At 63.0% G+C, this 56,347-nt stretch carries 53 protein-coding genes (2 of these 53 cut by a window edge); 21 read left to right on the plus strand and 32 right to left on the minus strand.

Annotation, left to right across the window (positions count from 1 at the left end; translation table 11 throughout):
• A protein-coding gene (locus ACI3L3_RS03825; RefSeq protein ID WP_404843769.1) for an ABC transporter substrate-binding protein crosses the window boundary here: on the minus strand, positions 1-923 show its 5' portion. The gene continues 262 nt to the left of window position 1, outside the view; the window shows 923 of its 1,185 coding nt (coding positions 1-923); its start codon is at positions 921-923; its stop codon lies beyond the left edge, outside the window.
• Positions 924-1,163: 240 nt separating this feature from the next.
• Here ACI3L3_RS03825 and ACI3L3_RS03830 point away from each other — a divergent pair, with 240 nt between their 5' ends.
• From ACI3L3_RS03830 to hemC, 3 genes are all read left to right on the plus strand, one after another.
• Positions 1,164-1,781 (plus strand): D-sedoheptulose 7-phosphate isomerase, encoded by a 618-nt coding sequence (locus ACI3L3_RS03830; RefSeq protein WP_404843770.1) that lies wholly within the window; start codon positions 1,164-1,166, stop codon positions 1,779-1,781.
• 32 nt (positions 1,782-1,813) lie between these two features.
• Positions 1,814-2,050, plus strand: a complete 237-nt coding sequence (locus tag ACI3L3_RS03835) for a zinc ribbon domain-containing protein (RefSeq protein ID WP_404843771.1) — start codon at positions 1,814-1,816, stop codon at positions 2,048-2,050.
• Between the two features lie 90 nt (positions 2,051-2,140).
• Complete coding sequence (gene hemC, locus ACI3L3_RS03840) at positions 2,141-3,067, plus strand: hydroxymethylbilane synthase (RefSeq protein WP_404843772.1); 927 nt, start codon at positions 2,141-2,143, stop codon at positions 3,065-3,067.
• Between the two features lie 122 nt (positions 3,068-3,189).
• On the opposite strand, the gene ACI3L3_RS03845 is transcribed toward hemC, so the two are convergent.
• The gene (locus ACI3L3_RS03845) at positions 3,190-4,320 is read right to left on the minus strand and encodes an AI-2E family transporter (RefSeq protein WP_404843773.1); all 1,131 of its coding nucleotides are present in this window, start codon (positions 4,318-4,320) and stop codon (positions 3,190-3,192) included.
• Positions 4,321-4,383: 63 nt separating this feature from the next.
• Entirely contained in the window at positions 4,384-5,571 is a 1,188-nt protein-coding gene (locus ACI3L3_RS03850) for a BPL-N domain-containing protein (protein WP_404843774.1), read from the minus strand.
• 286 nt (positions 5,572-5,857) lie between these two features.
• Here ACI3L3_RS03850 and ACI3L3_RS03855 point away from each other — a divergent pair, with 286 nt between their 5' ends.
• From ACI3L3_RS03855 to ACI3L3_RS03875, 5 genes are all read left to right on the plus strand, one after another.
• The gene (locus tag ACI3L3_RS03855; RefSeq protein WP_404843775.1) at positions 5,858-8,515 is read left to right on the plus strand and encodes a valine--tRNA ligase; all 2,658 of its coding nucleotides are present in this window, start codon (positions 5,858-5,860) and stop codon (positions 8,513-8,515) included.
• Positions 8,516-8,747: 232 nt separating this feature from the next.
• On the plus strand, positions 8,748-10,256 hold the full coding sequence (gene cobA, locus ACI3L3_RS03860) for a uroporphyrinogen-III C-methyltransferase (RefSeq protein ID WP_404843776.1): 1,509 nt from the start codon (positions 8,748-8,750) through the stop codon (positions 10,254-10,256).
• Positions 10,257-10,339: 83 nt separating this feature from the next.
• Positions 10,340-11,014, plus strand: a complete 675-nt coding sequence (gene purN, locus ACI3L3_RS03865) for a phosphoribosylglycinamide formyltransferase (RefSeq protein WP_404843777.1) — start codon at positions 10,340-10,342, stop codon at positions 11,012-11,014.
• Between the two features lie 164 nt (positions 11,015-11,178).
• Positions 11,179-12,255, plus strand: a complete 1,077-nt coding sequence (gene mqnE / locus ACI3L3_RS03870) for an aminofutalosine synthase MqnE (protein ID WP_404843778.1) — start codon at positions 11,179-11,181, stop codon at positions 12,253-12,255.
• A gap of 89 nt (positions 12,256-12,344) precedes the next feature.
• Positions 12,345-13,289: a DUF1848 domain-containing protein gene (locus ACI3L3_RS03875; protein WP_404843779.1), complete on the plus strand. Its 945-nt coding sequence runs from the start codon at positions 12,345-12,347 to the stop codon at positions 13,287-13,289.
• Positions 13,290-13,353: 64 nt separating this feature from the next.
• Here the strand turns inward: ACI3L3_RS03875 and ACI3L3_RS03880 are convergent, their stop codons facing one another.
• Complete coding sequence (locus ACI3L3_RS03880) at positions 13,354-13,941, minus strand: hypothetical protein (protein WP_404843780.1); 588 nt, start codon at positions 13,939-13,941, stop codon at positions 13,354-13,356.
• Between the two features lie 162 nt (positions 13,942-14,103).
• Between ACI3L3_RS03880 and aroC the strand changes: the two genes are divergently transcribed.
• From aroC to ACI3L3_RS03895, 3 genes are all read left to right on the plus strand, one after another.
• A complete protein-coding gene (aroC, locus tag ACI3L3_RS03885; protein ID WP_404843781.1) occupies positions 14,104-15,156 on the plus strand; it encodes a chorismate synthase in 1,053 nt (350 codons plus the stop codon).
• 158 nt (positions 15,157-15,314) lie between these two features.
• Positions 15,315-16,415 carry a redox-regulated ATPase YchF gene (gene ychF, locus ACI3L3_RS03890; protein ID WP_404843782.1) on the plus strand — a complete coding sequence of 367 codons (1,101 nt, stop codon included), beginning with the start codon at positions 15,315-15,317 and terminating at the stop codon, positions 16,413-16,415.
• A 23-nt stretch (positions 16,416-16,438) separates the two neighbouring features.
• Positions 16,439-17,200: an RNA methyltransferase gene (locus tag ACI3L3_RS03895; protein ID WP_404843783.1), complete on the plus strand. Its 762-nt coding sequence runs from the start codon at positions 16,439-16,441 to the stop codon at positions 17,198-17,200.
• A 495-nt stretch (positions 17,201-17,695) separates the two neighbouring features.
• On the opposite strand, the gene ACI3L3_RS03900 is transcribed toward ACI3L3_RS03895, so the two are convergent.
• Both ACI3L3_RS03900 and ACI3L3_RS03905 read right to left on the minus strand, forming a co-directional pair.
• Positions 17,696-18,499, minus strand: a complete 804-nt coding sequence (locus ACI3L3_RS03900; protein ID WP_404843784.1) for a molybdenum cofactor biosynthesis protein B — start codon at positions 18,497-18,499, stop codon at positions 17,696-17,698.
• A 15-nt stretch (positions 18,500-18,514) separates the two neighbouring features.
• A complete protein-coding gene (locus tag ACI3L3_RS03905) occupies positions 18,515-19,216 on the minus strand; it encodes a DUF1614 domain-containing protein (RefSeq protein WP_404843785.1) in 702 nt (233 codons plus the stop codon).
• 156 nt (positions 19,217-19,372) lie between these two features.
• Here ACI3L3_RS03905 and rfbA point away from each other — a divergent pair, with 156 nt between their 5' ends.
• A complete protein-coding gene (gene rfbA / locus ACI3L3_RS03910; RefSeq protein WP_404843786.1) occupies positions 19,373-20,242 on the plus strand; it encodes a glucose-1-phosphate thymidylyltransferase RfbA in 870 nt (289 codons plus the stop codon).
• An 82-nt stretch (positions 20,243-20,324) separates the two neighbouring features.
• Here rfbA and ACI3L3_RS03915 read toward each other — a convergent pair whose 3' ends face one another.
• From ACI3L3_RS03915 to cbiR, 7 genes are all read right to left on the minus strand, one after another.
• Positions 20,325-21,608: an EAL and HDOD domain-containing protein gene (locus tag ACI3L3_RS03915; RefSeq protein ID WP_404843787.1), complete on the minus strand. Its 1,284-nt coding sequence runs from the start codon at positions 21,606-21,608 to the stop codon at positions 20,325-20,327.
• Positions 21,609-21,638: 30 nt separating this feature from the next.
• Complete coding sequence (argC, locus tag ACI3L3_RS03920; protein WP_404843788.1) at positions 21,639-22,694, minus strand: N-acetyl-gamma-glutamyl-phosphate reductase; 1,056 nt, start codon at positions 22,692-22,694, stop codon at positions 21,639-21,641.
• A 9-nt stretch (positions 22,695-22,703) separates the two neighbouring features.
• Complete coding sequence (locus ACI3L3_RS03925; RefSeq protein WP_404843789.1) at positions 22,704-22,997, minus strand: DUF1844 domain-containing protein; 294 nt, start codon at positions 22,995-22,997, stop codon at positions 22,704-22,706.
• A gap of 88 nt (positions 22,998-23,085) precedes the next feature.
• Complete coding sequence (locus ACI3L3_RS03930) at positions 23,086-24,249, minus strand: pyridoxal-phosphate-dependent aminotransferase family protein (protein WP_404843790.1); 1,164 nt, start codon at positions 24,247-24,249, stop codon at positions 23,086-23,088.
• 545 nt (positions 24,250-24,794) lie between these two features.
• Positions 24,795-27,482 carry a DNA polymerase I gene (gene polA, locus ACI3L3_RS03935; RefSeq protein ID WP_404843791.1) on the minus strand — a complete coding sequence of 896 codons (2,688 nt, stop codon included), beginning with the start codon at positions 27,480-27,482 and terminating at the stop codon, positions 24,795-24,797.
• A 56-nt stretch (positions 27,483-27,538) separates the two neighbouring features.
• A complete protein-coding gene (locus ACI3L3_RS03940) occupies positions 27,539-28,549 on the minus strand; it encodes a bifunctional oligoribonuclease/PAP phosphatase NrnA (RefSeq protein ID WP_404844116.1) in 1,011 nt (336 codons plus the stop codon).
• Between the two features lie 26 nt (positions 28,550-28,575).
• Positions 28,576-29,328, minus strand: a complete 753-nt coding sequence (gene cbiR, locus ACI3L3_RS03945) for a cobamide remodeling phosphodiesterase CbiR (RefSeq protein ID WP_404843792.1) — start codon at positions 29,326-29,328, stop codon at positions 28,576-28,578.
• Positions 29,329-29,486: 158 nt separating this feature from the next.
• On the opposite strand from cbiR, the gene ACI3L3_RS03950 reads away from it, so the two are divergent.
• A complete protein-coding gene (locus ACI3L3_RS03950) occupies positions 29,487-29,633 on the plus strand; it encodes a hypothetical protein (RefSeq protein WP_404843793.1) in 147 nt (48 codons plus the stop codon).
• 43 nt (positions 29,634-29,676) lie between these two features.
• Here the strand turns inward: ACI3L3_RS03950 and ACI3L3_RS03955 are convergent, their stop codons facing one another.
• The 5 genes from ACI3L3_RS03955 to thrB form a co-directional block, all read right to left on the minus strand.
• Entirely contained in the window at positions 29,677-32,799 is a 3,123-nt protein-coding gene (locus ACI3L3_RS03955; RefSeq protein ID WP_404843794.1) for a UvrD-helicase domain-containing protein, read from the minus strand.
• Between the two features lie 97 nt (positions 32,800-32,896).
• Positions 32,897-34,186: an HD domain-containing phosphohydrolase gene (locus ACI3L3_RS03960; RefSeq protein ID WP_404843795.1), complete on the minus strand. Its 1,290-nt coding sequence runs from the start codon at positions 34,184-34,186 to the stop codon at positions 32,897-32,899.
• A gap of 153 nt (positions 34,187-34,339) precedes the next feature.
• The gene (locus tag ACI3L3_RS03965; RefSeq protein WP_404843796.1) at positions 34,340-34,864 is read right to left on the minus strand and encodes a hypothetical protein; all 525 of its coding nucleotides are present in this window, start codon (positions 34,862-34,864) and stop codon (positions 34,340-34,342) included.
• 14 nt (positions 34,865-34,878) lie between these two features.
• Complete coding sequence (locus ACI3L3_RS03970) at positions 34,879-35,484, minus strand: hypothetical protein (RefSeq protein WP_404843797.1); 606 nt, start codon at positions 35,482-35,484, stop codon at positions 34,879-34,881.
• Positions 35,474-36,028 carry a homoserine kinase gene (gene thrB, locus ACI3L3_RS03975; RefSeq protein WP_404843798.1) on the minus strand — a complete coding sequence of 185 codons (555 nt, stop codon included), beginning with the start codon at positions 36,026-36,028 and terminating at the stop codon, positions 35,474-35,476. The genes ACI3L3_RS03970 and thrB overlap by 11 nt, the downstream gene beginning before the upstream one ends.
• 133 nt (positions 36,029-36,161) lie before the next feature.
• Between thrB and ACI3L3_RS03980 the strand changes: the two genes are divergently transcribed.
• Positions 36,162-37,454 (plus strand): diaminopimelate decarboxylase, encoded by a 1,293-nt coding sequence (locus ACI3L3_RS03980; protein ID WP_404843799.1) that lies wholly within the window; start codon positions 36,162-36,164, stop codon positions 37,452-37,454.
• Positions 37,455-37,780: 326 nt separating this feature from the next.
• Positions 37,781-38,365 carry a hypothetical protein gene (locus ACI3L3_RS03985; protein ID WP_404843800.1) on the plus strand — a complete coding sequence of 195 codons (585 nt, stop codon included), beginning with the start codon at positions 37,781-37,783 and terminating at the stop codon, positions 38,363-38,365.
• Positions 38,366-38,651: 286 nt separating this feature from the next.
• Here the strand turns inward: ACI3L3_RS03985 and purU are convergent, their stop codons facing one another.
• On the minus strand, positions 38,652-39,515 hold the full coding sequence (purU, locus tag ACI3L3_RS03990; protein ID WP_404843801.1) for a formyltetrahydrofolate deformylase: 864 nt from the start codon (positions 39,513-39,515) through the stop codon (positions 38,652-38,654).
• Positions 39,512-39,979, minus strand: a complete 468-nt coding sequence (locus tag ACI3L3_RS03995) for a pyridoxamine 5'-phosphate oxidase family protein (RefSeq protein ID WP_404843802.1) — start codon at positions 39,977-39,979, stop codon at positions 39,512-39,514. The genes purU and ACI3L3_RS03995 overlap by 4 nt, the downstream gene beginning before the upstream one ends.
• Before the next feature lie 95 nt (positions 39,980-40,074).
• Here ACI3L3_RS03995 and ACI3L3_RS04000 point away from each other — a divergent pair, with 95 nt between their 5' ends.
• The 3 genes from ACI3L3_RS04000 (at position 40,075) to ACI3L3_RS04010 (ending at position 42,362) form a co-directional block, all read left to right on the plus strand.
• Positions 40,075-40,809 (plus strand): TIGR04283 family arsenosugar biosynthesis glycosyltransferase, encoded by a 735-nt coding sequence (locus tag ACI3L3_RS04000; protein WP_404843803.1) that lies wholly within the window; start codon positions 40,075-40,077, stop codon positions 40,807-40,809.
• Complete coding sequence (locus ACI3L3_RS04005; protein WP_404843804.1) at positions 40,802-41,482, plus strand: TIGR04282 family arsenosugar biosynthesis glycosyltransferase; 681 nt, start codon at positions 40,802-40,804, stop codon at positions 41,480-41,482. Before ACI3L3_RS04000 ends, ACI3L3_RS04005 begins: the two co-directional genes overlap by 8 nt.
• Positions 41,483-41,723: 241 nt before the next feature.
• On the plus strand, positions 41,724-42,362 hold the full coding sequence (locus tag ACI3L3_RS04010; protein WP_404843805.1) for a cyclic nucleotide-binding domain-containing protein: 639 nt from the start codon (positions 41,724-41,726) through the stop codon (positions 42,360-42,362).
• A 108-nt stretch (positions 42,363-42,470) separates the two neighbouring features.
• On the opposite strand, the gene ACI3L3_RS04015 is transcribed toward ACI3L3_RS04010, so the two are convergent.
• The 4 genes from ACI3L3_RS04015 to rlmD form a co-directional block, all read right to left on the minus strand.
• Complete coding sequence (locus ACI3L3_RS04015; RefSeq protein ID WP_404843806.1) at positions 42,471-43,112, minus strand: peroxiredoxin; 642 nt, start codon at positions 43,110-43,112, stop codon at positions 42,471-42,473.
• Between the two features lie 291 nt (positions 43,113-43,403).
• Positions 43,404-44,612, minus strand: a complete 1,209-nt coding sequence (trpB, locus tag ACI3L3_RS04020; protein ID WP_404843807.1) for a tryptophan synthase subunit beta — start codon at positions 44,610-44,612, stop codon at positions 43,404-43,406.
• A gap of 268 nt (positions 44,613-44,880) precedes the next feature.
• Positions 44,881-45,465: a GDSL-type esterase/lipase family protein gene (locus tag ACI3L3_RS04025; RefSeq protein ID WP_404843808.1), complete on the minus strand. Its 585-nt coding sequence runs from the start codon at positions 45,463-45,465 to the stop codon at positions 44,881-44,883.
• A gap of 305 nt (positions 45,466-45,770) precedes the next feature.
• A complete protein-coding gene (gene rlmD / locus ACI3L3_RS04030; RefSeq protein ID WP_404843809.1) occupies positions 45,771-47,135 on the minus strand; it encodes a 23S rRNA (uracil(1939)-C(5))-methyltransferase RlmD in 1,365 nt (454 codons plus the stop codon).
• Between the two features lie 85 nt (positions 47,136-47,220).
• Between rlmD and ACI3L3_RS04035 the strand changes: the two genes are divergently transcribed.
• Both ACI3L3_RS04035 and ACI3L3_RS04040 read left to right on the plus strand, forming a co-directional pair.
• Entirely contained in the window at positions 47,221-47,364 is a 144-nt protein-coding gene (locus ACI3L3_RS04035) for a hypothetical protein (RefSeq protein ID WP_404843810.1), read from the plus strand.
• A 307-nt stretch (positions 47,365-47,671) separates the two neighbouring features.
• Complete coding sequence (locus ACI3L3_RS04040) at positions 47,672-48,577, plus strand: sulfite exporter TauE/SafE family protein (RefSeq protein WP_404843811.1); 906 nt, start codon at positions 47,672-47,674, stop codon at positions 48,575-48,577.
• 82 nt (positions 48,578-48,659) lie between these two features.
• Here ACI3L3_RS04040 and ACI3L3_RS04045 read toward each other — a convergent pair whose 3' ends face one another.
• Complete coding sequence (locus ACI3L3_RS04045; protein WP_404843812.1) at positions 48,660-49,967, minus strand: phenylacetate--CoA ligase family protein; 1,308 nt, start codon at positions 49,965-49,967, stop codon at positions 48,660-48,662.
• A 164-nt stretch (positions 49,968-50,131) separates the two neighbouring features.
• Between ACI3L3_RS04045 and ACI3L3_RS04050 the strand changes: the two genes are divergently transcribed.
• The gene (locus ACI3L3_RS04050) at positions 50,132-50,902 is read left to right on the plus strand and encodes a prepilin peptidase (protein WP_404843813.1); all 771 of its coding nucleotides are present in this window, start codon (positions 50,132-50,134) and stop codon (positions 50,900-50,902) included.
• 59 nt (positions 50,903-50,961) lie between these two features.
• On the opposite strand, the gene trpA is transcribed toward ACI3L3_RS04050, so the two are convergent.
• The 7 genes from trpA to ACI3L3_RS04085 form a co-directional block, all read right to left on the minus strand.
• Positions 50,962-51,732: a tryptophan synthase subunit alpha gene (gene trpA / locus ACI3L3_RS04055; protein WP_404843814.1), complete on the minus strand. Its 771-nt coding sequence runs from the start codon at positions 51,730-51,732 to the stop codon at positions 50,962-50,964.
• A gap of 44 nt (positions 51,733-51,776) precedes the next feature.
• Complete coding sequence (gene trpB / locus ACI3L3_RS04060) at positions 51,777-52,943, minus strand: tryptophan synthase subunit beta (protein ID WP_404843815.1); 1,167 nt, start codon at positions 52,941-52,943, stop codon at positions 51,777-51,779.
• A 73-nt stretch (positions 52,944-53,016) separates the two neighbouring features.
• Entirely contained in the window at positions 53,017-53,646 is a 630-nt protein-coding gene (locus ACI3L3_RS04065) for a phosphoribosylanthranilate isomerase (protein ID WP_404843816.1), read from the minus strand.
• Positions 53,643-54,416: an indole-3-glycerol-phosphate synthase gene (locus tag ACI3L3_RS04070; RefSeq protein ID WP_404843817.1), complete on the minus strand. Its 774-nt coding sequence runs from the start codon at positions 54,414-54,416 to the stop codon at positions 53,643-53,645. Before ACI3L3_RS04070 ends, ACI3L3_RS04065 begins: the two co-directional genes overlap by 4 nt.
• Positions 54,409-55,404, minus strand: coding sequence for an anthranilate phosphoribosyltransferase (gene trpD, locus ACI3L3_RS04075; RefSeq protein WP_404844117.1), 996 nt, complete (start codon positions 55,402-55,404; stop codon positions 54,409-54,411). The genes ACI3L3_RS04070 and trpD overlap by 8 nt, the downstream gene beginning before the upstream one ends.
• 38 nt (positions 55,405-55,442) lie before the next feature.
• Complete coding sequence (locus tag ACI3L3_RS04080; RefSeq protein ID WP_404843818.1) at positions 55,443-56,057, minus strand: anthranilate synthase component II; 615 nt, start codon at positions 56,055-56,057, stop codon at positions 55,443-55,445.
• Positions 56,041-56,347: the 3' end of an anthranilate synthase component I family protein gene (locus tag ACI3L3_RS04085; protein WP_404843819.1), read on the minus strand. The gene runs 1,109 nt beyond the window's last position; only the last 307 of its 1,416 coding nucleotides appear in the window; the start codon falls outside the window, past its right edge; it ends in the stop codon at positions 56,041-56,043. Before ACI3L3_RS04085 ends, ACI3L3_RS04080 begins: the two co-directional genes overlap by 17 nt.

Below are 56,347 nucleotides of genomic sequence, written 5' to 3' on the forward strand. Positions count from 1 at the left end.
GCCGCCACCGTGTCCGGTGCGTAGCCGTACGCCACCGTAAACCGGTCCACAAAGGCGTGCGTTCTGCCATTGCCCGCTGTGCCAATATAGTTGGTGGTAAAATACAAATTCAAGCACGGCTCGCCGCACAGCTTCACGAAGTCCACGGCATCCCACGCATCGGACCCCATGATTATGCTCTTAAGACCCATTTCTTTCGCCTGCCGGATAATGCGCGCGGCCTGATTGTAGTTGTTCGGAATGTACAACATATCCGGCCCGGCGGCGAGAACCCGCCGGAGCAGCGCCGTGTAGTCCCGCACCATGGGCGGATGCGGCTCAAAGGCGACAACCTCGCCATCCGGCACCACCGATTCCCAGCGCGTGCGGAATATCTCGGCCATGCCTATGGAATGGTCGTTGCTGGAGTCGAAAATGATCCCCACAGTCCGCGCGCCAAAGGTCCGGCTGGCAAAGTCCACGGCCACTTTGCCCTGCATGTCGTCCACGAACGATATCCGGAAAACCCACGGACGGTTTCGTGTTGTGCTGGGATGAGAAGACCACGGAGACACCATGGGCGTTGCCCGGGCATTACAGGTCCCGCCCACGGGCACCGCCAACTTGGAGGAGTTCGGCCCGATTATCGCCAGCACATCGCTGCGGCTGCACAGCTTCTGGGCCACGGCAACGCCCTGCTCCACCACGGAGCCGTTGTCGCGGTACGCAAATTTCAGCTCGTACTTTTCGCCGCCAATGTCCACCCCGCCCCGGCTGTTCACCTCGCGCCGGGCCAGCTCCGCCGCATTGCGCGAAGACTGCCCAACGCCCGCAATATCGCCGGACATCGACAGGTTGAACCCTATGGTAATGGTCTGCTTCGCCTGCGCTGGCCCCGGCGCAATGCACAGCGCCACAGCCAAGGCGGCAATCCAGCGTCTCATGAGCGCCTCCCGGATACGACTTCACCCCGCACCGCTGCGCGCGGGAAGGCTTTCTTCACATGCTTCTACCGTAGCAAACCCCCGCACAAATGCACAGCGCCTGCCGCACTCCATCCGCAGCGCCCATGGACACAGGGGTTGCCATCGGCGCGAGGGTGGTTATTGTCAGGTGCCCGGAAATGGGATAGCTCACACTCTCCATGTCCGGATAAAACGGATAAGCCCACACAAGGACATTACATGGCCGACGACGCACGATCCATAGTACAGGAACACGCCGCATCCGGCGTGACGCTCCGTGAGGAATACTTCCGCGACCACACCGACGATGTTGTGGACGTGGCCCGGCGCATCGCCGTGTGCATGGCGCGCGGCGGCAAGCTGCTTCTTGCCGGCAATGGCGGCTCCGCGGCCGACGCCCAGCACGTTGCCGCCGAGTTCGTGAACCGCTTCCTCATGGAACGCCCGCCCCTGCCCGCCATTGCCCTAACCACGGATACCTCCGCCATCACGGCCATTGGCAACGACTATGGCTTTGACCAAGTTTTTGAAAAACAGGTGCAGGCCCTTGGGGCAAGCGGCGACATGCTGCTGGCTATCTCCACCTCCGGCAACAGCGCCAACCTCGTACGCGCGCTGAAGGCCGCGCGGGACAAAGGCCTGACCACCATCGGCCTCACCGCCGGAGAAGGCGGCGAAATGGCCCGCCACTGCGACCATCTGCTTGCCGTCCAGCACACGCATACTCCCCTCATTCAGGAAGTTCACCTTGCCATTGAGCACCTGCTGTGCCAGCTGGTGGACCACTACCTCTTTGAAGCGGTGGTGGAATTGACGCCCTATCTGGATGAGGACTAACATCTTCGAGTCCGAAACCCCGGGAGGTTCCCATGCCCATCCATGAATTCCGCTGCGAAAAATGCGGCAACGAGTTCGAGGAGCTTGTCATCGGCTCCACCACGCAGGTCAAATGCCCGTCCTGCGGCTCCGAGAAGACGGAAAAACTCCTCAGCTGCTGCCAGTTCAAATCCGCTGGCGGCGGGGACAGCCTTGGCACCGCGTCCAGCTCGTCCTCCAGCGGCTGCGCCGGATGCTCCGGCGGCAGCTGTTCGTCCTGCGGCCACTGAGCACCACCGGCCAGCACGTCTCGTTAACCGGGAGCGCCCAACACGGACCCTCCCGGTTTGTCGTACCTTCAACCCCACGCACGAGTCTGTATGAAACGCATCACCATAGCCACCCGCGGCAGCAAGCTTGCCCTCTGGCAGGCCGAGCACATCAAATCCCGTTTGCAGCACCAGTACCCCGGGCTTGAGGTAGACCTGCTCTCCATCAAGACCAAGGGCGACAAAATTCTGGACGTTCCGCTGGCCAAGGTCGGCGGCAAGGGCCTCTTCGTGAAGGAAATCGAAGAAGCCCTGCTGGATGGACGCGCGGACATCGCCGTCCACAGCATGAAGGACGTCCCCACCGTGCTCCCCGAAGGCCTCATCGTCGGCGTGAATCCCGAGCGCGAGGACAACACCGACACCCTCCTCTCCGTCCACTACGACGGACTGGACGCCCTGCCCCAGGGCGCCAAGGTCGGCACCAGTTCCCTGCGCCGCCGGTCCCAGATTCTGGCCCTGCGCCCGGACCTGAACGTTCTGGACCTGCGCGGCAACGTGGGCACCCGCCTGCGCAAGATGGAAGAAGGCCAGTACGACGCCATTATCATGGCCACCGCCGGCATCATCCGCCTTGGCCTCTCCGCGCCCAAGATGACCCGCCTTGGCCCGCCGGAATTCCTGCCGGCCGTGGCGCAGGGCGCCCTTGGCATTGAATACGCCGAGGATGGCCCCATGGGCGAAATGCTCGCCTTCCTGAACGATCCCGTCTCCCGTGTGACCGTGCAGGCCGAGCGCGGCTTCCTCACCGGCCTTGATGGCGGCTGTCAGGTGCCCATCGCCTCCAACGCCGTGTTGGAGGACGACACCATCCATCTGACAGGCCTTGTCTGCGATGTGGACGGCACCTCCCCCATCCGCCGCGAAGCCAGCGGCCACGCCGTGGACGCCTTTGAGCTGGGCCTTGACCTGGCGCAGGAAGTTCTGGACGCAGGCGGCAAAGCCATCCTCGACAGGCTCTACTGCGAGCAGCAGTAAGCCCGCCCCTTTTGCCCCAACGCAAACAGGCCGGTGCACCACGGTGCACCGGCCTGTTTTTTTTTTGCAAAACGTCTCGCTGACAGTCGAAAGCGCGTCAGCCGCTCCCTCTGGCCCGCGCGTCAGCCCTCCGCCTCATCCGGCGGCGTGGCCGCCACGCTCACATGGTTCACATACCGCTGCCAATAAGCCCACAGCAGGCACGTGGCGGGCAGCGCAATCAGCAGCCCCAGCATGCCAAGCAGCTTGCCCCATATGGACAGCGCCAGCAGAATGATGGCCGGGGACAGTCCCGTCACCTTGCCCATAATGCGCGGGATGAGCACCCCGTCCTGCAGCACCTGCACCACGGCAAATACCGCCGTAATCAGCGCCAGCACCAGCCAAACGTTGGTCCCCGTCTCCAGCGCGTGCACAACGCCCAGGGCAAAGGCGGGGATAAAGCCCACAATTTGCAGATAGGGCACCATGTTCAGCAGGCCGATAAACAGGCCCAGCAGCACCCCAAGGGGCAGACCGATAAGGGCAAAGCCAATGGCGAAGAGAACGCCCACAATGGACGCCACAGCGGCCTGCGCGCGGAAGTAGCGGCTCATGGCGCCGTTGAACTCCGCGGCAAACTCCACCACGGCCTCCCGCCGTCCGGGCGGAATGATGCTGGTCCAGCCATCGCGCACGCGGCGGTAGTCGAGGAGCAAAAACACCAAGTACAGCAGAATGATAAACGCACCGGCCACGGCCAGCACCGCGCTGGCCGCCCCCTGCATCAGCCCCCACACGCCGGGAACAATGCGCGCGATGGCGTTCTTGGCAAAGGCCAACACGTCCGGCGAGGTCAAAAATTGCTGGATGTCCTTTTGCCCAAGGGCGTCCTTGATCATGCCCCACACTTCGGGGGGCAGACTCTGCAGGGCCTTGCGGTCAAACTCCGACCCGTCGGCAATGCGCGAGGCCAGCGTCGCCATATGACGCAGTTCGGTGCCAATCATAGGCGCAACCAGCCACACCGCCAGCCACAAAGTGGCCCCCACAAGGACCAAACTGCCCAGCACTGCCGCCAGACGGTTGCCCACCCGGCGCTCCACGGCCTCGGTGAGCGGATTGATGAGGTAGGCCAGCAGCAGGGCCACGGCAAAGGGAATGAGCACGTCGGACAGGTAATTCAGCAGCCATATAAGGGCCGCCAGAAACACCGCCGACAGCGCCAGCCGGACCACGCGGTCAAAGGTATAGGGACGTTCGTTACTGAGCACTGGGGCCTCCCATTTGCGGCCCGGAACGGGCGCAGTCTGCAATCAGGGCGCGGCGTGCGCGCATCAGGACGGTCCGTAACGCAGGGTCAGCCACAGCACCTTGTCCAGCACGCGCACCAGCTTGGCGTACATGCCGCCGTAGTTCATATGCTGGCCGAACAAGGCAATGCGCTGCTCGCGCAGGCTATCGCTGGGAATATCCCCCGACGACTCGGGCACGGACATGGCCAGCCGCTCGGCCAACAGGTATCCGGCAAGGCCATGGCGGAAGTGGTCCATGTCCTCAAGGAACTTGTCGCACGAGGCCTTCCAGTACTCGGCGGCCTCCTTGGTGGGCGTCAGGTTCTGGGCCTGACAGGCCATGGAGTACAGGAAGTTGATGTACCCGCCGGGGATGCCGCGCCGCCAGCCAAGCAGCCACGAGTTGCGGCGGAAGAGCAGCAGATGGTCCATACCAAGGGCGATGATGTCCTCAAGGGCGGCCTTCACCGCCGCAAGGGCCTCGCCGCCGTCCTCGTCGGGCCAGCGCCGGGGCAGACGCTCCAGATTCCACGCAGGCAAAACGGACAGCACGCCGCCCGCAGGTTCCTCGCCGGTCATGGTGTACAAAATGTGCGACAGCCAATGGTTGGCGTCCACGGAGGCTGGCGTTTCAAGGTGCGCGTAGGACAGCATGTAGCGCCCCTGCCCGAACTTGCCCTCGATGATGCAGGGCTGGTCGGTCATGAACTCCGGCCAGATGCGGATGCCGTATTGCGACTCAAGGTCCGACAGCGGCTGCTTGGGCACGTTCTCAAGCGGCAAGTCCGCCACCCAAAAATCCGGCCCCGGCGTGCTGTAGGACGCCAGCACCGTGATGTCCTCGTGGGGCTGATACTCAAAGCGGGCGGGCCACCACACCGGAATCAACGGCTGCTCGGGAAGCCTGCCGGGTACAAGGTCGCTGGACGCCTCCACATTGGTGAACATATGCCCGCTGCACGCGTGCTGCAGGCGGTCCGTAAAGGCGCGGCGCTTCCACGGGCACAGCCCCAGGCCGTACGGCCCGCTCAGGGCCAGCCCGGTGCCGCCGCAAAAGCCCAGATAATTGCCGCCGTGGCGCACATAGCGGCGCACTTCGCTGACGCCCTGCTCGCCCAGCAGGTCGTACTTGGCCCGCGCCCAGCCGCCGGGGACCAGCAGCAGTTTCGGCGGGTCGGTGGAAAGTATGCCGTCGGCTATTTCGTCGCCTCGTACAAGACGGTAAGGCAAACCCCAGGATTTAATGGCTCTCCAGGCCAGAAGGCCCCACAAGTGCGATTCGTCCCAGTATATGTAGATGCTTGACATTGTGCGTATGCTCATTAGGCTGTGTTGCCGCGCCACTCCGCAGGCAGCCTGTCCCTGCGGAGCTTTCCCTGCTCAAGGCGGTGCAGAGGCACCGCATTCATATGGCCGTCCCCCATCCGTCACGTGGCGGCCATGGCCGGGCGCGCGTCTTGGACAGGGTTGAATTTACGGAAAATACGTCAAGAAGTGAAGACGAGGAGATACACACATGGCTGTGAAAACCCTGCCCAAAGGCTATGAGCCGGCCGACGTCGAGTCGCGCTGGCGCGCCCATTGGGAAGACAATAAGACTTTTACACCGGACGTTGACGCAGAGGGTGAATCCTATTCCATCGTCATTCCCCCGCCCAACGTCACCGGCCAGTTGCATATCGGCCACGCCCTCAACCTGACCCTGCAGGACATCCTGTGTCGCTACCAGCGCCAGCAGGGCAAAAACGTCCTGTGGGTACCCGGTACCGACCACGCCGGCATCGCCACCCAGAACGTCGTTGAGCGCAAGCTTGCCACCGAAGGCGTCCGCCGTGAAGACCTTGGCCGCGAAAAATTCGTGGAGCGCGTCTGGGAATGGCGCGAAGAGTACGGCGGCAAGATTCTCAACCAGATTCGCCGCCTTGGCTGCTCCGTGGACTGGACCCGCGAGCGCTTCACCCTTGACGAAGGGCTCTCCCGCGCCGTGCGCGAAGTCTTTGTGCGCCTGTATGAGGAAGGCCTCATCTACAAGGGCGACTACATCGTCAACTGGTGCCCGCGCTGCAGCACCGCCCTGGCTGATGACGAAGTGGACCGCGCCGCCGAAAAGGGCGCGCTGCACTACGTCACCTACAAGCTGGAGGACGGCAGCGGCGACCTGACCATCGCCACCACCCGCCCGGAGACCATGCTGGCGGACACCGCCATCGCCGTGCACCCCGAGGACGAGCGCTACAACCATCTCATCGGCAAGCACGCCATCCTGCCGCTGGTTGGCCGCAAGCTCATCATCATCGGCGACAAGTACGTCGACCGCGAGTTCGGCACCGGCTGTCTGAAGGTGACCCCAGCCCACGACATGAACGACTGGGAACTCGGCCGCAAGCACGGCCTTGAGGTCATCTCCATCCTGAACGACGACGGCACGCTAAACGAAGCAGCCGGTCCCGAGTTCGAGGGCCTCTCCTGCCCCGACGCCCGCGCCAAAATCATCACCATGCTCGACGAGGCAGGCCACCTGCAGAAGATCGAAGAGCACGAGCATAACGTGGGCCACTGCTACCGCTGCAAGACCACCATCGAGCCGTACGTCTCCACCCAGTGGTTCGTGGCGGTGAAGGGCCTTGCCGACGAGGCCGCCAAGGCCGTGAAGGATGGCCGCACCAAGATTTACCCCGAGTCCTGGAACAAGACCTACTTCCACTGGCTCGACAATATCCGCGACTGGTGCATCTCGCGTCAGCTGTGGTGGGGTCACCGCATTCCCGCGTGGACCTGTCAGGACTGCGGCGAGCTTATCGTCTCCCGCGAGGACGCCACCACCTGCAGCAAGTGCGGCTCCTCCAACCTGACGCAGGATGAGGACGTGCTGGACACGTGGTTCTCCTCCGCGCTGTGGCCCTTCTCCACCATGGGCTGGCCGGACCAGACCAAGGAGCTGAAGACCTTCTACCCCACGTCCTGCCTGAGCACCGGCTTCGACATCCTCTTCTTCTGGGTTGCCAGAATGATGATGATGGGCCTGCACTTTATGGACGAGGTGCCCTTTAACGACGTGTACATCCACGCCCTTGTCCGCGACGGCGAAGGCAAAAAGATGTCCAAGTCAACGGGCAACGTCATCGACCCCCTGACCATGTGCGACAAGTACGGCACGGACAGCATGCGCCTGACCCTGACCGCGCTGGCCGCCATGGGCCGCGACATCAAGCTCTCCGAAGACCGTATCGAGGGCTACCGCCACTTCATGAACAAGCTGTGGAACGCCGCACGCTTCGCCCTCATGAACCTGCCCGACGAAATGCCCGGCCACGACGTGCGAAAAGCCACCAGCGTTGCCGACAAGTGGATCCTCACCCGCATTGAAGAGGTGAAGGACGCCGTGCAGCAGGCCATTGAAGGCTACCGCTTCAACGACGCCGCGCAGATCATCTACGGCTTCACGTGGCATGAGTTCTGCGACTGGTACCTTGAAATGATCAAGGGCGACCTGAACGGCGAGGACGAAGACCGCAAGCAGATGACCCAGCAGGTCCTGCACACCGTGCTGTCCGAAATCCTGACGCTGGCGCACCCCATCATGCCCTTCATCACGCAGGAAATCTTCGTCACCCTGCCCGGCAACGACGGCAAAGACCTGGCCACCCTGCCCTACCCCGAGCGCCGCCCCGAGTGCCGCGTTCAGGGCGTGGTGGAGCACATGCAACTGCTGCAGGACATCATCGTCAGCGTCCGCAACATCCGCGGCGAGCTGAACATCAAGCCGTCCCTGCCGCTGACCCTGCTGGTGCGCACCAAGGATGAAGACACCCGCGAATTCCTTGACGCACATCAGGACCTCATCGCCAGCCTTGCCCGCCTTGGCGAGATGCACTTCGGTGCGGACGTCACCGCGCCCAAGGCCTCCGCTACCAACGTGGTGGCCGGTCATGAAGTCTTTGTGCCCCTGTCCGGCGCCGTGGACTTTGACGACGAACTGGCGCGCCTTGAAAAAGAAATCGCCAAAGCGGAAAAAACCCTTTCCATCGTGGAGAAGAAGCTGTCCAACGCCGGTTTCGTCAACAACGCCCCGCAGGACGTCGTTGACGGCGAGCGCGCCAAGGCCGCGGAACTCACCGAAAAGAAAGACAAGCTCGTTTCGCTCCAGCAGCGCCTGCGGGAGGCCATTGCCTAGCCCGGAAGGACGCGAGCAGTGTGGCCGCACGGCTGGCCGCACCTGACGAGACAAGAGATACCATTCCGGGCATCTCGGCCTTGCGCCGGGGTGCCCGGTTGCGTATGTGCACACATGCGCGCAGGCGCACACGCCGCCTTGCCAACCCGCCGCCCGCGCGGCGGCCACGGACCACGAACACAGAGCACGGGGGCACCCCCGGTTGCCGCAATCATATTGCAAAGGAGCCACAATGGCAGACGTGTACCTCATCGGCGCAGGTCCGGGCGATCCCGGACTGCTGACCATCAAGGCCAAAGAGATTTTGGAGACCGCCGACATCCTCGTCTATGACTACCTCGCCAACGACGAGTTCCTGCAGTACGCACGCCCCGATGCGGAAATCATCTACGTGGGCAAAAAGGGCGGCGACCACACCCTCCCGCAGGACAAAATCAACGAGATGCTCGTCCAGCGCGCGGCGGAAGGCAAAACCATCGCCCGCCTCAAGGGCGGCGACCCCTACGTCTTTGGCCGCGGCGGCGAAGAGGCCGAAGAGCTCATGGCCGCAGGCCTCACCTTTGAGGTGGTCCCCGGCATCACCGCCGGCGTGGCGGCGCCGGCCTACGCGGGCATCCCCGTCACCCACCGCGACCACACCACCTCGGTCTGCTTCATCACCGGGCACGAGGACCCCACCAAGGAAAAATCCGGCCACAACTGGGACGTCTACGCCAAAAGCGAATCCACCCTCGTCTTTTACATGGGCGTAAAAAACCTGCCCATGATTGCGGACAACCTCATGCAGGGCGGCCGCGATCCCAAAACCCCCGTGGCGCTCGTGCGCTGGGGCACCCGCTGCACGCAGGAGTCCATGGTCTCCACGCTGGAGAATGTGGCCGAGGACGCCAAAGCGCGCGGCTTCAAGGCCCCGTCCATCATTGTTGTGGGCAGCGTCTGCTCCCTGCATGACAAGCTGAACTGGTTCGAACAGCGCCCCCTGCTGGGCAAAGGCGTTGTGGTCACCCGCGCCCGCGAGCAGGCCAGCGGCTTTGCCGACATCCTGCGCGAGCAGGGCGCCTGCGTGATGCAGTTCCCCACCATCAGCATCAATCCCATGCCCGACGACGCGGAAATCCGCGACGCCATCAGCGGCATGGACGCCTACGACTGGGTGGTCTTCACCTCCGTCAACGGCGTGAAGCGCTTCTGGACCGTGCTTGAGGACATGGGCCTCGACACCCGCGCCTTTGGCGGACGCAAGGTCGCCGCCATCGGCCCCGCAACGGCCAAGGAACTGGAAAACCGCGGCATCCGCCCAGACTTCGTCCCCGAAAAATACGTTGCGGAGCATGTCGTCTCCGGCCTGCTGGAGCGCGGCGTTGCCAGTGGCACACGCATCCTCATCCCCCGCGCCAAGGTCGCGCGTGAGGTTCTGCCCGAGGAGCTGCGCAAGGCGGGCGCAGAGGTGCGCATCCTGCCCGTGTACGAGACCGGCCTGAACGAACAGGGCCCCGAATCCCTGCAGGACAAGCTGAACGCAGGCGACGTGGACTACGTCACCTTCACCAGCTCCTCCACCGTGGACAACTTCTTTCAGTTGCTCCCGCCCGAGGAACTGAAAAAGCACCTGCCCAAGGTGAAGCTGGCGTGCATCGGTCCCGTGACGGCCAAAACCCTTGAGGGCTACGGCTTCACCCCGGACATCCAGCCCGAGGACTACACCATCCCGGCCCTTGCCGACGCGCTGGCCTCGGCTTAACGGTCTGTCATACAAAGGCAGGCTGCCGGAGTGCAGCCTGCTTCATGCCGGCCTGCGCTGGCAGCATCCCAAGGAGCACCCGAATGTCCCTGTCTCTGGCGGTTTTGGTTTCCGGCGGCGGTTCCAACCTGCAAGCCATCATCGACGCCATCGAGGATGGCCGCCTTGACGCCAGCATCAAGCTGGTGCTGTCCAACAAGGTGGACGCCTACGGCCTGACCCGCGCCGCAAACCACGGCCTGCCCACGGCGGTCCTCCAGCACGGCGACTACGACAGCCGCGAGGCCTTTGACGCGGCCATGATATCCACCATCCGCGACCACGGGGCGGACGTCATCATCCTTGCGGGATTCATGCGCATCCTCACCCCCGGCTTTATCCGCGAGTTTGCGCCCAATATCCTGAACACGCACCCCGCACTGCTGCCCAGCTTTGCCGGAGCGCACGGCGCGCGCGATGCCGTAGACTACGGCGTGCGCATCTCCGGATGCACCATCCACTTCGTCAACGAAATCATGGACAACGGTCCCGTCATCATTCAGGCCGCCGTTCCGGCCTTGCCCGGTGAAGACCCAGGAGACCTTGCCAAACGCATCCTGCGCTACGAGCACCGCATCTTCCCGCAGGCCATCCAGTGGCTGGCCGAAGGCCGCCTCAGCATCGACGGACGCCACGTCCACGTGCAGGACGCCGAAGCCATCCCCGCCGCCAGCACGCCCGGAGCACTCGTCTGCCCCGCGCTGGACGAGGGATTCTAACCCGCCGGACATTCACAGAATCCGCCACAGCGGCCCGGGGCCTTTGCTTCGGGCCGCTTTCCACTTCCCGGCCGGGGCTTTACTCAGCGGGCCTGTGCCCGTATGTTCACCACGCGCCACGGGCTTCACCGTGGCGGCGGAAACCAGCATGTGAGGCACCACCCATGCAGAAAATATTCGACACCCTGCTTGGCGGCGGCCGCATCTCCGTTGAGGAGGCGCTGACCCTCGCCGAATCCTGCGACATCCACACCCTTGGCGAGCTGGGCAAAGCCGCGCGCGAGCGCCGCTTTGGCGACAAGGCGTTCTGGGTCTACAACCAGCACCTGAATTTTACCAACGTGTGCGCCAATGCCTGCCGGTTCTGCGCCTTTTCCAAGCGCGCAGGCGACGAGGGAGCCTATACCTACTCCATCGACGACATCCGCCAGCGCATCCGCGAGCGCGCCCATGAGCCGATCACAGAAATCCACATCGTCGGCGGCCTGAACCCGGACCTGCCCTACTCCTACTACATGGACCTCATCGCCGCCGTGCGTGAGGAGCGCCCGGACATCGCCATCAAGGCCTTCACCGCTGTCGAGGTCGCCTACCTTGCCGGTCAGACGGGCAAAAGCTACGCCGATGTCCTCACGGACATGAAAAGCAGCGGCCTGAACGCCCTGCCCGGCGGCGGCGCGGAAGTCTTTTCGCCCAAGCTGCGCCAGAAGCTCTGTCCGGAGAAGGTTTCCGGCGACGTCTGGCTGGAAATCCACGAAACCGCCCACGGCCTCGGCCTGCCCACCAACTGCACTCTGCTCTTTGGGCACATTGAGTCGTGGCGCGACAGGCTGGAGCACATGGCCGCCCTGCGCGACGTGCAGGACCGCACCGGCGGATTCAAGGTCTTCATCCCCTTGCAGTACCAGCCGGGCAACAACCCGCTGGAGGCCGAAGGCACCGACGGCGTAGACTATCTGCGCATGATTGCCATCTCGCGCCTGTTCATGGACAACGTGCCGCACCTCAAGGCCTACTGGGCCTTCTCGGGCATCAAGCCCGCGCAGATGGCCCTGCACGCTGGCGCGGATGACTTTGACGGCACCCTTGTGGAGGAAAAGGTCGGCCACGCCGCCGGCGCATCCTCCCCCACGGGCATGACCGTTGCCAAGCTGGAGGAAACCATCCGGCAGGCGGGCTTCACCCCGGTGGAGCGCAACACCTTTTTTGAGGAAGTTGGCGGCCCCACGCAGGCCGTCTAACGCAACCACACGACACAAACGGGGGACCGGCGCGTATCGCCCCGGTCCCCCACGTGTTTTCTTCGGCCAGCGCCGTTTCGGGAGCAGACATGATCGTCAGTGTCAGCAGAAGAACGGACATCCCCGCCTTTTACAACGCATGGTTCTCCCTGCGTCTGCGCGAGGGCCTCGCCCTTTCCATCAATCCCATGAATCCCCGGCAGGTGCGCCGCGTCCCCCTGACGCCGGACGCCGTGGACCTGCTCGTCTTCTGGTCCAAAAATCCCGCGCCCTTTTCCGGCAGCCTCGACCTTGCGGCGGACCGTGGATTCCGGTCCCTGTTTTTCTACACCCTGAACGGCTATCCGCGCGCCTTTGAGCCGCGCCTGCCGTCCCTTGAGCGCCGCATAGACGCCTTTTTGCGCCTTGCGGAGCGCCTCGGGCCGGAGCGCGTTGTCTGGCGCTACGACCCCATCATCCTCTCAAACGTAACGCCGCCGCAGTTTCACGCCGACACATTCGGGCGCATTGCCGAGGCGCTCTCCGGAGCCACCCAGCGCGTTATCATCAGCTTTCTGGACGTGTACCCCAAGGTGCAGCGCCGCCTGGACGCCCTCAGGCGCGACCACGGCGTCCACTGCCACGACGCGCGCACCGACCACGCCGGACGCAACGACACCGTCCGCGCCCTTGCCTGCGCCGCAAACGCCCATGGCATGCATATCCAGACCTGCGCCGAGTCCGCGGACCTTGCCGCCCACGGCGTCCACCCCGGCGCCTGCCTTGACCGCGCCCTGGTGGAGCGTCTTGCAAGCCGTCCCATCCACGCCGCGCCGGATACCGGCCAGCGTGCGGGCTGCCGGTGCGTCTCGTCCGTGGATATTGGCGTGTACGACACCTGCCGCTTCAAGTGCGCCTACTGCTACGCGACATCGCGCGAGCGCAACGTCGTCGAGACCTTGCGCGAACACGACCCGCACAGCCCGGCCCTTGTGGGCTGGCCCAAGGTGCCGCAGGAGCAACCGCGCCAGCTCAGCCTCTGGCAATCATCCTAACGGGCATGCGCCGCGGTGCGCCTTCCTTCCCGCGCAGCATCAGCGCGTTCCCGGCGGGCGCCAGCTACACCATCTTGTCCGTCTCCGGGGATTCGTCGTCCTTCTCCCCGCCAGCCACGGCCTGCTCATTCTTGCCGTTTTGCTCATACATCTTGGCCGCGCGGCGGCGCTCCGGCGTTAACTGACTGCGGTCCTCGCCGTCGCCGGAATCAAACGTCATGGCGCGGGAAATTTTGCCCTTGCCGTTCCCATCCACCTTGGTGGCGTAGACGGTAATTTTCCCCTCGTCATTGGGGTCCTGCACGGCCTCGGTCAGGGTTTCAAAGGCCAGCGCATTCATGTGGTCCGACTTGTTCGGGTCCTCGCCATTCTCATGCAAGCGGTCCTTGAAGGCCTGCTTGTCGCGGTCCAGCTCCTCGGGCGCGCCAAAGGACTGGACATACTTGGCGATGAAGTCCATTTTGGTTTGTTCAAGCTTTGCGGCCTGCTCCTTGGCCTCCTGCTCTTTGCGGGCTTTTTCCTCCTCGCGGGCGAGGGCTTCGTCACTGGTTGCGCCGCCGGCGCTTTTTCCCTGCACACGTTCGGGCGGGGTCAGCGTCGCGCCGCGCAAGCCGCCGCCAAGGCCACAGGGTCCAATACCGGGGAGTGCCATATGTCTTCTCCTTGCTCGGAAGTCTTTTCCTGTCTGCAACGCGGCATGCATCATCCGTACCCGGCCATCCCCCGCCCAGCGCCTCCAGCGCGCGCCGCCGCGCCCACGCCAGTGGTGCCCTGCGCGCTTTTCTGCTACTACCGCACGAGTAATGGAGGGAACATGAGCGGAAATACGTTCGGAACCGTTTTTCGTCTGACGACATATGGGGAATCACACGGGCCCGGTCTTGGTGGCGTGGTGGACGGCTGTCCCGCAGGCATCGCCCTGAGCGAGGAGAGCATCCAGCGCGAGCTGGACCGCAGAAAGCCCGGCCAAGGCATTGCCTCCACAGCGCGCAAGGAGAGCGACACCGTGCGCCTGCTGTCCGGCGTGTTCGAAGGCGCCACCACCGGCACGCCCATCGGCTTTCACATCGCCAACGAGGACCAGCGCTCGCGCGATTATTCCACAATTCAAAACGTCTACCGCCCCGGTCATGCCGACCTTGGATTCGACGCCAAATTCGGCGTGCGGGATTATCGCGGCGGCGGGCGCTCCTCCGGGCGCGAGACCGTCTCGCGCGTTGTCGGCGGCGCCATTGCGCAGGCTTTGCTTGCCACCGTGGGGATTCACGTCATGGCCTACACTGTGGAAATTGGCGGCATCCCCGCGCCCATCACCGACCCCGAAGGCGCGCAGGACCGCCCCTTCTTTGCGCCGGACGACGCCATCGTCGACGCGTGGGAAGCCAAAATCCGCGACACCAAAAGCCAAGGCGACACCCTCGGCGGCGTTGTGGAAGTCATGGCTACCGGCGTGCCCGCAGGCCTTGGCGAACCCGTCTTCGACAAGCTGGACGCGCGCCTTGCCTACGCCCTCATGAGCGTTGGCGCAGTGAAGGGCGTTGAAATCGGCGCAGGCTTCGCCGCCGCGCGCTCCGTGGGCAGCGTCAATAACGACCCCATCGCCACGGAAGGCTTTGCCACCAACAACGCCGGCGGCACCCTTGGCGGCATCTCCAGCGGTCAACCCATCATCGCCCGCGCCGCCATCAAGCCCATTCCGTCCATCGCCAAGGAGCAGCACACCATCACCCGCTCCGGAGAGTCCACCAGCATCTCCATCGGCGGGCGGCACGACATTGCGGCCATCCCCCGCGTCAATCCCGTGCTCAAGGCTATGGTGAGCCTTGTGCTGGCGGATTTATTGCTTTTGCAAAAGCGCAACGCCTAGACCAGTGGTACGGACACTTTCCCCTCGTGACGCAGGGCTTGCCGAGTGCGCAGGCACCTGTTACTAAGCCCGTGCAACGCGCGCGGAGGCCTCCTGCGCCACATGCCGCACCTCACCCCGCCACCCGCGCTGCAAATCCAACTCCGGAGAATCATCCCATGGGACTGAGCATAGGAATCGTCGGACTGCCCAACGTGGGCAAGTCCACACTCTTCAACGCGCTGACCAAGGCGCAGAACGCCGAAAGCGCGAACTACCCGTTCTGCACCATCGAACCCAACAAGGCCGTCGTGCCCGTGCCCGACCCGCGCCTTGATAAGCTGTCCGAACTGGTCAAGCCCCAGCGCGTGCTGAACGCCACCGTGGACTTCATCGACATCGCCGGCCTCGTCAAAGGCGCCAGCAAAGGTGAAGGCCTTGGCAACAAGTTCCTCGCCAATATCCGCGAGGCCGACGCCATCCTGCACGTGGTGCGCTGCTTCGCCAACGACGACGTCGTCCACGTCGACGGCTCCGTCGATCCCCTGCGCGATATTGAAGTCATCGAGGCCGAACTCATCATGGCCGACGCCCAAAGCGTGGAAAACCGCTTGGAGCGCATGAAGAAGCAGGTCAAAGGCGACAAGAAGCTCCAGCCCAAGGTGGACTGCTGCGCCGCCCTGCTGGAGCACCTCGGCGGCCTGAACCCCGTCAGCACCTTCGAGGGCCGCGACTCCGACGCCTGCCGCGAAGTGCGCAAGGAACTCCACCTCATCACCGACAAAAAGGTCGTCTACTGCTGCAACGTGGATGAAGACGCCCTCGTCGAAGACAACGAGTTCGTCGCCAAAGTGCGCGAGCGCGCCGCCACCACCGGTGCAGGCGTCGCCAAAATCAACGCCAAGATGGAAGAAGAACTCATCGGCCTGGAAGGCGAAGAGTATCAGGAATTTCTGGAGTCCTACGGCGTCAGCGAAAGCGGCCTCGACCTCATCATCCGCACCGGCTACGCCACCCTCGGCCTCATCAGCTACTTCACCGCCGGCGAAAAGGAAGTGCGCGCGTGGACCATCCACGAAGGCGACACCGCCCCGCAGGCAGCCGGCGTCATCCACACCGACTTCGAACGCGGCTTCATCCGCGCCGAAGTCATCGGCTATGACGACTACGTGGCCAACGGCTCCGAGTCCGCATGCCGCTCCAAGGGCGTTCTGCGTGTGGAAGGCAAAGACTACGTCGTCAACGACGGCGACGTCATGCACTTCCTCTTCAACGTCTAGGCCCCAAAGCGGAGACACATCGGATGCTCGAAAACCTGACCATCGTCCTTTTTCACCCCAAGTTCCCCGAGAACGTGGGCAGCGCCGCGCGCGCCTGCGCCAACATGGGCTGCCCCAACCTCATCGTGGTGCAGCCCCGGAATTGGGACCTTGGACGCGCCAGCGCCCTCGCCACCCCCAAGGGGGTCGACATTCTAAGCTCCATGCGCGTCGTGGACGACCTGCCCACAGCCCTTGCGGGCTTTGAGTTCGTCTACGGCACCACCGCGCGCACCGGCGGCTGGCGCAAAGGCCTCTGGACGCCCGCAAAGGCAGGCTCCACCATCGCCGGGCAAATGGGTCAGGGCAGCTCCGTCGCCGTCGTCTTCGGCCCCGAAGACCGCGGCCTCACCAACGAGGAAACCGAAATCTGCGGCAAGCTCCTCACGATTCCTACCTCGCCGGAAGCCAGCTCCCTGAACCTCGCCCAAGCCGTCCTCGTCGTGCTCTACGAGTGCTTCAAGAACGTCATGGAACACCCCGGCGAAGAACCGGCGCAGCCCGCGCCCACAAACCTCGCCACACACGAGGAAATGGAACTGCTCTTCGGCAACCTCAAGGACACCCTCGCCGCCATCGACTACCTCAAAGACGAGAACACCGACTACTGGATGCTCCCCGTCCGCCGCTTCCTGCAACGCGCCCCCTTCCGCAGAAGCGAATTCAACATGATCATGGGCGTCTGCAGGCAGGTCAAATGGATCGCCGACAAAGCCGGACGCACCACAGACGGCGACGCGTCATAGCGTCACCGCCAGCATCATTACGCCACAAGCGGCGCCCTCGTACGAGGGCGCCGCTTTTTTTCGCCAAGGGCAGGTCATCGGCGCCGGGAGTGAGAAGCAGTTTTGCTCCGCAGGCTCAAGGGCCGTGGGCCCTTGAGAATCCCAAGTGCGCACAGACCGGGTGCCTGTGTATGGCACAGTCGTCACCCCTGACGGCTCCCGTCCGTGTAGATGGAAGAATTTTTTTTGGGGGGCTTTGGCACGTGGGGATGGGCGGTGAGAATCCCTGTTCGGCGTTTTGAAAAAAACATAGGCAATGGAAAAAGATGAAGGCCAAAAAAGCTCCCCATTCTGCCCACACCCCACCCCCTATTTTCGGGGCGGCTTCCGCCCCGAAAATCCTGGGGATTCTCAAGGGTATCATACCCTTGAGTCGCCGAAGGCAAAAAAAGGAGGCCCCACCTCCCGGTGAAGCCCCCTACAAACACAAGCGTGACGCCTGCCCCGCAGCGGCAGCTACAGCACAGCCGCGCAGTCTGTGGTGTCGCCTTGGAGTTTATCTATGGTGTGCTGGAGCGTCGGCAGAATCGCTTCGAGGTTTTCGCTGACGGCCTTTGGGCTGCCGGGCAGGTTGACGACCAGCGTGGAGCCGATGGTCCCGGCCACGGCGCGCGAGATGGCGCCGTGCGGCGTTTTGGCGAGGCTGGCTTGCATCATGGCCTGTTCGTAGCCGGGCAGGCGTTTTTCAATCACCTTGAGGGTTGCTTCGGGCGTGATGTCGCGTGGTCCAACGCCTGTGCCGCCGCTGGTCAGGATAAGGTCAAAGCCTTGGTGCAGCGACAGGCCGGAAAGCAGGGCTTTGAGTTGCCGGGCGTCGTCGGGGATAAGGAAGCCTTGGGTCATGCACAGGGGCAGAGTTTTGCTGACGGCTTCTTCGATGAGGGGGCCGCAGCTATCCTCGCGCATTCCGGCAGCGCCTTTGTCGGACATGACAATCCACGCGAGGCTGATGCCATCCTTCACGCAGGAGAAGCCGTAGGAGCCGGGATCGAGATGAATATCCGTCAGCGACTCAAGCACGGCGCCACGGCGCGCGGTGGCCTTGGGGTCTGGCGCGGGGGTCCAAAACAGGGAGCGGATGGCGAAGCATTTTTCCTCACCACGCTGGAGGTATGCGCCCACGCCGGGCATCTGATGCGGATGCTCGGGCCAGAGGATATGCCCTGCGGAAGGGTACGTAGGGAGCGGGGTCTGATCCCCGGCCTTAAAATCGAGTTCCGTTTCGGTGAGGAGGACGATGTCCTTGTATTCGATGCGCATGGTCAGACTCCTTGCTTACGCCAACAAAACGGCAACGATGCCTGTCACGAAAATACCGTCAAATGTTCCCGCGCCGCCGATGGAAAGTAGCGGCGCGTCGAGCTTGTCGAGCATCCGGCGGTCCCACAGGTGCAGAACGTCGGCCCCGAGAAGGGTGCCGATGCTGCCCGCCACGTAGGCGACGTGGGCGCTTTGGCCCTCTGGCGCAAAGATGATGGCGCACAGGGCCGCAACAAGGGGCGGCACAAGCATAGGAATGCCGATGCCTCGCCCTGGCATGGGTCGTGCTACAGCATAGCACACGGCAACAACGCCCGCCACGGCAAGGCCAAGGCCGAGGGAGATGCCAATTTGCCCCACAACCATAAGGCTGAGAAGACAGGGGATAATGCAACCGCCAAAGTTGACGGCCACCACCTGATCCTGCAGCTCCATTTCCTGCGGTGAGGCCTGCATGTAGCCGCGGCTATCCATGAACAGGCGGCGCGGCCCAACGGGCACGCGCACGGTGCGCCCGGTGCGAAAGAACGGCATATTGACGCCGCTGCCGAGGAGTGTGGCTATAAGAATGAGTAGAGCCTGCCCCGGCGTGAGGCCTATCTTGGTGAAGGCGACGGTGACGAGGCCGACTTGTATGAGGATGAAGAAGAATATGAGTCCGAAGACAAGGCCCACAAGGGCGAGCACCATAAACGGAAAGGAGAAGAATGGTCTCATGAGGTCGCAGAGCTCCGGCAGGGTTTCACATTCACGGAAAATACCCTATATTTCCATACAGATGACGCGGGCGGCACAATGCCGACTCCGCTGATACAACAGAGTACCCCAGCCACACGACGAAGTAAAACGGCATTCATACCAGAGGAATCGCGCATGAAAGGCATCATTCTCGCAGGCGGGTCCGGCACCCGGCTTTATCCGCTGACGCGGGCAACCAGCAAGCAGCTTTTGCCCGTCTACGACAAGCCCATGATCTATTATCCGCTGTCGGTGCTCATGCTGGCGGGCATCCGCGATATTCTCCTCATCTCCACCCCGCGCGACCTGCCGCGGCTGGAGGAGCTGTTCGGCGACGGATCGCACCTTGGGCTGAATATCAGCTACAAGGTCCAGCCGGAACCAGAGGGCATTGCGCAGGCCTTCATTCTGGCGGAGGACTTCATCGGCGACGACTCCGTGTGCCTTATCCTTGGCGACAATATCTTCTACGGACAGGGCCTGTCCGTGACGCTTCAGGCGTGCTCGCAGCTGGAGCGCGGCGGCATTATCTTCGGCTACAAGGTCCGCGACCCCGAGCGCTACGGCGTGGTGGAATTCGACGACCTACAAAACGTTCTGAGCATTGAGGAAAAGCCCAAACAGCCCAAGTCGCGCTACGCTGTGACCGGCCTGTACTTCTACGACAACGACGTGGTGGACATCGCCAAGAACCTCAAGCCCTCCGCGCGCGGCGAGCTGGAAATCACGGACGTGAACAATGAGTACCTGCGCCGCGGCCAGCTCAAGGCTGAATTCTTCGGGCGCGGCCTTGCGTGGCTGGACACCGGCACCCACGAATCCCTCCTGCAGGCCAGCACCTACGTGCAGGCCATACAGGAACGACAGGGCGTCATTGTTTCCAGCATTGAGGAAATTGCCTACCGCATGGGCTACATCTCGGCGGAGCAACTGGCGAAGCTGGCCGAGGAGATGCTCAAAAACGACTACGGCCGCTATCTCATGGACGTCGCCAAAGGCGTCTAACGCGCCGTGACAGACAAAAACGCATCGCGCCCGGAAGGCTTCTGCCTTCCGGGCGCGTTTGTTTTGAACGGGTGTCGGGCAATCAGGCGGCGTCGTCGCTTTTGCCCAAGATTTCCTGCGTCCACGCCATGGCCTGCACGTAGAATTTATCGGCGTCCTCCTGCCGGATACCTGTGGCTTGCACCACCTCCTGCACGTGCGCCCACTGTCCGCGCTCGTAGGCGCGCGACAGCTCCAGCAGCGGCTTGAGGCGGTTTTCCTGTCCCACAAGGGCCTCTTTGACCTCGTCATCCAGCGGCACATTCTCCAGAATCTCCTCCATGGGCTGGCCAAGCAGCGCGTCAAGGAGTGAGAACAGCCCCAGCAGGAACATGGTCTCCGGCGATATACCAAACTTTTTGGACAAATCTTCCATCAGTTCCAAAAAGCGCCCCCGGTGCACGGACAGGAAGGCGACCTCCTCGGCCTTTTTGTTGGGGCTAAGGTCGGACATGATGGCAACGCGCAGCCACTGGGCCAACTGGCGCTGGCCAAGCAGCGTAATGGCGCGGGCGACGGATTCCACCTTGTAGCGCACGCCAAGGCCCACGGAGTTGATATACTGGAACAGGCGATACGTCAGGGACAGGTCCGCCTGAATAATGCGCCCAAGGCGGACCACGTCAAAGTCCGTGCGACCAAGCTCCTTGAGCAATTGAATCTTGGCGATTTCGCTGGAGGAAATCTTTTTGCCGGGGATGATCTCCGGCTTGGAGAAAAAGAACCCCTGAAACAGCGAAAAGCCAAGCTTTCGCGTCACCTCAAAGGTTTCTACGTCCTCCACCTTTTCCGCCAGCAGCGTACAGTCGTAGGACTTGAGCTTGTCCACCGTCTCGCGGATGCGCTGGGGGTCGGAATCCAGCCCCAGGATGTCCACCTTGATGATGTCCACATACTTGAGAAACGGCTCAAGCTCCGGCTCGCCCATATAGTCGTCCATGGCGAGCATGAAGCCCGCTTCCTTGATGGCGGCCACGGCCTCAAGCACATCGGCGTCCGGGCTGACGTCCTCCAGAATCTCCACAATGGCGATATCCGGCGGCAAGGCGTAGGCGGCGTCCTCCAGCAGAAGCTTTTTGGGGAAGTTGATCAGGGCGCGCTGCCCCTCTTCCATGCCTGCGTACGCCAGCAGAAAGCCGTCGGCGATGACCTTGGTCGTGGCCATGTCCGAATCCGTCACAAAGGCCCCTGTCGCATCACCGGAACTGCGGAACAACAACTCATAGCCAAAGACCTTTTGGTCCTGGTCAAAGATGGGCTGACGGGCCACAAAGACGGATTCGGCAAGTTGCGAGGCGGCAGATTCACTCTGCGTAATTTCAAGCATGGACGTCCTCATAAAGCGCCAGAGGCGAAATCAGGGTACCAGCGGAACAAGGTCCAACCCCAGTCCCATATCAAGCCCAAGCATCACGTTGGCATTGGCCAGCGCCTGCCCGGAAGCGCCACGGCACAGATTGTCTATGGCAGAAACAACAATCAGGCGCTGCGTTCTGGGATCGACAACCAGACCGATATCACAGAACATTGTGCCCCGGACAAAACGCGTCTCGGGCAGCTTGCCAAGGGGCAAAACGCGCACCCACGGGGCATTTTCGTACGCCTTGGAGTATAGCAAATGCACTTCATCCAATGAAAGGCTTTTCTTGAGACGGGCGTAGCTCGTGCTCAGGATGCCCCGGCTGATGGGCAACAGGTGCGTGTTGAACGACACGGTCATCTCCGCGCCGGCAACGCCGGACAGCTCCTGCTCAATCTCTGGCGTATGGCGGTGCTTGCCAAGGTTGTACGCCTTGAAGGAGTCCGCCACCTCGCAAAACAGCGAGCCAACGCTGGCCTTGCGGCCCGCGCCCGTGGTTCCGGACTTGGAGTCCACCACAATGCCGTCCGTCTCCACAAGGCCCTCGCGCAGCGCCGGAGACAGGCCCAAAATGACGGACGTCGGATAACACCCCGGATTCGCCACCAGCCGCGCGCCGCGCACGGCCTCGGCATTGAACTCCGGCAGGCCAAAGACGGCCTCGGGCAAAAGCTCCGGGTGACGGTGCTCCAGGCCGTACCAGTCGGCGTAGGTGCCCGCGTCCTTGATGCGGAAGTCGGCGGACAGGTCCACCACTTTCACGCCGCGCGCCACCAGCTCCGCCGCCATGTCCATGGCCGTCCCGTGCGGCACGGCCAAAAAGACCAATTCGCACGCCTCGGCAAGGTCCGCCACATCCGGCACGGACACCACCACATCGCCAATGGGAAAGCCCGCAAGGCTGGGGAACAGCTCGCTCAGGCATTTGCCCGCCTCGGACCGCGACGTGGCCCGCACCAGTTCCATGCCCTCGTGCCTCGCCAACAGCCGCGCCAACTCAATGCCGGTATACCCGGTCACCCCAACAAGGCCGACAGGGGTACGCTGTGTCATGCTCATCCCCTACCTCGTCTTCAGCACGTATTTCATGCGCAGGTCGTACAGCAAATCCGTGATAAGCTGCCGCTCCTCGTCATCCAGATTGCCCTTGGTCTTCTCCTCCAGCATGGAGAGAACATCAATGGAATGCTTGGCCAGCGCCAGATTCTCCGTGGGCTTGCCGGTTTCCGGGTCCGGCACCTCGCCCAGCGGCACCAGCGCCGACGACGCCAGCGACATCACAAAGGTGGAAAACGTCACCTGCGGCAGCGGGATGTTCCCCGACGCCGCGCCCATGCTCTTCTTTTCGTCAGACATCGTAACGCTCCTTGCGTCATCTGTGCATGTACATCCGCCGAAAGAGCCGCGCACCCTGCCGGGTGGCCGCCCTGCTCCGGCGCCGCGCCTATTCGGGGTAGCCGCCAGCCATGGCGGCCTCGTACGCACGCATACCCTGCTCCATGTAGTCCCGCGCGGCCGTGTAGCCACCGCAGGCCTCAAGTGCGCTCGCCAGCGCATGCAGGCCCGCCAGCACATCGCCATAGTCCACATGGCCCATATGGCCAAAGCGGACAATGCGGCCCTTCATCGCGCCCTGACCGCCAGCCAGCACCACGCCGTAGCGCTCCGCGCAGCACTGGAGCACAGCGCTTCCGTCCACGCCCTCGGGCAGGCGGATGCTCGTCAGGCCCCAGGTAAAGTGCTCCTCGGCAAATAGCTCAAGGCCCATGGCGCGGGCCGCACTGCGCACCAGTTGCGTCAGCGCCCACTGCCTGCGGTACACGTTCTCCAGACCCTGCTCCTTGAACATGGCAAGGCAAGTATGCAGGCCCATGAGCAGATTAATGGGCGGCGTGAAAAGCGTCTGGGAATTCTTCACAATCTTTTCCCGTTCGCCCAGCAGGTTAAAGTAGAACTCACGCGGCTTCACCTCTTCCACGCGCTTCCACGCCCGCTCGGACAGCGCCAAAAACGACAGCCCCGGCGGCAGCATCAGCCCCTTTTGCGAGCCGGTCAGCAAGCAGTCCACACCCCACTCATCCATCGGGCACGGCGAGATGCCAACCGCAGAAATGCCGTCCACCACCAAGAGGACGTCACGCTCCCGCGTAAACGCCGCCAGCTCCTTGATAGGATGCAGCACACCTGTGGACGTCTCCGACGCCTGCACGAGGATGCCCTTGGCCTTGGGGAACTTCTCCAGCGCAGCGCGCAGGTGGTCCACCGTAATGGCCTTGCCCCACGGCACGCTGACAATGGCCGCGTCCAGCCCGTAGGTGGAGGCAATCTCGCCCCAGCGCTCGCCAAACTTGCCGCCCTCAATGACGATGACCTGATCGCCCTTGGCAAACAGATTCGTGGCCGCCGCCGTCATCGCGCCCGTGCCGGACGACGACATCGCCACCACAGGCTGGCTGGTGCCGAAGAGCCAGCGCAAATCCTTCTGAATCTCGCCAAGCAGCGCCGTAAAGCCCGGCTTGCGGTGGTGCACCATATCCATGGCCAACGTCAGCCGGACTTCCTCCGGCATCGGCGTGGGACCGGGAGTCAACAGTCGCATCTTATCCATATCCCTTCCATCCCTTGCAATGCGTTCAAATACACACACCTGCGAAAGCGCAGGCTTCTCAACAAAAGTCGTCGCCCTCCCCATAAGGGCGGTGGCGGTGGTGCCACTGGCTGGCCGAGGCGGGCTGGGCGGAGCGTTTTGTGCTCCGCAGGCTTAAGGGCCGTGGGCCCTTAAGAATCCCATGTGCGCACAGACGGGGCGCCCGTAGAAGGCACTGTCGTCACCCCTGACATGCTCCCGTCCGTGTGGATATGGGATTTTTTTTGGGGGGGCGTTTGCGTCGTGCGAAAGGCGGTGAGAATCCCTGTTATGCCCTTAGCAAAAAGACAAAGACAAAAGGCAGAAGAAGCCGCCCGCCCACCCCTATTTATCGGGCGGCTTCCGCCCGATAAATCCTGGGGATTCTCAAGGGTGTCACACCCTTGAGCAGCTCTGCTATCTTTATCTCTAAGGCCCTTCGTCCTTTCAGGCCGAACGACCTAAGAGCTAAAGCCGCCGGAGGCACTCTTCCTCTTCCCTCTTCCCTCTTCAGCCTTCACCCGGCGCTAATGCGCCTCGCCCCAGTTGTTCCCGACGCCCCAGTCCACGGCGAGGGGCACGGAGAGGTCGTAGATGCCGGACATGATGGCTTCGAGGCGTTTTCCGGCCTCCTGCGCGGCGTCTTTGGGCACTTCGAGGAGCAGTTCGTCATGCACCTGCAGGATGAGCTTTGCGCCGAGCTTGCGGAGCTTTTTATCCTGCCACACTTCCAGCATCGCCATCTTGATAATGTCTGCGGCGCTGCCCTGAATGCGGGTGTTGATGGCTTGGCGGCGCGCCTGTCCCTGGTGGTGGGAGTTGCGGGAGTTGATATCCGGCAGCAGGCGGCGGCGCCCGGCGAGGGTGATGACGGAGCCATCGGTCTTGGCCTGTTCTTCCACGGCGTTGTAGAACTCGGCGAGTCCGGACAACTGCTCAAAGTAGCGCTCGATGAAGGCCTTGGCCTCCTTGAGGGGAATGCCAAGCTCACCGGCGAGCTTCTGCGGGCCCATGCCGTAGATAAGGCCGAAGTTAATGGTCTTGGCGCTACGGCGTTCGTCGGCGGCGATGTCGGCTTGCGGCTTGTCGAAGAGCAGCGCGGCGGTACGGGAGTGGATGTCCTCGTCGTTGGTGAAGGCGTCCACGAGCTCCGGCTCCTGCGACAAATGCGCGAGCACGCGCAGCTCAATCTGCGAATAGTCCGCCGCGACAAGCAGGTTGCCTTCGCCCACGGTGAAACAGGTGCGCATGCGCTGGCCCATTTCGCCGCGGATGGGAATGTTCTGCAGGTTCGGGCCGGAGCTGGACAAACGGCCGGTGGCGGTGGCGAGCTGATTAAAATGCGAGTGCACGCGGCCTGCGTCGTCCGCGGCGCGCGGCAGCGGCTCCAGATAGGTGGAGCGCATCTTCTCCAGCTTTCGCCACGCCTGAATATCCTCAATGATGGGATGCTCGGAGCGAATCTTTTCCAGCACGTCAAAAGCCGTAGACGGCACGCCACCGGGGGTCTTGCCACGCGGTTTCAGGCCAAGGTCGGTGAACAGCACCTCGGCCAGCTGCTGGCTGGAGCGCAGGTTAAAGTCGCGCCCCGCGCGTTCGTGAATGCTGGCGGTGAGGGTGTCCAGCTTCTCCTGCACTTCGGAGAGAAAGCTGTGCAGCGCGGCGGAGTCAATGGCGATGCCTGCGGCTTCCATGTCGGCAAGCACGGGAATGAGCGGCGTCTCCAAGGTTTGCATCAGGTCCGACAGATGCGCGGCGTCAAGGCGGCTGCGCAGAACCGTAGTCATGGCGGCGGCGGTGACGCCGTGGCCCTTGGGTTCGGCTTCGAGCAGGTCCGGAGCGTTGCGGCGATAGAGGCGCTGCCACGAGTAATCGCGGTCCTCGGGGGACAGCAGATAGCAGGCAAGGCCGATGTCGAACCATGATTCAAGGGGAATATCGTCCCACGCCGGATCGGCGCGCAACAGGTCCTTGACGTTGGGCGCGGCGATGGCGGCGGCAGAGGCCACATGCGCGGCAAGGTCCTCGTGGGAGCCGGACACCTGCCACTCGGTGCCCGCAATGCCCAAATGCCACACGCCGTCCTCGTCGCCGGGGACAAGGCCCACGGTCTCGCCCGTCACATCGGGCAGCGCGGCGGGTTCTGCGGCAATGCGCACGATGTCGGCCTCCGCCGGTGCGGCGGGTTCGGCGGCTAGTGCGGCGGGCGCGCCAAACAGGGACAACTGCTGCTCCCCGGCGGGCTTGGCCTTGGCGTCTTCCGCGGGTGCGGAAGCGGACTTCGCGGAACCGGAGGCGGCCTTTGCAACCTCGGGCCGGGGGAAATACTTGGGCAGGTCGCGCCGGAGGGTACGGAATTCGTATTCCGTCAGAAACGCGTCCACATCGTCGTACACAGGCGCGCTGACGCGCAGGGCGTCAAGGTCGAGTTCGCTGCAGACCTCGGTGGACAGCCGGGTGAGGGTGCGGAAGAGGAAGGCGTCGTCCATGTTGGCTTCCAGCTTCTTGCGCATGGCGGGCTTAAAGTCGCCCTCACCGGCGCTGACGGCCTCGCGCAGGGCCTCCAGGGTGGGATAGTCGGCCATGATTTTGAACGCCGTCTTGGGACCAATGCCGGGCACGCCGGGGATGTTATCCGCGGAATCGCCAATAAGGGCCTGAAAGTCCGGCCACTGGCTTGGCTCCATGGCCGTTTCGGCGCGGAAGTCGTCCAGCGTGGTGAGCTTTTCCTTCTTGGAACCGGGGTCCCACATGAAGACGCGCTCGTCCAGACACTGCTTGAGGTCCTTATCCGCGCCCACGATGACCACGGGGCGCTGGTCCTTGATGCGGGCGGCAACGCTGGCCATACAGTCGTCGGCTTCGACGCCCTCAGCCACCAGCATATTCAGGCCCAGAACGCGCACGGCGTCGTGGGCGGGGTCCAGCTGCATGGCGAGGTCTTCGGGCATGGCCGGGCGCTGGGCCTTATAGGCCTCGTACGCCTCATGGCGGAAGGTCGGCCCCTTGCCGTCAAAAAAGACACCCATGTACTCGGGGCGCTCGTTCTTCAAAATATTCATGAGCATCCGCAGGAACATGTACAGGGCGTTGGTCGGGAACCCGTCGGAGCGCTGCATGTCGCGGAAGGCGTAGTAGAAGCGGTAGATGAAGGCGTGTCCGTCAACGAGGAACACAGGGGACGTATCGAGTCCGAGACGGTCTTTCAGGGACATTGGTTCTCCATGCGCCGCGGGGATGCGGCGGTGAATGGGGGTCGTATAGCGCCGCGCTAGGCGTCGCCGGAATCAGCGGCGGGCTTACGCGGCCGTGCTTTTTTCGATTTTATGCGGTTCCAGAGGAAGACTTCCACAGGAGCGTCGGGAATGGCGGAGAGCGGAATCTCGGCGCGGGCGGCGTTGCGGTGGCCGCCGGCGGAGCCGATGCTGCCAAAGCAGCGCGCGGCAAATTTGCCCATATCGCGCCGCAAGCCGTCGCCGCGGAATACGGCGATGACCTGATCATCCACCGTCCCGCTGATAACGGTCCACGCAGCGCCCTGCACGCGCAAAAACAGGTCCGCAAGGATGACAAGGATGTCCGCGCTTTCCACATCCTCCAGATAGGCAAAAATGCCCTGCCCGGTCAGGCGCAGCTTAAAATACGCCTGACAGAAATACCGCAGCCATTCGAGATGGAATTCGCTTCGGTAAATCTTGCGCAGCAGCAGATGGTCCGCATACTTGGACAGATACTGGAAGGCGCGCAGGTCCGCCTCGCAGAACACGCGCTCAAAGCTGGAGGTGTCCGTCTTGATGCCGTAGAGGAGCGCCGTGGCAAGGAGCTTACCGGGCCTGATGTGCAGGTTGTACAGGTACTCCGTCATCAGGCTGGCGTTGGAGCCGTAGTCCGGCTTGATGTCCGCGTAGGTTGCGGTGACCGGATTCTCCGCCGACAGCGGGTGATGGTCGATCACCAGCGAAAAGTCGTACTCCTTAAAGGCCGCGTTGTGGTGCGGCTGGGAGTCCACCAGCGCAAAACGGTCGTACTGCGCGGCAAGGGTGGGCGTCAGCCGCCGTGTGGGCACACGCAAACAGCGGATCATTTCCAGATTATCCGGACGGGTGATGTCATTGATATGGGCAATGCCCGTATCCTGCACCCGCCGCGCCATGATGCGCTTGAGCGCCATGGCCGAGGCCATGGCGTCGGGGTCGGCATTGATGAGGATAAGCCACCGGTCCTCGCGGCGGAAGAGCGCCAGCAAATCGTCCAATCGGGGGATGGACCGGAAATACGCCATCATCTTCTCCCTGAGCGCCTTCGGCGCTACCTTTGGTCCTCGCCGAGCATACTCAGCAGGACGTGTGCGGAATCCATGACGTCGCGTTCTGTAAACAGTTCAACGGTTATCACCGCATCGGGGCGGAGTGCGTCAAGCTGCTTCTGCAGCAGCGCCCGCCCGTTGTCATCCAGCGCGGTCAGCGGCAGGTGCCGTCCATTCTCGCCGGGGGCGTTGAGGTGGAGCATGCGCACAGCGCCGTAGTCCACTTCATCCGCCAGAAATTCCTGTTCATAGGCCAACATGTGCCCCAAGTCCAGACACAGCGACACGCCCCACTGCGCGACATACGGCAAGTGCGCGCGCAGGTCGCAGGTGTCGATGTTCTCCAGCAGCAGGTCCGCCGGGTCGTAGCCAGCCCCCCGCCACAGCGCGGCAAAGCGGCCCATGGTGGCGGCATCTGCGGGCGGGTGCAGCACATAAGCCCGCGGCGAAAGGTACGCGGCCTTTTCCACCAGCTCCTGAACAATGGTCCACGCGGCGTCCGCTCCCTCACCCCACGGCAGGTCCAGCGGCAGATGCACATGGTAGCTCAGGTCCAGCCCGGCCAGCCACGGCGGCAGGTCCTGCGGAGTGTAGTCCAAACAGGATTGGGACTCAAAAAACAGCAGGGCCACCTCCGGAAAGGTGCCCTCAAGATGACAGCAATTTTCCGCCACCCCGGCGGGAATGACCGAGGACGGGGCCGCCAGCGTCCACGCCGCCCCCTGAATTCTTTCCGCCAGTGACCGATAAGACATATACAGACTCGCGTTTTGTGCCGGTTCACCGACATATTTTCCGGTCCGCCAGAGGGCGGAGGCAGGGAACCGACCACAACGATTCACAAAGCCAGCCGGGGTATGCTTCTTGCTTTTTCCTGTCAATAAAGGCGCAGCTCGGAAACAGGAGGCCCACCATGCAGATAGTCAAAAGTCTTCTGCAACACTACCTGAACCCCCTGCACGTGTACTGCAGGCTGCGGGACATCGGCGTCAGCACCGCGCTGACGCGCCATGTTTGCGCCGCCTACGAGCGGTACGTGTACAGAATCTTTTCACCCTAAGCCCACCCACAGCGCCGCCATCCGGCGCGGCAGACAGGCCCGGCTACTCGCCTCCTCCCAGAAGGCCGAGTTGCTTGGTCTGGCGAACCGTCTTCCCCACAACCCGCGTTTTTTTCAGCATCCCATCCGGCAGCGCGTCCAAAAGGCGCGAGGGCGGAAGCCGCAGCTCCTTGCCGTACAGCATGCGCTGCGCCGCATAGCTCAAATACAGTTTGCTCTTGGCCCGCGTCAGCCCAACATAGAACAGACGCCGTTCTTCGGCCTCATCCGCCGCAGTGTGCGCGCCGGGCTGCGTCCCCGTCAAGACTCCGCTGCCGGCAAAAGGCACAATGCCGTCCTCCAAGGCAGGCAGGAACACGGCTTCAAACTCCAGCCCTTTGGCCGCGTGCATGGTCATAATCTGGATTTTTTCGGCCTTGGCCCGGACTTGATCCAAATCCGTGCGCAGGTTCACCCAGTTGATGAGGCCCTGCCAGCCGCCGTGCTCCTCAAAAGCCCTCTTGAGCTTTTTATATTCTCGGCTTTCCCAGAACAGCCTGTCAAAGGGACGGGCATCCTGCAAGTAGGCCTCCAGCCCAAGAGGCCCGCGTGAGAGCACCTGCTCCGGCACGTCCACGGCCTCCTCGGCCTGCACGTCTACCGCCGGGGCGATGCCAAGGGTGCGGCCCGCGGCGGCCAAAATGGCGGCCACGCGCGGCTCCTTCCAAAACGCGTCTACCTCGGGCACGGCGCAGGGCAGGCCCAGCCGGTCCAGCGTGGCGCGGATGCCGGGGATGAGCGCCTTGAACCGCACAAGTATGGCAATATCGCCGGGGGACAGGCACGCCGAGGGCGCGGCGTCGGCAAGGGAATGGCTGGTGCTGCCCACCAATTCGCGAATGCGCTCGCCCATCCACGACGCCTCGCGCGCGGCATTCGGCGCGGAGAACAGGCGCAGGTCGGCGGTGATGTCGCGGTGGGCGTGCAGGGCGGGACCGTCAGGAATAACCGGACGCGACAGGTCCAGCACCTGCTGGGACGAGCGGTAGTTGTCCGTCAGGGTGATGATGTCCAACTCGGGCCACGTCTGCCGCAGGTCGTCCAGCACGTCGCCGCGCGCACCGCGGAAGGAATAGATGGACTGATCCGGGTCGCCGATGGCGAAAAAGCCGCGCCCGCCGTGCACGGCCAAGGCCTTGACCAGCCGCAGCTGCAGCGCGGACAGGTCCTGCACCTCGTCCACAAGTACATGGATATACGGGTTGGGCCACGTGCCACCCTCCACCTGCTCCAGCCAAAAGACCAGCAGGTCCGTATAGTCCACAAGATTCCACGACTGCTTGACGGACGTGTACGCCGCAGCAACCTCAGCCAGCGAATCCAGCTCCACCAGCCGCTCCCGCGCCAAACCAAGGCGCGTCCACGCGGCTTTGCGGTCGTTGGCGGCCAGATCCGGCGTCGCCTCGGCAAACACCCGCTGCGCCCCCTCCTCGGAGAGGATGACCGGGGCTTCGTCGTGGATGGCGGTCCAGCACTCAAAGGCCAACGCATGCAGGGTGTCCGCACGCGGCAGGGCCTCCTGCTCGCCGCGCATCTCCACAAGGCGGCGGCCAAGCTCGCCGGCGGCGCGCCGGGTGAAGGTCAGTGTCAAAATATGGCGGGGGTTCTCGCCGCCTTCCAGCAGGGCGTTGATGCGCCCCATAAGGGTTTGCGTTTTGCCCGTGCCCGGCCCGGCCAGCACCAGCACCGGTCCGGGACCGGCATCAATGGAGCGCTGCTGGGCCTCGTTGTACTGCACGCCGCCCGAAGCGGAAGGCGCGCTATGCTCGGGCGCGCGGGGCGCAGGCGTTGCCGCGCCCATATCCACACGCTTTGGCGCGGCCTTCGGCATGGCGATAAGGGAGCCGCCGCGCTGGATTTCCTCGCGCTCCGTGGGCGTAAAGACGGAGATGACGCCGTACTGGCCGTCAAAGCCGGACTGGCGCACCACGCGGCCCTTGCGCATGCGCGAGACGCCCTCGGCCAGCGGCGTGGACACCTTGGCGATGTCCTCAAGGGGTACGTCCTGCAGGACGGCCATCTCCGAGCCAAAGCGCGCAATGAGGCGGCCATAGAAATTCTTTACCTTTTTACTGCCGGGGCCAACGCCCAGCACCTCGGACACCACTTCCGGCAAGGGGATGAGGGAGACGAATCCCGGCTGCCCGGCAGGCTGCTGCGGGGTCTCGCGGTCCGCCAATTCCATGACGCGGCTGAGGACGCCAACGGTCAGCGGCTTGCCGCACACAGGGCACAGCCCGCCTCGCGCCTGTGTCTCCTGCGGGTCCAGGACCACGCCGCAGTTGCGGTGCCCGTCCAGATGGTACTTGCCCTCCTCCGGGAAGAACTCCACGGTGCCGAGGAATTTGTGCCCCAGCGCCTCGCCGCGCAGGGCGCGGTAGATGCCCTCATAGGACATTTCGCCGCTGAAGATATTGGCCTCGCGCCCCAACTTTTCTCCGGAGTGCGCGTCGGAGTTGGAAATCATGCGGAAGCGGTCCAGCGCGGACCACATCCAGTTCATCTCCGGGTCCGAGGACAGGCCCGTCTCCATGGCAAAAATTTCGCTGGAGAGGTCGCCAAAGCAGTCCTCCACGCTGTTAAAGCCCGATTTGGAACCAAACAGCGAGAACCACGGCGTCCAGATATGCGCGGGAACAAGGAAGGCGTTGGGGCCGGTCTCAAGGACCATTTCCAACAGGTCGCGGGCATCAAGGCCAAGGATGGGGCGGCCGTCGGACTCCAGATTGCCCACCTGCGCAAGGCGCTCGGTAAAGGACCTCGCCATGTCCAGATTGGGCATGAAGACAAGGTTATGGTTCTTGCGAACCGCGCCGCCGCGCTTGTAGATGCTGCTGATTTCCGTGCACAGCATGAACCGCGTGCGCCCGGAGAGGGGGTAGCCATCCAAAAACGGCAATTCGCGCTCAAGGCGCTTGTCGTCCTTGAGGGTGAACAGACCGGAGCCGTCCGGCTCCAGCATGTCTTCAATCTCCGCCATCCATCCCGGATGCGTAAAGTCGCCGGTAGCAAGGACATCAAGCCCCTTCACCCGCGCCCATGCCGCCAGCAGGCGAAGATTCAGCTTTTTGCTCGTCGCCCGCGAAAAGCGGGAGTGGATATGCAAATCGGCCCGAAAGAGTTCCATGAGTTCCGTCGCAGTATGGCTAAAGTGACTGGGACGCCGGAACTATAGAACCCATTGCCGCGCTCTTCAAGCCCCGAGTGCGGCGGGGGCGCGCCGCTTATGCCTCGCACCCCATGGCAAACGCCTCAAAGGACTGCCGCGCCGAGGCCTGCGCCTCAAGGCGCGTGGTGTCCAAATGCTGGTAATCGTCCAGAGCAAGGCGGACAACCTCCTTGTCCAGCGCGCCGGACAAGCCCATATCATACAGCACGCCCTCCACCTCGCGCCGGTGCATGCCGTGGCGGTAGGGGCGGTCCTCCGTCAAAGCCGTGAACACATCCGCCACACCCATAATACGCGCGCCGAGGTCCAACTTGCTCGCGCCAAGCTGGAAGGGATAGCCCGTGCCATCCAAGCGCTCATGGTGCCGCGCGCCCCACGCGCCCACATCCTTCAGGCCGGGGATGGAGGACAACACAGTGTTGCTGTAGTACGCGTGCCCCTTCATGACACCGTATTCTTCGTCATCCAGCGGGCCGGGCTTCTCCAGCAACTCCGAGGGGATAGCCAGCTTGCCGACGTCGTGCAGGCCGCCAGCCACCTGCAAAAGCGTGGCCTCGGTTTCGTCCAGCCCCGCCATGCGGCCAAGCTCCATAGCCACGGCGGCGACACCCTGCGAATGCGTGGCCGTAAAACGGCTGCGGAAGTCCACAAGCTGGGCAATAACGCGTGACACATTCACCAGTTCATTGAGCGGCAGCAACTGCGAGCGCACGGCGCACGCCTCGCGGATGGACTCGAACCGCGCGCAGCTTTCAAGGCCGGTCCAAAACTCGCGCGCCTCAAGGTGATGGGAGAAGCTGTCGTGGATGTCCTCAAGGAACATGCGCCCGCGCCCGGCGTTCAATCGCTTGCGCACCAGCGCCACGTCCGGTGCCACATGCGTTTTGCGCGGGGCCAGCACGTCGATGCGGTCGGCCATTTGGATGATGTTGCTCATCCACAGCTCGCGCCCATCGTCCTCGGTCAGCCCGTCAAAACGTACGGCGGGCACATGGTGCCGCCGGATAAGCCGCGCCAGCCGCTCAAACCCCGGCGCGTGGCACAGCAGGCGGTAGCCCGTTTCCATATGCTTCACGTCGTCGGTGTCAAAGCACAGGGTGTCCAGACGCGTGCGCATGGTAAAGGCCCCAACGTCATGCAGCAACGCGGCAAGGGCAATGTCCGCCTGCTCCTCCATGGTCGCGCCTGCCGCTCTGGCAATGTGCAGCGCAATGTACGCCGTGCGCTGGTGGTGCCCCACCACCACAGGGCTGATGAGGTCCAATACGGCTGAAACCCCGCCCACCAAGTCCACAAAGCGAACCTGCACCGGGAACATATCGTTTGTTGTATCGAATTGTGTCATGGCTCTACTCCCACCCCCCACTCTACTCCATCACGCGCGCCATGCAAGGATTTGCAGCCGCAATTGCCAGCACACCAACGGTCCCCGGCATTGGGCACAAAAAAAGGCCTCCAGCCAAAGCCGGAGGCCCCGAGAACAATCGAATAATGGCGGCTAGTACCGCGTCAGCGCGCCTTCGCTGGCAAAGAAGACCTCGCCGCCCGTGGGATCGCCCGGACTCTTGGTCACATCGTCAAAGCGGTTGGCGGTAAGCTTCATGCGGTAGCCAAAGGTGATGTACAACTCGTCGTCCGTCTCCAGCGTATCGGGCTTGAGGACGAACTCAAAGTCAACGCCCTGCGCCCGGTCCAGCTTGCTGGGCTGAAACACCCGCAGGTCCGAGGCCACAACGTGGCCTTCCTTGTCCGAGAGATAGGCGGAGAACCACAGGTCGCCGATATATTCGGCCCAGCGCGGGATGGCGTCCTGTACAGGAAAGGCCGTGCCGCGGACGGCAAAGCGGTTCTCAAGAGGCACAACGGCATAGTCGAAGCGCCAAAACTTCATGGGCAGGCTCTGCCCGGACTCCAGCGTCCAGTGCTGGCGGTTCAGGTGCTTCACGCTCATGTGCGAACACCCCGCAAGCAACACAGCGGCGCACACCACGCCGCACAGCAGGACTGCGAATCGTTTCATCATATGCCTCCGGACACTTAAGACTGCAACTTAGGAGGACCTTGCACCAGCATCTCTGCAAGAGTCAAGTTCACTTTGGGCATTGCAGCCATCCGGGATCCCAGAAAATCCATCTCCAGCTTGGCAAGATCGCGGTACAAAGGCGTGCGGTCCAGCGGGCGCAAATCGTCGCGGCCGTCCGTAACCTCCTTGAACCGCCAACATCCGGGATATTCCTTCTGCTCGATGCGGTCAAAGCGGCCCTTGGTTGCCAGCGTGTGCACCACGCCGTGCAAGCGGCAAATCATCAGGCGGTGCGTGTACAGCCCGCACAGGCCGTCGTCGTTGAGCGGGCACATGGCGTCCGGACGCTCACCGGCGGCCAGCTTCTCCTGCATATGGGCCACGTAGTCCTGCGCGCGGGACAGGTACAGGGCGCGCTTGTCCTCCGGCAGGGCGTCCATGCCCTTCCACAGGTAGGCCCACTCCACATACGTGTGGTGCTGGAAATAGCTCGTACAGCAGTTTTGCGGACAGTCCATGCACGTAAAGCCGGTGTCCGCCACGGTGGTGTCATATTCCTTCTGCATACGGTCATAGAGTGCGGCCAGACGGCGGAACACCCCTACTCTGTTACGCTTCACTCTTCTCTTCCCTTTGCTTAAGCCACTCGCAAATGGCGGTTGCGCACTCGTCCGGGTTCATCTCGCCGGAGTCCACCACAAAGTCGGCGGCGGCCTCGTACAGCGGCATGCGCTCGTTGAACAGGTCCGTCACGGTTTGGCCGGGTGCAATGGCCAACCCGCGGTCCGGGTTCATGGCCACGCGCTCCAGGATGACCTCCTGCGACGCGGCAAGGTAAATGACCGGGCCAAGCTCCTTCAGGCGCTGCATACAGCGCTGGCCATACACCACGCTGCCGCCCGTGGAGATAACCGTGCGGACCACGGCCAAAGCGGACACAATGTCGTCCTCCGCCTCCACGAATCTGTCGCGCCCAAAGGCGTCCGCGATATCCTGAAGCGGGCGGCCATAGTGCGCCTCAATCACGTGGTCCGTATCCAGCTGGGGCCAGCCAAGGCGCTCGGCCACGGCGCGGCCGATGGTCGTCTTGCCTGCTCCAGCCATGCCTATGAGGGTGATGCAATCGCCACCCCGGGCGTAAAGACTGCTTCCTTTATGTGCCATGTGCGTTCCGTTTTCCTGTGCTGTCGTCATGCAAAACCGGACTCTGCCGGACACGGTCCTGTACCTTCTCTCGCACATCGGGTCCAGTGTTCTTGTGGTTCACATACCACGAAGGCGGGTGTATACGGGCCGCATGCGAAACAGACTCACACCACAGGCTATGTCCGACGCACTGCGCGCCGCCCTCGCCGGCGGCGCTGTGGACACGGCAGACGCCAGCGCCCTGTTCTACGATATGTCGCTCATCGAAGAGAAGGTCCGCCAGCTTGCCGCCACCTTTCCGTCCGACACCCTGCACGCCATAGCTGTCAAGGCCAACCCCCTGCGCAAGGTGCTGGAGCACCTCTGCGCGCTGTCCGGGACCGAGGGATATCCCCTTCTTGGGCTGGAGTCCGCCTCCCTGCCCGAAATGACCCTCGCCCTCGCCGCGGGCTTTCCCCCACAGCACATCGTCTTCGACTCCCCCGCCAAGACCGAAGCCGAAATCCAGCGCGCCCTCACCGCAGGCATCCACCTCAACATGGACAACCTGCAGGAACTCTCCCGCGTGGGTGACGCCATCACAGCCGGAGCGCCCCACGGCGGCATCGGCATCCGCATCAACCCGCAGGTCGGGCAGGGGACCATCGGCGCAACATCCGTCGCCGCCGAATACTCCAAGTTCGGCGTGCCGCTCAAAGTTTTCCGCAAAGAGCTTATGGACGCCTATATCGCCAACCCATGGCTCACCGGCGTGCACGTTCATGTCGGCTCCCAAGGCTGCCCCCTTGATCAGCTCGTCCTCGGCGTGCGCGCCGTTCTCGACTTTGTCGAAGAGGTCAACGCCGCCACCGGTGGCCGCATCAATACCTTCGACCTTGGCGGCGGGCTGCCCGCCGACTACGGCGAAGACGGCTTCGTCGCCACAGACTTTCACCAGTACGCCGCCGCCCTGCGCGAGGCCTGCCCCCGCCTGTTTTCCGGGCGCTACCGCCTCATGACCGAATTCGGCCGCGCCGTGCACGCCAACGCCGGCTTCGCCGCCAGCCGCGTGGAATACGTCAAGCCGCAAGGCGATATCCGCACCGCCGTCATCCACCTCGGCGCCGATATGTTCCTGCGCAAGTGCTACAACCCCGGCGACTGGCACCACGAATTCAGCGTCTGCGCGCCCGACGGCACCCTCAAGACCACACCAGAGCGCGAATACCGCATCGCCGGCCCCCTCTGCTTCGCCGGAGACCTGCCCGGACGCGATATTCTGCTCCCGCACATCGAGCCGGGCGACTGGCTGCTTATCCACGATACAGGCGCCTACACCCTGTCCATGTGGTCGCGCTACAACTCCCGCGCCGTGCCCAAAGTGCTGGGCTACAACGCAGACCACGCCTTCAGCACACTCAAAAAACGAGAAACGCCCGAAGACGTCCTGCGCTTCTGGGAGTAGCCCCGGTCACGATCTCTCCCCCAACACTCTGAATTAAAAAGCTGATTGCGTTCTACGGCCTTTTGTGTATAGGAGAAGGAGTACCTGTTCCCCTGTCCCCCCGTCCGGCATCTTCCGCGACCGCACACGCCACCCCGCGCCGGACGGGGCGGACACCCCCCAACCTTCGCTTGTGCGGAGGTTTTTTATTGGAGGGCGCCACTTTTTTTGCCCCCGGCGGGTTAAGGAAATAATTTCCTTAACAATCCTTAGGATTTTCTGGAGCGGAAGCCGCTCCAGAAAATACAACGCCCAAAATTCGCGACAACACAGGGACATAAAAGCCGATGACTAACAAACGAAAGGGACAATTGCCTGACATTAAGGATATTCCATTTCAAGCACAGATCATGCTCCGTGAGGCTGAACAATATCAAAACGGTTCTAAGCTGTTATCCGAAGAAATATTCGAGGACACGGGTAATTCCTCAAACATGTTGTCTTTAACTGCGCTAGAAATATCCCTCAAGGCACTCTACCTTGTGGAAAAGAAACAAAAATACCCCAACAACTCTCACTCATTCTACAATCTCTTCAAATCATTAAACGGAAAGACCCAAAACGTATTATTGAAGCATGCCAATGAAATTGCAGCAAATGAGTTCAATCAAACTTTTAATTTTATAAACGCCCTTCGCGAATTCCAAAAAAACTTTACTGACGCACGTTATGGCTATGAAGCGAATTGGCACCTTTCAAGTGGTCAAATATTCCAAAAAACGAGGGCATCGACAAAGCCTTCCGAATTGAAAGAACAAAGTTCTCCTGATTTCAAATTCTTTCCCAGTGAACGTGAAATCTTTTATCGTGCAACAAAGATAACTTTAATTGAAAAACTCACACGCACTTTACCCGATCCTACAAACACCTAAGTCCCCAACAGGGATTCTCACCGCCCTTCACACAACGCCAAAGCCCCCCAAAAAACTCTTCCCATCTCCACGGACGAGAGCCGTCAGGGGTGACGACTGTCCTCTCCACGCGCACCCGGCATGTGCGCACGCAGGATTGTTAAGGACGGTAGTCCTTAACCCGCCGGAGGCACATCTTCCTCCCCTCTCCCCTTCTCCGCACGCTCCATAAAAAAAAGCCCAGCGCTTGCGCACTGGGCCGAAAAAGCACCATTCCGCGCCGAGGTCGGCACGGGGTGGCGGGTGGTTATTTAAAAACGACGGTCTTGTTGCCGTAAAGAAGAATACGGTCTTCAAGATGCCACTTCACGGCGCGGGCGAGCACTTGGCGTTCGAGGTCGCGGCCGAGGTCTTTGAGGTCTTCCACGCTTTGGCGATGGGAGACGGAGGCGACGTCCTGCTCGATGATGGGTCCGGCGTCCAGTTCGGGGACGACGTAGTGGGCGGTGGCGCCGATGACTTTCACGCCCTTGTCATAGGCCTGCCTGTAGGGGTCGGCGCCGGCGAAGGCGGGCAGGAAGGAGTGGTGAATGTTGATGATGCGGTTCGGGTAGTGCTCCACGAAACGCTGGGAGAGAATCTGCATGTAGCGGGCGAGGACGACGAGGTCGGCCTGTCCTTCCATGAGGTCCAGAATCTGCTGTTCGGCTTCATCCTTGTTGTCCTTGGTGACGGACACGTGATGGAAGGGAATGCCGAAGGCTTCCACGGCGGAGCGCAGGTCATCGTGATTGCTGATGACCATGGAGATATCGGTGGCGAGCTTGCCGCGCTTCCACATCCACAAGAGTTCGAGCAGCGCGTGGTCGAACTTGGAGACGAGGATAGCGGTCTTGGGCCGCGGGCTGGCGTAACTGAGGCGCCAGTTCATATCGAAGCGGTCGCCGACGACGTCGGAGAAGGCCTGTTCGAGCACGGGGGCGGAAACATCCATGTGCGGGGTCTGAAACTCCAAACGCATGAAAAAGTCGCCACCTTCGGGGTCGGTGGAGTGCTGGGCCAGTTCGGTAATATTGACGCCGTGGGAGTAGAGAAAGCTGCTGACTGCGGAAACGATTCCCGGCCTGTCGGGGCAGGAAATCAGAAGCCGCGCGCGGGTATCACTGTTCATTGGTTCTTCCATCCATTCTGCTTGCAAGTCATCCGTTCGATGTCGATGCGGATGACGGTGGTACGCTCCACGCTGGGAGCTGGAAATTCTTGCACTCCGGCGACGAGGCCGCGCTGTCCGACGATGATGACGAGGGCGGCGCGTTTTTGTGCGGGGTCGGTGAGGATGGTGGCGACGCCTTCGCCCATAATGCCGGGGCACGGCGGCAACTCGCTGTCGGCGGTCGGCGCTCCGGGGCAGACGGCGTCCACTTCAAAACAAATGTGGGGATTGCGGAGCAGGGCCTCCACGTCGCGCACGTCGCCGCCGCAATGGCAATAGAGGCACACGCCGTCGTAGCCATAGCTGACGGGCAAAACGCGGGGAGCGCCGCCGTCGGTTATAACGAGGCGGAGCACTTCTTCACCGCGCAAAAGCGCATCGACATCATCGCGCCCGATAAGGGGCTGCTGGAGCCACATCATGACCCTTTCCATCCTTTTACGAACCATGAGCGGCCCGCATCCACATTTACAGCCAGCCAGAGTCCGGCTATGACAGGACCTAACAAGGCTACATCATGGAGCATTCCACACCACGAAACGGCGCCTCGGTCGCTGTCATTATCCCCGTTCTGCATGAGCAGAAACGCATCAACACCCTCGTGAGCAACGTCCGGAAATTGGCCGGTCCACGGCATGTCGAGATTATCGTCGTCGACGGTGCAGCCTCTGCTGATACCCTAAAAGCCCTGCGGCATAAAGCATTGAAAGCGCTCACCGCCCCTGCCGGACGCGCCTCGCAAATGAATGCGGGCGCAGAAGTATCTACTACTGACATTATCCTTTTCCTGCATGCGGATACCACACTGCCGCCGCAGGCCTTTGACAATCTCCTGCGCGCCGTCGAGGACGGCGCTGAGGCGGGAGCGTTTTCCCTTGGCTTTGATGCACAGTCCCTAGGGCTGCGAATTATTGCGGCCACGGCAAACCTGCGCTCGCGGCTGACGCGCGCGCCATACGGTGATCAAGCGCAATTCTTTACGCGCACGGCTTTTGAGCGGCTTGGTGGCTATGCGCCCCTACCCCTGATGGAGGACCTCGACATCATGACCCGCGCCCGCAAGCTGGGTCTGCGCGTCACCATCCTGCCGGACCGGGTGACGACGTCATCCCGGCGTTGGCGCAAGGAGGGGCTGGTGCGGTGCACACTGCGCAACTGGTGCATCCGCCTGCTGTACCACTGCGGCGTTCCGGCCGCGCGGCTGGCGGGCTGGTACCGCCCCAACGCCAGTAAGGACACCCACAATGCATGATGCAACAACGGCCCTCCTGTTCGTAAAACTCCCCCGTGCCGGCGAGGTGAAAAACCGCCTTGGGCGGCACCTTGGCAACAGCGCGGCGGCGCTGTTGTACAGCGCCTTTGCCCGCGACCAGCGCGACGCGCTGCTGGCCTCGGGGCTTCCGGTGACGGCGGTGTGCGTCCCCAGCGCGCCCTTGGAGGACTACCGGGGCTGGCTGGGGCCGGATGTGGCCTACACCGCCCAGCGCGGGGCCGACCTTGGCGAGCGCATGATGCATGCCTTCTTGGACGCCTTTGAAGGCGGCGCCAAGGGCGCGGTGCTCACGGGCAGCGACGCGCCGCACCTGACGCCAACCCTTATCCACGAGGCCAAAGCCGCGTTGACGATGCACGACGCGGCCATTGCCCCAAGCTCGGACGGCGGCTACTCGCTCATCGCTATGACGCAGACGGGCTTTGTGCCGCAGGTTTTCCGGGGCATCCGCTGGAGCACGCCCGAAGTCTTCCGCATGACGCGCGCGGCCTTTACCCTCGCCAGCGCGTCCCTCAAAATCCTGCCGACGCTGGACGACATTGACACCGTGGACGACCTGATGCGCCTGCGCCGCCGCTTTGGCGATACGGGCGGCCCCCGCCGCACCATGCGCCTGCTGCGCGAGGGTGGCATCTTGGCCGGACGCGACTAACCCACTGGCTTTCCACACCCTGCGCGCGACGAACCGCGGCTTTCCCTCGCCGTACGGGGCCATGGCTGCACATCGCACCGCACCGGCCCACAGCCCCAACCGACATCTCCCCCTCTGCCGCGGGACTTTTCGCCCGCCCATTCTCAGCCTGACGTTGTCGCATTTCCGCAAAGGTCGTATGGTGAAGTGACGACCCATCCATGCCGCCAAGGGCGGCGGCCTGCAACGGGAGGATGCGACCATGGCGGCGAAATCGCGCGCGTCTTTTTTGGTAAAGAACTTCCTGAAATATGCTGTGATCTTTTCCGAAGGGTCCCGGGGCGATACGGCGTATCTGCTCAAAGAGGGGCTGGTGGAAATATCCAAAATTATGGACGGCAAAAAGAAGGTCTTTGCCCACCTGCGCCCGCCGTCCATGTTCGGCGAAATGGCCATCCTGCTGGACGATGAAAAACGCACCGCAACAGCCGTGGCGCTGGAGGACTCCAAAGTCATTGAAATTAAAAAATACGACTTTGAAGAATTCCTGCAGCAGTCGCCGGTGATGATTTCCACCTTGGTTAACGTGCTGGTCCACCGCCTGAAGACGGCCACCACCAAATCCCTGCGCGTGCCGAACCTGTTCATCGGCATCTGCAACGTGCTGGGCATGCTGGGCGGCGCGGGCGTGACGGAGATGAACTATCTGGACACGCTGAATTCGCTGGCCGTGACCTTCAACGTCAACAAGGAAAGCGTGGACAAAGCCCTGCATATGCTGGAGGAGCACGCGCTTATCGAACTCTTCATGAACGACGACAACGAGCGCACCATCCGCCTGCTGGTGACCAAAGACCTCGCCCACACCGCCGCCGAGCGCCGCAAGGCGGCCCCGGTCTGATTTCCTGGCCCCAAACGCAAGCCCGCCCCGCAGTGGGAAGAATCTGCGGGGCGGGAAGCGAGGGGCTATGAGGCCGGATGGTACGGACTCCATCCAGTCGAGAGAGAACTACAGTTCTTTGTGGCAGAACCACCAATCGTATCCATCGTATTCGGACAGACGCTTTTTGGCGGCTTCATGGTCCTGCGCCGGGGGCACGATAACGCGGCTGCCGATAAGCTCGTTTTTGGGCCAGCCTGCGGGAATGGCTACGCCGTTGGCGTCGGAGGTCTGCAGGGCTTCTACTGCGCGCAGAATCTCGTCCATGTTGCGGCCGACTTCCTGCGGGTAGTAGAGCATCAGGCGCAGATGCCCTTCGGGGTCAATCACGAACACGGCGCGCACGGTGTTGGAGCCTTTGCCGGGGTGCAGCATGCCGAGGGTCTCGGCAACTTTGCCGCGGTCGTCGGCGATGACGGGGAAGGTGATTTCCTCGCCGATTTTTTCGCCAATCCACTCCACCCATTTGATGTGCGAGAACACTTGGTCGATGGACAGGCCAATCAGTTCGCAATTGAGCTTGTTGAACTGTTCGATGCGCTTCTGGAAGGCCACAAACTCGGTGGTGCACACCGGAGTGAAGTCAGCCGGGTGGCTGAAGAGGACGAACCACTTGCCCTTATAATCGCCGGGGAGGTTCTTCTCACCCTGCGTGGTGACGACCTTCATCTCCGGGAACTTCTCGCCAAGAAGGGGGATCCTGTTTTCCATGTCTATACTCCTTGGTTCTTTTTACGTGTTGAGGCGTTGTACCTTTGTTGAGAATAATTCCTATTAGCAATTAGACTCTCCGTCAACCCCTCTTTGAAACTTTTTTGCCCAAAGGGCGAATTGCACCGTAATCCAAACATATTTCGCAATCCATCAAGGATATAGCATATATACAGCGCCATTGCACCAGCAGCATGCGCATTTGCCGCTTTTGTTGCCAGCGCACGAAAAACGGCCCGCCTGCCAGTGGCAGACGGGCCGTAAGAACATACGGAAGGAGTATGGAGGGGGCTAATCGGCGGTGATGCGTCCGTCGGAAAGCATCTGCTCAATCTGCGCCACGTCCTTATCGCCGCGGCCAGACAGATTCACGATGATGATTTTATCCTCGCCAAGGGTGGGGGCCATCTTCATGGCCTCGGCAAGGGCGTGGGAGGACTCCAGCGCGGGGATGATGCCCTCGGTGCGGGACAGGGCAAAGAAGGCCTTCACGGCTTCCTCGTCACTGGCGGCGCAATAGCTGGCGCGGCCGGCATCCTTAAGGAAGCTGTGCTCAGGGCCAACGCCCGGATAGTCCAGCCCGGCGGAGATGGAGTACACGGACGCGGGCTCGCCCTTCTCGTCCTGCAGCAGGTAGGACGTAAAGCCATGCAGCACGCCGGGGGTGCCGCAGGTCAGGGTCGCGGCGTGGTCGCCGGGGGTCATGCCGCGTCCGGCGGGTTCCACACCCACCATGTTCACGCCTTCATCCTCAATAAACGGATGGAACATGCCAATGGCGTTGGAGCCGCCGCCAACACAGGCCACGAGGTAATCGGGCAGGCGGCCTTCCATCTCCAGAATCTGCTTGCGGGCTTCGGTGCCGATGATGGACTGGAAGTCGCGCACCATGGCGGGATAGGGATGCGGACCAACAGCGGAACCGAGCAGGTAGAAGCTTTCGCCCGCGTCGGCAACCCATGCGGCAATGGCTTCGTCCACGGCTTCCTTGAGGGTGCGCTGGCCGGTCATGGCAGGCACGACCTTGGCCCCCATCATCTCCATGCGGAAGACGTTGAGCTTCTGGCGCTCGATGTCCTCTGCGCCCATGTAGATGGTACATTCCATGCCCATGAGCGCGGCGGTGGCTGCGGAGGCCACGCCATGCTGCCCTGCGCCGGTCTCGGCGATGATTTTCTTTTTGCCCATGTGCTTGGCCAGCAGAATCTGGCCGATGGTGTTGTTCACCTTGTGCGCGCCAAGATGGTTCAGGTCTTCACGCTTCAGGTAAATGCGCGCGCCGCCGAGCTTTTTGGTCAGGTTAGCGCAGGCGTACAGGGGCGTCGGACGGCCGGAGAAGTGCTTGAGTAGGCGCTTGAAGTCGTCCTGAAATTCTTGGGTATTTTTGACGGAGTCGTAGGCTTCGGCCAGTTCGTCAACAACACGGATTACTTCGTCCGGGAGGAAGCGGCCGCCGTGTTCACCGAAAAATCCGTCCGCGTTGGGGAGCATGGTCGTCATGAGGAGTTCTCCTTCCTTTCGCGGGCAGTGTGCTGGCCGGGAGGGGGACACAAAAAAACCGCGGCCAGTTGCACTGCCGCGGTTGATGTATGGTCTTTTTGATGTCGTCTTTATCGCAATAGCATCACACGCGGCTCTGTTTCCAGAGCCACCACCAAGAAATAAAGCTGGGTGCGATGGTGTGATTCTTTTGCATGGCTTTGTGGTTACCCGCAAGCGCACAGCCCTGTCAAGCACCAATTCCTGCATCATGCAAAAGTGCGGCGCATCAGGCGAACCACTCCCGCCATGCGGGCCACTCACCAATGCAGTCGGCTAGGATGCCATAGCCCACGGCGCGCGGATGGATGCCGTCGGAGGCTTTCACGTCCTCAATATAGCCTTGGGACAGGCCAATATGCCCCATCAGGTCAAAATACGGCACACCGCAGGTGGCGCACACCGTGCCCAGTCTGTTGGACAGCTCGCGGTTTCGGGCCGTGTGGGCGGCGTCCGCCACCGGAGGCGGGCCGATGAAGAGCACCTTATAATCGCGGGCGTCCTCCAGCAGGCGGCGGGTATTCTCGGCGGCCTCGTCCACTGTGGCGCGGGGCGCGCCGCCGGGCATGGCCATGTCTCCGGTGCCAAAGGAAAAGACAAGACGGGTCTGCAAGCCGTCAATGTGGCGGCGCTCCACCTCGCTGCGCCACCGGGCCAGCACCTGCGCGCTGGCGTCACGCCGCACGCCAAGGTTATAGCAGGTGAGGTCCAGCCCCGCCGCAATGATGGGGGCGCACAGTCGCCCTGCCCAGCCGAGGCACTGCGGGTCGCGGGTGCCGTTCACAAGGGAATCGCCCAAAAAACACAGCAGCATGGTCGTCCTCCTGTCCGTCTTTGCGCAGGCGCGCCAGATGTGGCGGCCGCGCCGTGCGCCTCTGCCCTGTGGCGCAGGCGCCACCAGCATGCCCCGCCGGCCCCAGAACGTCAAAAGGCCCGCCGGGATTCCGGCGGACCTTTTGAAAAATGCTCCGGCGTGCGGTCTACTCGCCGTTTTTCCAGGACTGCTTGATGTAGAACATGCATAGCCCCACCATCACCAAACCGAGAAAGAACCAGAAAAAGTCCATAGCTCACTCCTTACATGACGAAATTCAGTTTCCACATACAGTGGATTGTCCATTATTTCAACTCAAGAAGTGCAACGCACTCCACATGGGCGCTGTGGGGGAAGAGGTCCACCGGGCACGTCTGCCGCAGGGTGTAGCGCTCGCTCAGGATGCCGATGTCGCGCGCCAGCGTTGTGGGGTTGCAGGACACGTATACAATGCGCCGGGGCGCGGCCTCAAGAATGGCCTGCACCACGTCCTTGTGCATCCCCTTGCGCGGCGGGTCGGCGACCACCACGTCCGGACGCTCCTTGCGGCGGCTGATGCGTCCGCGCACGTCGCCCGCCACAAACTCGCAGTTGCTCACGCCGTTTCGCTCGGCATTGGCGCGGGCGTCCTCCACGGCGGAGTCCACGTTCTCAAAGCCTACCACAAGCCCGGCCTGCTGCGCCATAACCAGCGAAATGCCGCCGGAGCCGCAATACAGGTCCCACACGGTCTCGCCGCCGGTCAGCCCGGCAAAGTCCCGCGCCGTGGAATACAACACCTCCGCCGCGGCGGTATTGGTCTGGAAGAACGAATCCGGGGAAATGCGGTACGTCAGGCCAAGGACCGTTTCCTCAATGTATCCGGGCCCGAGGACGGCGGTCTGCTCCTCGCCAAAGGCGATGGCGCTGGTGGCCTTGCGGGTGGAGTGCACAAAGGTCGTGAGCTGGGGGAAGCGCTCCATAAGCATGGCGCCAAGGGCGCGCACCACGCCGCCGCCTGCGCCGGGGGCGGTAATGCAATGGACCATACACTGCCCTGTGCCGCGCGCCTCGCGCACCACAAGGAAGCGCCACAGGCCCTTGCGGGTGACGGGATTGTAGGCGGGCACGGCGGACTCGCGGCAAAATTCGCGCGCGGCGGCCACCACGTCCATGGCAAACGGCGACTGCAGGGCGCAGTGCTCCACATTCACGATGGAGTCCGTGGAGCCGCGTTTGTGCAGACCAAGGGAGAGACTGCGCTCACTGCCGCCGCCAACAAAGGCGAATTCCATCTTGTTGCGGTAGTGCTGCTCCTGCGGCGAGGGGGCGGTCTGCGCCACCTGCGGCGCCTCAGCCCCGCCAATGCGTGACAGGCTGTCCACCACAAAGCGGCGCTTCCACTCCAACTGTGCGGGGTAGGACAGATCCTGCACGTCACAGCCGCCACACTTGCCGTAATGGGGGCAAAACGGGGGCACATCATCCGGGCCGCTTTCCACAAGGGAGACGGCCTCGGCCTCGGCAAAACGCTTCTTGACCGACGTAACTTTGGCTTTCACACGCTGTCCGGGCAATGCACCGTCGATAAAATAGACCAGTCCATCAGCCCGCGCTACACCACGCCCGCCAAAAGCCAACGCATCAACAGTGCATTCCAGCATATCGCCTTTGTGAATTTTTTCGCTCATATATCCTTTTTCGCGTGCAAACGACTTGACATTTTCGGGTTTTCATTCAATTTGAGGTCTTCAAAAGCCAACGAGGAGGAGCACCATGGAAACCCTGTTTGAGCTCATGCAGAATGCATATCACAGCACCCCCCAGGGCTGGGTCGGCGTGCCGTTGATCTTCATGTACATGGCGTTGATTGTGGGTACTGCGTTGTACCGCATCCGCCAGAACAAAGACCACCACTAGTCAGCTGCGCCGAGCCGGATGTCTCGACTTTCCGGGCGGCGGTCAAGCAGAATTTTCTACGAGGACCACAGCACAAGGCCCAAGCTTGTGCTGTGGTCCTCGTGGCTTGTGGCCTTGCAGACATACTGCATACCACCCTCCTCCGGCGCGTTGATAACGGCGCTACACTAGCATACTTCCCCGCAAAGCGCCCGGCCCGTTTACGGGGATATTCCTTTTTGCCGCGCCATCTCGCCGCACTTGACGCCCATCACGCCACGCGTGACACTCCATACGCAGCACCCCAAACCGCGCACAGGAGCCCGCCATGCACTTTCCCGTTGCCGGAATAGACGTCGCCTTCTGGATTCCGCCGCTCACGGCGTGCGTCATCTCCTTTTTCACCTCCATGGGCGGACTGTCCGGCGCGTTTCTCCTGCTGCCCTTTCAAATGACGGTGCTGGGCTACACCACGCCCTCGGTCAGCGCCACCAACCAGCTCTTCAACATCGTTGCCATCCCCAGCGGCGTGCTGCGCTATATGCGCGAAGGGCGCATGCTGTGGCCGCTGACATGGGCAGTGGTGGCGGGCACACTGCCCGGCGTGCTCATCGGCGCGGTCATCCGCGTCACATGGCTGCCGGACCCGCGGCACTTTAAGCTCTTTGTCGGCGTGGTGCTCCTCTACATTGGCGTGCGCCTGCTGCGCGACGTACTCGCGCGGCCAAAGGACTCCGCCGAGGCGCGCTTTCACAGCGCCGCGCGGCGCGGGCCCACCGGGCGCGTCACCCCCCTGCCCGGCTCTCTGACCACCGTCCGCTTCGCCTTCAACGGCGACACCTTCACCGTCAAAACGCCCGCCCTTATGGCGCTCACCTTTGTGGTGGGCATCATCGGCGGCATCTACGGCATTGGTGGCGGCGCCATCATTGCGCCGTTTTTCGTCTCCGTCCTTGGCATTCCCGTCTATGTGGTGGCCGGCCCGGCGCTCATGGGTACCTTTGTCACCTCCGTGGCCGGGGTGGCCTTCTACCAACTGCTGGCGGTGCTGCATCCCGCGCAAAGCATTGCCCCGGACTGGGGCCTTGGGCTGTCCTTCGGCCTTGGCGGCGCGGTGGGCATGTGGCTTGGCGCGCGCTGCCAAAAGTTCATCCCCGCGCGCCTCATCAAGGCCATGCTCTGCCTGGTGCTGGCCGGGACCGCGGCCAAGTACATCATCGGCTTTTTCACCTAGCACGCAACAGCGCCGGACAGTCCATAGGGGACCGTCCGGCGCTGTGTATTCCACTTCGCAGCGTGGCAGAGCGCGACGCGCCCTACTCGGCGGCGCAGCCGTTTTCGCGGTCGTCAATGACGCGGCGGGTCTTGCCGAAGGAGCGCGGTAACGCGCCATGGTCCACCACCTGCACGGCCGCGCGGGCCATAAGCTGGCGGTGCAGCTCCTGCCCCACGGCGGTGGCGAGGGCTTCGTCGCCGCCACTGTGGGCGCCCTTGGCGCGCTCCACGGCAACGGTCATAAAGTCGCGCCCGTCGCGGCGGGCCAGCGTCACCTGATACTCCGAGGAGATGCCGTCAAAGTCGCCAAGGACCGCGGCAATCTGGCCGGGATAAATATTTACGCCGCGGAAGATGATCATATCATCACTGCGGCCCATAATCTTGTCATGCCGCGGCAGAGCAAGGCCACAGGAGCACTCGCCGGGGATGAGGCGCGTCAGGTCGTGCGTGCGGTAGCGGATGAGCGGCGCGGCCTCCTTGCGCAGGGTGGTGACCACCATCTCGCCCACCTCGCCGGGCTGGACAGGCTCCAGCGTTTCCGGGTCGAGGATTTCCACAATGTACATGTCCGCCCAGTAGTGGATGCCGTCGTGTGCGGCGCACTCCAGCCCCGCGCCGGGACCGTAAAGCTCCGTCATGCCCGAGATGTCAAAGCTGTCCTCAATGCCCAAGAGTTCCGTAAAGCGCTGGCGCATCTTGGGGGTATGCGTCTCGGAGCCGAAGATACAGGTCCGAAGGCGCAGGGAGTCGCGCAGGCCGTGCTTTTCCACTTCCTCGCCCATCAGCAGGGCCATGCTGGCCGTGGAGCACATGCAGGTGACGCCCATGTCCACCAGCAGTTGGAGCTGCATGTTCATGTTGCCCGGACCAACGGGGACAGCCATGGCGCCAAAATGCTCGGCTCCCAGCTGGAAGCCCGCCCCGGCGGTCCACAGGCCATACCCGGCGCAAATCTGGATGCGATCAAGCTCGGTGAGTCCGGCCAGCTCATAACAGCGGGCCATCATCTCCATCCAGTCGTTGACATCCTTCTGGGTATAGGTCAGCACCTTGCGTTTGCCGGTGGTGCCACTGGACGCATGCATGCGCACCACGTTGCGCTCCGGCACGGAAAGCAGCGGGAACGGGTACCCGTCGCGCAGGTCCTCCACGCTGGTACACGGCAGATGCCGCAAATCGTCCAGACTGCGGATGTCCTCCGGGCGGATTCCCGCGTCGCGGAATTTTGCGGCGTAGGCGTCACTGCCTGTTGCCGCGTGGCGCACGGTCCATTTCAGGCCATCCAACTGTATGGTCGCCAGCTCTTCCGGCGTGTAGTGTGGGAGAAAACGAGTGCTGCTTTGCATTGACCTTGCGGCTCCTTAACGCTGTAGATGTCCGGAAGATGGCGCCAGCGCCTTGTCCGAACCCTTGAAATTCATTACTGATTGCACATCACGCTTCCGGACCGGGGAACAATGCCCCAATTCCGAAGCCCCATCAACCCTTGCCGCCACATGGAAAACGCACCATGACGCAATATACAGCCGCATTCCACGGCCTTTCCCTTGTGCTGGGGCTTTGCCTCGGCAGTTTTTACAACGTGTGCATCCACAGAACCATCTCCGGCGAATCCGTTGCCAATCCGCCGCGCTCCAAGTGCCCACAATGCGGGCATTTCCTTGCGTGGTGGGAAAATATTCCCCTACTCAGCTACGCCCTTTTACTGGGCAAGTGCCGCTCGTGCCGCTGCCACATCAGCGCGCGCTATCCCCTTGTGGAGGGGCTGAGCGCCCTACTCGCCCTGGCCCTTGCCATCACCTTTGGCCCCGGCCCCAAGTGGGCGGCGTATATGGCCTTTAGCGGGCTGTTTATCGTTATCAGCTTCATTGACCTTGAGACCTACACCCTGCCCCTGCGGCCCATGCTCATCGGCTCGCTGGCCGCGCTGGGCCTTGCGCCAACGGTGCTTGGCGTGGACCTTGTGGACTCCATGCTGGGGGCTGTTGTCGGCGCGGGGCTTTTCTGGACGGTGAACGCCGTGTACACGCGCGTTCGCGGCGTGCAGGGGATGGGCGAGGGGGACGTGTATCTCATCTTCCTCATCGGCGCGCTGACCGGGCTGTCCATGCTGCCGCCCGTTATCATCATCAGCGCGGCAACCGCCGGCATTGTGGGCTTTATCGCCGCGCGCGGCGACGGGGACAAGCGCGAATCCGCCCTGCCCTACGGCCCGTTTCTGTGTCTTGCGGCCATCCTCGTCATTCTGTGGGGCGATGTGTACACCGCCCTTGTCGGATAGCGGCCCGCCCCGCGGGGCCTCCTGAGGAAGCCCCGCCGCGGCGGACCGAAACAGCGCGTCTAGGCGGTCCACGCGGCCATGAATTCGCTGGCCGTGCCGCCTTCGCGCAGGTGGGTAATCAGGGCGCTGCCAAAGACCACAGCGTCCAGATGCTCGCCCACGCCCGCAAGCTGGGACGGCTCCTTAATGCCGAAGCCCAGCGCCACGGGGATGTCAAAGCACGCCTTGGCCTCGGCCAGCTTCTCGCCAACCAGCGCCTGCACGTCCACCTGCCCGCCGGTGACGCCAAGCACGCTCACCACGTAGCAGAATCCGCCAAAGCCTTTGGTGTACAGCGCCATGCGCTCCGCCGAGGTATTCAGGCCAATAAGCGGCACCAGTTCGGCGTCTGTGTCCTTGAGGGCATGCAGCAGGTCTCCGGCTTCCTCAAAGGGCAGGTCCGGCACGATGAAGCCGTCCACACCGGCGGCCGACGCATCGGCGGCGAGGCGCTCGTAGCCGTACTGGTAAAAGGGATTGGTGTAGCCCATAAGCAGGACCGCGGCGTCAATGTCCGCGCGGTGCTTTGGCAGCTCACGCAAAATCCACTCCAGCGTCACGCCGCGTTCAATGCATTCCAGCGCGGCCTGCTCCACCACCGGGCCATCGGCCACGGGGTCGGAAAAGGGCACGCCAATTTCAATAACATCCGCTCCGGCCGTGCTCAGTTCCTTGAGGATGTCAAAGAATGCCTCAAGGCTGGGAAACCCTGCCGGAAGATACGCGATGAGGCCCTTGCGCCCCGCCTCGTTTGCCTGCCGTATGCGACTCGTCAAATTCGATGCAGCCATATCATTCTCCACGGCGGCCAGTGCCGCCTGCATGCTGTTGCGTCTTAGAGGTCCAGTTCCGCGATGATGCCAAGGTCCTTGTCGCCGCGTCCGGAAAGGTTCACCACCACATTGCTGCCTGGCTCAAATACATCGATGTTCTCCAGCACGTACGCCAGCGCGTGGGAGGATTCCAGGGCGGGGATGATGCCTTCCTTGCGGCACAGGGCGCGGAAGGCGCCAAGGGCCTGATCGTCGGTCACGCTCACGTATTCCGCACGGCCCGAGGTCTCCAGATGCACGTGCTCCGGCCCAACGCCCGGATAGTCCAGCCCCGGCGCAACAGAGTGCGAGGGCATAATCTGGCCGTCCGGCGTCTGAAGCAGGCGGCTCTTGGCCCCATGCAGCACGCCTTCGGTGCCCTTGGTGATGCTGGCGGAATGGTAGCAGTCCGGCGTGCCCTCGCCCGCGGCCTCGACGCCCACAAGGCGCACCTCGCGGTCCTCAAGAAAGGGATGGAAGATGCCGATGGCGTTGGAGCCGCCGCCCACACAGGCGACAATGGCGTCCGGCAAACCGCCGAATTTCTCCACGCTCTGCTGGCGCGTCTCGTGCCCGATCACGGTCTGAAAGTCGCGCACCAGCTCCGGGAAGGGGTGCGGCCCAACAACGGAGCCAAGGCAGTAGTGCGTGGTCCCCTGCTCCGCAATCCAGTGGCGCAGGGCGGCGTTGGTGGCGTCCTTGAGGGTTTTGGTGCCGGAGTGCACCGGGCGCACCTCCGCGCCGAGCAGCTCCATGCGCCGCACGTTGTGCGCCTGCCGCTCCACGTCCGTGGCGCCCATGTACACAACGCATTCAAGGCCGAGGGCGGCCGCCGCCGTGGCCGTCGCCACGCCGTGCTGCCCCGCGCCGGTCTCCGCCAGCAGGATGGGCTTGCCCATGTGCTTGGCGAGCAGCGCCTGCCCCATGGTGTTGTTGATTTTATGCGCGCCGGTGTGGGCGAGGTCCTCACGCTTGAGCCAGATATTGAAGCCCACCTCCTGCGACAGGGTGCGGCACAGGGTCAGCGGCGTGGCGCGGCCCACATAGTCCGAAAGCAGTTGGGCATAGTCCGTCAAAAAATTGCGGGACCGGACAATGCGCGCCATGGCCTCCTCAAGTTCCTCCAGCGGGGGCATGAGGAGCTCCGGCACAAACTGACCGCCGAAGGCTCCGTAGTATCCTTTCTGCATATCTCTGTGGCCTCCAACTCCGCCACACGGCGGAGGATTGAGTGTTCTTCTCGTTGTCGTTGTCACAAACGGTTTACGCGCCGCGCAGGAGCGCCAGCGCCTGCCCCACAAGGACCTCGTCCTTGCGTCCGGGCGCGGACTCCACGCCGGAATTGAGGTCAACGCCGTCCGGCGCGCACTGCTCCAGCGCCGCGGGCAGCGTCTGGGGCGACAGCCCCCCGGCAAGGAGCCACGGCGTTGGACTGCGCAATCCGGCCAACCCCGCAAAATCAAGGGTCCGGCCATGGCCGCCGCCGGCGATTCCGGCGTCCAGCAAGGCAAGGGCCATGGCGCCATCAAAGGCGGCAAGCTCCGCCTCCAGCCCGGCGCGGCGAGCATGGACCTCCGGGCGGAACACGCGCATAACGCGCTGCGGCCCAATGGCCATGCACGCCGCGCGGTCGTGGTCTCCGGCCAGTTGGGCAATATCCAGCCCGGCGCGGGCCATGATGTCTTGCACTTCGCCTACGCCCTGCGAGACAAACACGCCAACGCGCACCACGCCCGGCGTGCGGATGGCCGCCGCGTCCTCCGGGGCGATATTACGGGGGCTTGCCGGATGGAAAATAAAGCCCAACATACCCGCGCCATGACGGATGCACATGTCGGCGTCCGCCTGCCGCGTCATGCCGCAGACCTTCACCCGAAAGCGCGCGCCGCTCATGATGCGCCCCCCGTGGTCAGCCGCCGCAGCGCGCCCGCCGGGTCGCCGCCCTCCATAAGGAAGGTGCCCACCAAAACGGCGTCATACCCCAGCCCGGCCAGCTCGCTGACCTGCGCATGGGTGGTGATGCCGCTGGCGCTAACCCACAACTCGCCGGACTGCTTGCGCTCAATGAGCGTGCGGGAGGTTTGCACGTCCACGTCCAAGGTGTCCAGGTCGCGGTTATTCACCTGAATAAGGCGCGCGCCTGCGGTGCGGGCGCGGGCAAGGTCGTCCGCGTCAAAGACCTCGGTCACGGGCGTCAGGCGCAGGTCGCGGCACAGGGTCAAGAGTTCCGCCAGCCGGTCAACATCCACCATCCGCGCAATGAGCAATACGGCGGACGCGGGCGTGGCCGCCGTCTGCACCAGTTGCAGGGGATGCAGGATGAAGTCCTTGCGCAGGAGCGGCAGTCCGCTGGCGCAGGCCTCGCCCAAAAACTCCAGCTTGCCACGGAAGTGGTCGGCCTCCGTCAGCACGGACATGGCCGCCGCGCCGCCACGGGCGTAGGCATCGGCCACATCCCGCGCGCGCAGGTGCGGGGCAATGTCTCCCCGGCTGGGAGAGGCGCGCTTGTATTCAGCAATAATCGCCCCCGGACCGTGCTGGACAAGACGCTCCACAAAGGGCGGACGCGGCCCGGCATAGGGCGCGGGCAATGCGCCGCGCGCCTGCATGTCCTCAAGGGCGGCTATCTCCGCCGCCTTGGCATTGGCAAACCGCTCAAGCATTGATCAACGTCTCCCCGGCCCCGGACGCCAGCGCCTCACGCGCGGTGTCCATGGCCTCGCTGAGGGTGTAGTCGTCCTCCAGCAGGAACAGGCACATGCCCAGATTCAGCGCCGTCATCTCGCGCATGGCGATGGGACCGCGACCGGCCAGCACCTCGCGCAGGGCGTCCACGGCTTCCTCGCGCCCGCGTACGGCCACGGCCTCGGGCGCATGCAGGGCAAAGCCAAGGTCGCGCGGGTCAAGGCGCTCCTCGCGCAGCCAGCCGTCGCGCACCTGCACAATATCATTCACGCCAAAGGGGGTGAGTTCATCAAACCCGCCAGCGCCGTGCACCACCGCCGCGCGCGTCACGCCGGTATTCGCCAGCACCGTCGCCATCCGCAGCACAAATTCCGGCATGGCCACACCCAGCAGTTGATGCGTCGGCCGCGCGGGGTTCAGCAGCGGGCCCAGCAGGTTAAAGAGCGTGCGGCAGCCAATTTCCTTGCGCACCGGCATCACATGCTTGAACGCCGGATGGTAGCCCGGCGCAAACAGAAAGGCGAAATGCCGCTCCGCAAGCTCCCCGGCCACGGCGTCCGGCTCCGTGGTCAGCGACAGCCCAAGGGCCTCCAGCGCGTCAGCGCTGCCGCAGGTGCTGGAGACGGAACGGTTGCCGTGCTTGACCACGTCGTACCCCATGCCCGCGAGGGTCAGCGCCACCGCCGTGGAGCAGTTGAAACTGCACTGCCCGTCGCCGCCCGTGCCGCAGGTGTCGATGCGCTTGCCGGTCAGCCCCGGCACCAGCCGCGCCTGCTCAAGGGCCGCGCGCACCGCCGCCGTCAGCTCAAGGGACGTCTCGCCCTTGGTCTTGAGGCCCATGAGGAACGACCCGGCCTGCGCCGGCGTCATGCTGCCATCCATCAGGCGGCGGAAGCTCTCCTCGGCCATCTCTTGCGGCAAATCCTTATGAAACGCCAGAAGTTCCAACACTTCGGCCATGTGCATCCCTGTCATATTTCCCTTCCTTCTGCGAATAACGTTCGTTACGCACCGGCGCGCGCCGCGTGCTGTGTGTTGACAAGCCCCTCGGGAAACCGCGCCAGCAGCGCCAGCCCTTCCGGAGTGAGCATGGATTCGGGATGGAACTGCACGCCCACCCACGGCCTGTCCACATAGCGGATGCCCATAACCTCGCCCATCTCCGTGCGCGCGGTGACCACCAGCCGCCGTTTGGCCTCTTCCGAGGCGTTTTCCACATCCACAATCAGGGAGTGGTAGCGGCCGACCGTCACCGGACTTGGCATATCCGCAAACAGCCCTTGGCCGTCGTGGGTAATGTCCGACACCTTGCCGTGCATGATGCGCCCTGCCTGCACCACAGGCGCGCCGGCAAACTCGCCCAGCACCTGATGCCCAAGGCACACCCCAAGCACCGGCACTGACGGGTCAAGACGCCCGAGGAATTCAAGGCACAGCCCGGCATTGGCAGGGCAACTCGGCCCCGGCGACAGGCACACACTGGTCACCTCGCCGCTGTCCGCCAGTTCAAGGACGTGGGGGTCGTCGTTCTTCAGGACAAGGGGCGCACGCCCCAGCCGCTGGAACGCCTGCACCAGATTGAAGGTGAAGGAATCGTAGTTATCAATCAGCAAGAACATCGCCGCCTCCGCGTCCTTTGAGTATCTCTCCCAATACGCGCGCCTTGTTGGCGCACTCCTCCCATTCGCGCTCCGGGTCGGAATCGAACACGATGCCCGCCCCGGCCTGCCAATGCAGGGTGCCGTCGCGCACCCACATGCTGCGGATGGTGATGCCCGTGTCCATGTCCACACGCCCCTTGTCGAGGCCAACCCAGCCGATGGCACCGGCGTACGGTCCGCGCGCTTGCGGCTCCATGTCCGCGATGATTTCCATGGCCCGCACCTTGGGCGCGCCGGAGACCGTGCCC

The organism is Desulfobaculum sp. SPO524 (assembly GCF_044987625.1).
In the GTDB taxonomy this organism is placed as follows: Bacteria; Desulfobacterota; Desulfovibrionia; order Desulfovibrionales; family Desulfovibrionaceae; genus Desulfobaculum.

Excerpts from the sequence above, each read along its gene's own strand:
- ACI3L3_RS03830 (WP_404843770.1), top strand. The coding sequence starts at position 1,164 with ATGGCCGACGACGCACGATCCATAGTACAGGAACACGCCGCATCCGGC.
- ACI3L3_RS03835 (WP_404843771.1), top strand. The coding sequence starts at position 1,814 with ATGCCCATCCATGAATTCCGCTGCGAAAAATGCGGCAACGAGTTCGAG.
- hemC (WP_404843772.1), top strand. The coding sequence starts at position 2,141 with ATGAAACGCATCACCATAGCCACCCGCGGCAGCAAGCTTGCCCTCTGG.
- ACI3L3_RS03855 (WP_404843775.1), top strand. The coding sequence starts at position 5,858 with ATGGCTGTGAAAACCCTGCCCAAAGGCTATGAGCCGGCCGACGTCGAG.
- cobA (WP_404843776.1), top strand. The coding sequence starts at position 8,748 with ATGGCAGACGTGTACCTCATCGGCGCAGGTCCGGGCGATCCCGGACTG.
- purN (WP_404843777.1), top strand. The coding sequence starts at position 10,340 with ATGTCCCTGTCTCTGGCGGTTTTGGTTTCCGGCGGCGGTTCCAACCTG.
- mqnE (WP_404843778.1), top strand. The coding sequence starts at position 11,179 with ATGCAGAAAATATTCGACACCCTGCTTGGCGGCGGCCGCATCTCCGTT.
- ACI3L3_RS03875 (WP_404843779.1), top strand. The coding sequence starts at position 12,345 with ATGATCGTCAGTGTCAGCAGAAGAACGGACATCCCCGCCTTTTACAAC.
- ACI3L3_RS03880 (WP_404843780.1), bottom strand. The coding sequence starts at position 13,941 with ATGGCACTCCCCGGTATTGGACCCTGTGGCCTTGGCGGCGGCTTGCGC.
- aroC (WP_404843781.1), top strand. The coding sequence starts at position 14,104 with ATGAGCGGAAATACGTTCGGAACCGTTTTTCGTCTGACGACATATGGG.
- ychF (WP_404843782.1), top strand. The coding sequence starts at position 15,315 with ATGGGACTGAGCATAGGAATCGTCGGACTGCCCAACGTGGGCAAGTCC.
- ACI3L3_RS03895 (WP_404843783.1), top strand. The coding sequence starts at position 16,439 with ATGCTCGAAAACCTGACCATCGTCCTTTTTCACCCCAAGTTCCCCGAG.
- ACI3L3_RS03900 (WP_404843784.1), bottom strand. The coding sequence starts at position 18,499 with ATGCGCATCGAATACAAGGACATCGTCCTCCTCACCGAAACGGAACTC.
- ACI3L3_RS03905 (WP_404843785.1), bottom strand. The coding sequence starts at position 19,216 with ATGAGACCATTCTTCTCCTTTCCGTTTATGGTGCTCGCCCTTGTGGGC.
- rfbA (WP_404843786.1), top strand. The coding sequence starts at position 19,373 with ATGAAAGGCATCATTCTCGCAGGCGGGTCCGGCACCCGGCTTTATCCG.
- ACI3L3_RS03915 (WP_404843787.1), bottom strand. The coding sequence starts at position 21,608 with ATGCTTGAAATTACGCAGAGTGAATCTGCCGCCTCGCAACTTGCCGAA.
- argC (WP_404843788.1), bottom strand. The coding sequence starts at position 22,694 with ATGACACAGCGTACCCCTGTCGGCCTTGTTGGGGTGACCGGGTATACC.
- ACI3L3_RS03925 (WP_404843789.1), bottom strand. The coding sequence starts at position 22,997 with ATGTCTGACGAAAAGAAGAGCATGGGCGCGGCGTCGGGGAACATCCCG.
- ACI3L3_RS03930 (WP_404843790.1), bottom strand. The coding sequence starts at position 24,249 with ATGGATAAGATGCGACTGTTGACTCCCGGTCCCACGCCGATGCCGGAG.
- polA (WP_404843791.1), bottom strand. The coding sequence starts at position 27,482 with ATGTCCCTGAAAGACCGTCTCGGACTCGATACGTCCCCTGTGTTCCTC.
- ACI3L3_RS03940 (WP_404844116.1), bottom strand. The coding sequence starts at position 28,549 with ATGGCGTATTTCCGGTCCATCCCCCGATTGGACGATTTGCTGGCGCTC.
- cbiR (WP_404843792.1), bottom strand. The coding sequence starts at position 29,328 with ATGTCTTATCGGTCACTGGCGGAAAGAATTCAGGGGGCGGCGTGGACG.
- ACI3L3_RS03950 (WP_404843793.1), top strand. The coding sequence starts at position 29,487 with ATGCAGATAGTCAAAAGTCTTCTGCAACACTACCTGAACCCCCTGCAC.
- ACI3L3_RS03955 (WP_404843794.1), bottom strand. The coding sequence starts at position 32,799 with ATGGAACTCTTTCGGGCCGATTTGCATATCCACTCCCGCTTTTCGCGG.
- ACI3L3_RS03960 (WP_404843795.1), bottom strand. The coding sequence starts at position 34,186 with ATGACACAATTCGATACAACAAACGATATGTTCCCGGTGCAGGTTCGC.
- ACI3L3_RS03965 (WP_404843796.1), bottom strand. The coding sequence starts at position 34,864 with ATGATGAAACGATTCGCAGTCCTGCTGTGCGGCGTGGTGTGCGCCGCT.
- thrB (WP_404843798.1), bottom strand. The coding sequence starts at position 36,028 with ATGGCACATAAAGGAAGCAGTCTTTACGCCCGGGGTGGCGATTGCATC.
- ACI3L3_RS03980 (WP_404843799.1), top strand. The coding sequence starts at position 36,162 with ATGCGAAACAGACTCACACCACAGGCTATGTCCGACGCACTGCGCGCC.
- ACI3L3_RS03985 (WP_404843800.1), top strand. The coding sequence starts at position 37,781 with ATGACTAACAAACGAAAGGGACAATTGCCTGACATTAAGGATATTCCA.
- purU (WP_404843801.1), bottom strand. The coding sequence starts at position 39,515 with ATGAACAGTGATACCCGCGCGCGGCTTCTGATTTCCTGCCCCGACAGG.
- ACI3L3_RS03995 (WP_404843802.1), bottom strand. The coding sequence starts at position 39,979 with ATGATGTGGCTCCAGCAGCCCCTTATCGGGCGCGATGATGTCGATGCG.
- ACI3L3_RS04000 (WP_404843803.1), top strand. The coding sequence starts at position 40,075 with ATGGAGCATTCCACACCACGAAACGGCGCCTCGGTCGCTGTCATTATC.
- ACI3L3_RS04005 (WP_404843804.1), top strand. The coding sequence starts at position 40,802 with ATGCATGATGCAACAACGGCCCTCCTGTTCGTAAAACTCCCCCGTGCC.
- ACI3L3_RS04010 (WP_404843805.1), top strand. The coding sequence starts at position 41,724 with ATGGCGGCGAAATCGCGCGCGTCTTTTTTGGTAAAGAACTTCCTGAAA.
- ACI3L3_RS04015 (WP_404843806.1), bottom strand. The coding sequence starts at position 43,112 with ATGGAAAACAGGATCCCCCTTCTTGGCGAGAAGTTCCCGGAGATGAAG.
- trpB (WP_404843807.1), bottom strand. The coding sequence starts at position 44,612 with ATGACGACCATGCTCCCCAACGCGGACGGATTTTTCGGTGAACACGGC.
- ACI3L3_RS04025 (WP_404843808.1), bottom strand. The coding sequence starts at position 45,465 with ATGCTGCTGTGTTTTTTGGGCGATTCCCTTGTGAACGGCACCCGCGAC.
- rlmD (WP_404843809.1), bottom strand. The coding sequence starts at position 47,135 with ATGAGCGAAAAAATTCACAAAGGCGATATGCTGGAATGCACTGTTGAT.
- ACI3L3_RS04035 (WP_404843810.1), top strand. The coding sequence starts at position 47,221 with ATGGAAACCCTGTTTGAGCTCATGCAGAATGCATATCACAGCACCCCC.
- ACI3L3_RS04040 (WP_404843811.1), top strand. The coding sequence starts at position 47,672 with ATGCACTTTCCCGTTGCCGGAATAGACGTCGCCTTCTGGATTCCGCCG.
- ACI3L3_RS04045 (WP_404843812.1), bottom strand. The coding sequence starts at position 49,967 with ATGCAAAGCAGCACTCGTTTTCTCCCACACTACACGCCGGAAGAGCTG.
- ACI3L3_RS04050 (WP_404843813.1), top strand. The coding sequence starts at position 50,132 with ATGACGCAATATACAGCCGCATTCCACGGCCTTTCCCTTGTGCTGGGG.
- trpA (WP_404843814.1), bottom strand. The coding sequence starts at position 51,732 with ATGGCTGCATCGAATTTGACGAGTCGCATACGGCAGGCAAACGAGGCG.
- trpB (WP_404843815.1), bottom strand. The coding sequence starts at position 52,943 with ATGCAGAAAGGATACTACGGAGCCTTCGGCGGTCAGTTTGTGCCGGAG.
- ACI3L3_RS04065 (WP_404843816.1), bottom strand. The coding sequence starts at position 53,646 with ATGAGCGGCGCGCGCTTTCGGGTGAAGGTCTGCGGCATGACGCGGCAG.
- ACI3L3_RS04070 (WP_404843817.1), bottom strand. The coding sequence starts at position 54,416 with ATGCTTGAGCGGTTTGCCAATGCCAAGGCGGCGGAGATAGCCGCCCTT.
- trpD (WP_404844117.1), bottom strand. The coding sequence starts at position 55,404 with ATGCACATGGCCGAAGTGTTGGAACTTCTGGCGTTTCATAAGGATTTG.
- ACI3L3_RS04080 (WP_404843818.1), bottom strand. The coding sequence starts at position 56,057 with ATGTTCTTGCTGATTGATAACTACGATTCCTTCACCTTCAATCTGGTG.